General features: G+C 75.8%; 35 protein-coding genes (1 of these 35 only partly in view). 11 read left to right on the top strand and 24 right to left on the bottom strand.

What is annotated here, in order from left to right; all coding sequences use genetic code 11:
• Positions 1–96: 96 nt before the first annotated feature.
• Complete coding sequence (locus tag ACFY4B_RS31710; RefSeq protein ID WP_387973787.1) at positions 97–462, top strand: nuclear transport factor 2 family protein; 366 nt, start codon at positions 97–99, stop codon at positions 460–462.
• 18 nt (positions 463–480) lie between these two features.
• Here ACFY4B_RS31710 and ACFY4B_RS31705 read toward each other — a convergent pair whose 3' ends face one another.
• From ACFY4B_RS31705 to ACFY4B_RS31645, 13 genes are all read right to left on the bottom strand, one after another.
• Complete coding sequence (locus ACFY4B_RS31705; protein ID WP_387973785.1) at positions 481–2,154, bottom strand: thiopeptide-type bacteriocin biosynthesis protein; 1,674 nt, start codon at positions 2,152–2,154, stop codon at positions 481–483.
• Between the two features lie 34 nt (positions 2,155–2,188).
• The gene (locus ACFY4B_RS31700; RefSeq protein ID WP_387973783.1) at positions 2,189–4,063 is read right to left on the bottom strand and encodes a TOMM precursor leader peptide-binding protein; all 1,875 of its coding nucleotides are present in this window, start codon (positions 4,061–4,063) and stop codon (positions 2,189–2,191) included.
• Positions 4,060–5,733: a hypothetical protein gene (locus ACFY4B_RS31695; RefSeq protein WP_387973780.1), complete on the bottom strand. Its 1,674-nt coding sequence runs from the start codon at positions 5,731–5,733 to the stop codon at positions 4,060–4,062. Before ACFY4B_RS31695 ends, ACFY4B_RS31700 begins: the two co-directional genes overlap by 4 nt.
• Positions 5,730–6,956 carry a hypothetical protein gene (locus tag ACFY4B_RS31690; protein ID WP_387973777.1) on the bottom strand — a complete coding sequence of 409 codons (1,227 nt, stop codon included), beginning with the start codon at positions 6,954–6,956 and terminating at the stop codon, positions 5,730–5,732. Before ACFY4B_RS31690 ends, ACFY4B_RS31695 begins: the two co-directional genes overlap by 4 nt.
• On the bottom strand, positions 6,949–9,651 hold the full coding sequence (locus tag ACFY4B_RS31685) for a lantibiotic dehydratase (protein ID WP_387973774.1): 2,703 nt from the start codon (positions 9,649–9,651) through the stop codon (positions 6,949–6,951). The genes ACFY4B_RS31690 and ACFY4B_RS31685 overlap by 8 nt, the downstream gene beginning before the upstream one ends.
• Positions 9,652–9,842: 191 nt before the next feature.
• Entirely contained in the window at positions 9,843–10,040 is a 198-nt protein-coding gene (locus ACFY4B_RS31680) for a thiazolylpeptide-type bacteriocin (protein WP_049656540.1), read from the bottom strand.
• A gap of 584 nt (positions 10,041–10,624) precedes the next feature.
• Positions 10,625–13,207 (bottom strand): class IV lanthionine synthetase LanL, encoded by a 2,583-nt coding sequence (gene lanL, locus ACFY4B_RS31675; protein ID WP_387973771.1) that lies wholly within the window; start codon positions 13,205–13,207, stop codon positions 10,625–10,627.
• Between the two features lie 55 nt (positions 13,208–13,262).
• Positions 13,263–13,430, bottom strand: coding sequence for an SflA family class IV lanthipeptide (locus ACFY4B_RS31670; protein ID WP_198959379.1), 168 nt, complete (start codon positions 13,428–13,430; stop codon positions 13,263–13,265).
• Between the two features lie 177 nt (positions 13,431–13,607).
• Positions 13,608–14,519 carry a phytoene/squalene synthase family protein gene (locus tag ACFY4B_RS31665; protein ID WP_387973768.1) on the bottom strand — a complete coding sequence of 304 codons (912 nt, stop codon included), beginning with the start codon at positions 14,517–14,519 and terminating at the stop codon, positions 13,608–13,610.
• A gap of 137 nt (positions 14,520–14,656) precedes the next feature.
• On the bottom strand, positions 14,657–15,181 hold the full coding sequence (locus ACFY4B_RS31660; RefSeq protein WP_375877635.1) for a hypothetical protein: 525 nt from the start codon (positions 15,179–15,181) through the stop codon (positions 14,657–14,659).
• 154 nt (positions 15,182–15,335) lie between these two features.
• Positions 15,336–16,574: a styrene monooxygenase/indole monooxygenase family protein gene (locus ACFY4B_RS31655; protein WP_387973765.1), complete on the bottom strand. Its 1,239-nt coding sequence runs from the start codon at positions 16,572–16,574 to the stop codon at positions 15,336–15,338.
• A 171-nt stretch (positions 16,575–16,745) separates the two neighbouring features.
• Entirely contained in the window at positions 16,746–17,396 is a 651-nt protein-coding gene (locus ACFY4B_RS31650; protein WP_387973762.1) for a helix-turn-helix domain-containing protein, read from the bottom strand.
• Positions 17,397–17,565: 169 nt separating this feature from the next.
• On the bottom strand, positions 17,566–18,738 hold the full coding sequence (locus ACFY4B_RS31645; protein ID WP_380742147.1) for an MFS transporter: 1,173 nt from the start codon (positions 18,736–18,738) through the stop codon (positions 17,566–17,568).
• Positions 18,739–18,959: 221 nt separating this feature from the next.
• Here ACFY4B_RS31645 and ACFY4B_RS31640 point away from each other — a divergent pair, with 221 nt between their 5' ends.
• Positions 18,960–20,324, top strand: a complete 1,365-nt coding sequence (locus tag ACFY4B_RS31640) for an FAD-dependent oxidoreductase (RefSeq protein WP_387973759.1) — start codon at positions 18,960–18,962, stop codon at positions 20,322–20,324.
• Between the two features lie 196 nt (positions 20,325–20,520).
• Here ACFY4B_RS31640 and ACFY4B_RS31635 read toward each other — a convergent pair whose 3' ends face one another.
• Positions 20,521–21,138 carry a TetR-like C-terminal domain-containing protein gene (locus ACFY4B_RS31635; protein ID WP_049657543.1) on the bottom strand — a complete coding sequence of 206 codons (618 nt, stop codon included), beginning with the start codon at positions 21,136–21,138 and terminating at the stop codon, positions 20,521–20,523.
• A 328-nt stretch (positions 21,139–21,466) separates the two neighbouring features.
• Between ACFY4B_RS31635 and ACFY4B_RS31630 the strand changes: the two genes are divergently transcribed.
• Positions 21,467–21,682 carry a hypothetical protein gene (locus tag ACFY4B_RS31630; RefSeq protein WP_049657541.1) on the top strand — a complete coding sequence of 72 codons (216 nt, stop codon included), beginning with the start codon at positions 21,467–21,469 and terminating at the stop codon, positions 21,680–21,682.
• Between the two features lie 104 nt (positions 21,683–21,786).
• Here ACFY4B_RS31630 and ACFY4B_RS31625 read toward each other — a convergent pair whose 3' ends face one another.
• Positions 21,787–23,844 carry a sensor histidine kinase gene (locus tag ACFY4B_RS31625; protein WP_387973756.1) on the bottom strand — a complete coding sequence of 686 codons (2,058 nt, stop codon included), beginning with the start codon at positions 23,842–23,844 and terminating at the stop codon, positions 21,787–21,789.
• Positions 23,845–24,147: 303 nt separating this feature from the next.
• On the opposite strand from ACFY4B_RS31625, the gene ACFY4B_RS31620 reads away from it, so the two are divergent.
• Together ACFY4B_RS31620 and ACFY4B_RS31615 are read left to right on the top strand one after the other, a co-directional pair.
• Entirely contained in the window at positions 24,148–24,540 is a 393-nt protein-coding gene (locus ACFY4B_RS31620; protein ID WP_049657537.1) for a DUF302 domain-containing protein, read from the top strand.
• Positions 24,541–24,550: 10 nt separating this feature from the next.
• The gene (locus ACFY4B_RS31615; protein WP_387973753.1) at positions 24,551–25,393 is read left to right on the top strand and encodes a universal stress protein; all 843 of its coding nucleotides are present in this window, start codon (positions 24,551–24,553) and stop codon (positions 25,391–25,393) included.
• A 156-nt stretch (positions 25,394–25,549) separates the two neighbouring features.
• Here ACFY4B_RS31615 and ACFY4B_RS31610 read toward each other — a convergent pair whose 3' ends face one another.
• The gene (locus ACFY4B_RS31610) at positions 25,550–28,354 is read right to left on the bottom strand and encodes a PKD domain-containing protein (RefSeq protein ID WP_387973750.1); all 2,805 of its coding nucleotides are present in this window, start codon (positions 28,352–28,354) and stop codon (positions 25,550–25,552) included.
• 219 nt (positions 28,355–28,573) lie between these two features.
• On the opposite strand from ACFY4B_RS31610, the gene ACFY4B_RS31605 reads away from it, so the two are divergent.
• Positions 28,574–29,350: an NAD(P)-binding domain-containing protein gene (locus ACFY4B_RS31605; RefSeq protein WP_387973747.1), complete on the top strand. Its 777-nt coding sequence runs from the start codon at positions 28,574–28,576 to the stop codon at positions 29,348–29,350.
• A 162-nt stretch (positions 29,351–29,512) separates the two neighbouring features.
• A complete protein-coding gene (locus tag ACFY4B_RS31600; protein ID WP_049652417.1) occupies positions 29,513–30,613 on the top strand; it encodes a branched-chain amino acid aminotransferase in 1,101 nt (366 codons plus the stop codon).
• 86 nt (positions 30,614–30,699) lie between these two features.
• Here the strand turns inward: ACFY4B_RS31600 and ACFY4B_RS31595 are convergent, their stop codons facing one another.
• From ACFY4B_RS31595 to ACFY4B_RS31560, 8 genes are all read right to left on the bottom strand, one after another.
• A complete protein-coding gene (locus tag ACFY4B_RS31595; protein ID WP_387973744.1) occupies positions 30,700–32,280 on the bottom strand; it encodes a long-chain fatty acid--CoA ligase in 1,581 nt (526 codons plus the stop codon).
• A 23-nt stretch (positions 32,281–32,303) separates the two neighbouring features.
• Positions 32,304–33,245: an alpha/beta fold hydrolase gene (locus ACFY4B_RS31590; RefSeq protein ID WP_387828963.1), complete on the bottom strand. Its 942-nt coding sequence runs from the start codon at positions 33,243–33,245 to the stop codon at positions 32,304–32,306.
• Positions 33,242–34,201, bottom strand: coding sequence for a 3-oxoacyl-ACP synthase III family protein (locus ACFY4B_RS31585; protein WP_074003122.1), 960 nt, complete (start codon positions 34,199–34,201; stop codon positions 33,242–33,244). The genes ACFY4B_RS31590 and ACFY4B_RS31585 overlap by 4 nt, the downstream gene beginning before the upstream one ends.
• Positions 34,198–35,010: an enoyl-ACP reductase FabI gene (gene fabI, locus ACFY4B_RS31580; RefSeq protein ID WP_181970377.1), complete on the bottom strand. Its 813-nt coding sequence runs from the start codon at positions 35,008–35,010 to the stop codon at positions 34,198–34,200. The genes ACFY4B_RS31585 and fabI overlap by 4 nt, the downstream gene beginning before the upstream one ends.
• A complete protein-coding gene (locus ACFY4B_RS31575) occupies positions 35,010–36,260 on the bottom strand; it encodes a beta-ketoacyl-[acyl-carrier-protein] synthase family protein (protein ID WP_387973741.1) in 1,251 nt (416 codons plus the stop codon). The genes fabI and ACFY4B_RS31575 overlap by 1 nt, the downstream gene beginning before the upstream one ends.
• Positions 36,257–36,511: an acyl carrier protein gene (locus ACFY4B_RS31570; RefSeq protein ID WP_049652425.1), complete on the bottom strand. Its 255-nt coding sequence runs from the start codon at positions 36,509–36,511 to the stop codon at positions 36,257–36,259. Before ACFY4B_RS31570 ends, ACFY4B_RS31575 begins: the two co-directional genes overlap by 4 nt.
• Before the next feature lie 85 nt (positions 36,512–36,596).
• Positions 36,597–37,715, bottom strand: coding sequence for a radical SAM protein (locus ACFY4B_RS31565; RefSeq protein WP_380742755.1), 1,119 nt, complete (start codon positions 37,713–37,715; stop codon positions 36,597–36,599).
• A gap of 48 nt (positions 37,716–37,763) precedes the next feature.
• The gene (locus ACFY4B_RS31560; RefSeq protein ID WP_387973738.1) at positions 37,764–38,483 is read right to left on the bottom strand and encodes a Phenylacetic acid catabolic protein; all 720 of its coding nucleotides are present in this window, start codon (positions 38,481–38,483) and stop codon (positions 37,764–37,766) included.
• A gap of 398 nt (positions 38,484–38,881) precedes the next feature.
• Here ACFY4B_RS31560 and ACFY4B_RS31555 point away from each other — a divergent pair, with 398 nt between their 5' ends.
• The 4 genes from ACFY4B_RS31555 to ACFY4B_RS31540 all read left to right on the top strand — a co-directional run.
• Positions 38,882–39,340: a PaaI family thioesterase gene (locus tag ACFY4B_RS31555; RefSeq protein WP_387973735.1), complete on the top strand. Its 459-nt coding sequence runs from the start codon at positions 38,882–38,884 to the stop codon at positions 39,338–39,340.
• 139 nt (positions 39,341–39,479) lie between these two features.
• The gene (locus ACFY4B_RS31550; protein ID WP_387973732.1) at positions 39,480–39,686 is read left to right on the top strand and encodes a hypothetical protein; all 207 of its coding nucleotides are present in this window, start codon (positions 39,480–39,482) and stop codon (positions 39,684–39,686) included.
• A gap of 209 nt (positions 39,687–39,895) precedes the next feature.
• Complete coding sequence (locus tag ACFY4B_RS31545; protein ID WP_074003127.1) at positions 39,896–41,161, top strand: MFS transporter; 1,266 nt, start codon at positions 39,896–39,898, stop codon at positions 41,159–41,161.
• Positions 41,162–41,345: 184 nt separating this feature from the next.
• A protein-coding gene (locus ACFY4B_RS31540; protein ID WP_387973729.1) for a MupA/Atu3671 family FMN-dependent luciferase-like monooxygenase crosses the window boundary here: on the top strand, positions 41,346–41,825 show its beginning. Its footprint extends 12,663 nt past the window's final position; the window shows 480 of its 13,143 coding nt (coding positions 1–480); its start codon is at positions 41,346–41,348; its stop codon lies off the right edge, out of view.

The raw sequence follows: 41,825 nt of genomic DNA, 5'->3' as shown, positions 1-41,825 counted from the left end.
GGACGCGGCAATGACATGACAGCCACACCCGGCATCCCTGGGTGCCCTGATCTTACGAATGACCAGAACGATCCCACGAAGAAAGGTATGGATCGCATGAACGGCACCCCCGCGAGCGTCGTCAAGGCGGCGTTCCGCTGCTACCGGTCGCAGGACCGCGAGGCGGCCCTGCCGCTGTACGCCGAGGACTTCACCTTCACCAGCCCCCAGGACGACCGCATCGACAAGGCCGCGTTCTTCGAGCGCTGCTTCCCCACCGCCTACCGGTTCACGGAGCAGCGGCTGCTGCGGGTGATGCCCGCCGACGAGGAACTCGTCTTCGCCTACTACGAGTACGAGCTGACCACGGGGGGCCGCTACCGCAACGTCGAGGCGATCACGGTCCGGGACGGGCTGATCCGGGACGTCCAGGTCTTCTTCGGCGGTCGGCAGCCGGCTCCGGGAACGCCCGCGACGCCGTGAACCGGCCGCTCCACCAGCCTACTTGATCGTCCGGGCGGTCCCCGGGCGGCCCAGGGGGAGGAGGTACTGGACGGGTTCGCCGAGGTCGTCGAGGGCGAGGAGTTCGTGGGCCAGGTCGTCCTGGAGGCCGCCGAGGGGGGTGGTGCCGAGGCCGAAGGCGGCGGCGGTCAGCAGGAGGTTCTGGGTCAGGTGGCCGGCTTCGAGGAGGCCGAGGCGCAGGGCGCGCAGGCCGTAGCGGCGGCGGAGGTGGGCGAGGTCGAGGTGGACGGCGAGGACGGCGGGGGCCCGGTCGATGCCGATGGCGTCCGGGTCGTCGGCCGGGCGGGAGAGGTAGGAGGAGAGGGCCTTGAGGTCGTCGAGGGCGGGGGCCGGGCCGATCGGGCGCAGGCTGCGGTGTTCGGGGAGGCACTGGTAGGTGCCGGCGGGCAGGCCGTCCACGGCGAGGGCGAGCAGGCGCAGCCGTACGGTGTGCAGGGCGCCCGCGCTGGGGTACGGGCGGTGGCCGGTGTCGGGGTTGGCGGCGTAGGCGGACCAGAGCAGGCCGCCGAGGGCGCCGGCGGTGAGCGGGCCGGTCAGCGGGCCGCGGGTGGAGTGGCGGGTGCGCAGGGCGTCGGCGAGGGTGACGGGCGGCAGCGGGTCGGCGGGCAACGGGAGGTCGCCGGGGCGGGGGCGCGGGGCCGGGTGGTGCGGCAGGTCGCGCAGGGCGGTGTCCTCGGGGCGGCCGATCTGGAACTTGCTGCGTTCCAGGTACTGGTGGTCCGGGGCGTGGTGGTCGGCGGGGAAGAAGGTGAACGGCTGCCCGGTCTCCAGCAGGGTGCGGGCGGCGAGGCGGCAGACCGCCCGCTCCTCGTCGGGGCCGACGCCTAACCGGTTGAACAGCATGTGCAGCTGGGAGGCCCAGACCCAGGAGAGGCGCTCCTCGGCGTCGGCGGAGGCGGAGGCGTCAGCGGAGGCGGGGAAGGCGGCCCGCATCCGGGCGGTGGCCTCGGCGACCTGCGCCGCCCAGTCGGCCAGCCAGGGTGCGGCCGTACCGGCGTCCAGCGCCGTGCGCAGGGCCCGGGCCCGGTGGGCCAGCGCGGTGCGCTGCCGGGCGAACACGGTGTTGACCCGGACGTGCACGGCGGCCCCGGGCAGCGGCCGGAACTCGGTGACCCAGCGCCAGGAGGCGGCGTGGCGGCGCAGCCAGCGGGAGGCGGCGAGTTCGTCGAGGCCGAGGGCGTGGGCGGTGGTGTGGGCGAGGTCGAGGGCGAGCGGCAGCCGGTCCCCCGGGGCCGCGCGGAGGGCGTCCAGGGCGGCGAGGGCGGTGCGGGTGGAGTGGGTGAACACCTCCTCGGCGATCGGCAGCAGGGCCGCGCCGCCGTAGCGCTCGGTCTCGGGCTGGTACGGGACCTCCGTGACCTCGCCGTGTCCGCCCGCGAAGGGGCCCTCGGGCGGGGTGCGGCGGGCAGCGCGGCGGGTGAGCTCGGCGGCGAGGTCGGTCAGGTGGGCGGGCGCCGGGCCCGGGCCGCGGAGGCGGATGCGCAGGTGGGGGCCGCCCTCGCCGTAGCGGATGAAGAACCAGTCGGTGCCGGCGAGCCCGGCCATCAGCGGGGCGAGGTCCTCGGTGAGGAAGGCGTCGGCCTCGGGGGCGGTCAGCGGCAGCGCGAGGTGCAGGCTGTGCCAGCGGGCGGCGGGCGGCGCTTGGGTGGTCATCGCGGTCCTTCCGGGCGGCTACGGGGACAGGCGGCTACGGGAACGGGTGCGGGTGGAGCGGGAGTTCGTCGTGCCGCAGGGGCGCCGGGGTGCGGCCGAGGCGGTACGGGACGTCCAGGAGGCGGGGCAGGCCCCGGGTGCGGCGGTTGGCGTGGCCGAAGGTCATCGGCAGGGTGCCGGGGACGACGACCTTGGCGCAGTGCAGGCCCAGCCGGTCGCGGACGCCGGGTTCGTCCTGGGTGACCGCCAGGACCTCCAGGCCCTCCCCCGCCAGCCGGGCGACGGTCCGCTCCAGCAGCGCGGTGAGGTCGCCGACCGGTGCGGGGGCGCCGGGCCACCGCTCGGTCCAGGGCACCGGGGGCGGGCCGGCGAAGAGGAAGTCGAGGCGGGGCTGCGCCTCAGGCAGGGCGTTGAGGCCGACGTGGTCGTCCAGGGTGACGACCAGGTCGGGGCGGTCCAGCATCGGCCGCAGCCGCCGCGGGTCGCGCGGCCCGCCCGGGGTGGTGGCGCGGTGCGGCGCCTCCTGGACGTTGGTGACCACCTCGGCGACGGCGGAGCGGATCGCCGCCAGGGGGTCGTGGTGGGCTCCGGCGGCCAGGAAGGTGCGCGGGGCGTCGGGGTGGTCGCCGCGGTGGCGGCAGAGGGCGAGCACGGCGGGGATGCCGAGGTCGTTGGTGGCGTCGAGCAGGGTGAGCCGGTAGCCGAACAGCCGGGCGCGGTCGGCGAGTTCGGCGATCCTCGGGTCCTCGGTGGGGACGGCGACGCCGGGCAGCGGGGTGCGGGCGTACCAGGCCATCAGGAAGGCGTCGCGCTCGGCGACCTCGAACAGGCCGTAGAGCGCGGCCTCCTGGGGGCTGTTGCCGAGTCCGCAGCCGTTCGAGGACTCGTAGACCACCCGGGGGCGGTCGCGCCCGGGCACGTCCCAGTAGGCGACGTGCTCCGGGACGGCGACCGGGCGGCGGTGGGTGAGCGACCAGCCGTGCACCCAGTCGAGTACCAGCTCGGGGGTGTACGGGACGGTGGCCACGGCGGGGTGCCCCGGCGGGGCGTCGTCGGGCAGGCCGAGCCGGGCCGGGTCGAGGACGGCCCCGGGCCCGCGCTCGGCGACCAGGTCGGCGTACGAGGCCCGCAGGGCGGTGCGGCGCCCGAGCGGCCGCATGCCCGCGTACCGCTCCACCGCCTCGAACAGCGCGACCCGTTCGCTGGCGCGGAAGTCCGCCGCCCGCCCGTAGCCGCCGTCGTCCAGCGCCCGGCCGTCCGTCACCCAGGCGGTGGTGAGGGCGAAGGCCGAGTCCTCGGTGCGGAACAGCCGGCGGACCGGGCCGAACCGCTCGTCGTACAGTTCGGCCCTCAACTGTCCTGTGCCCGTACGGTCGTTGGGGCCGCGCAGGACGGCCGGGTCGGGCAGGGGGCGGGGGGTGGCGGGCAGCCGGGCGGCCTCGGGGGTGTCGGCGGGCAACGGATGGCAGACCTCGCAGCCGCCGACCGGGCGGACCCGGTGGGTGGACCAGGTGGCCCTGCCGCCGTGCACCACGTGGACGGTGGCGACGGAATCGGTGCTCTCGGCGGCCAGGTCAGCGGCGAGGGCGGTCACCGCCTCGGCGAAGGCCGGGGTGCCGGTGCCGCCGAGCGCCAGGGCCGGGCTCTGCCAGGGCACCCGGCCGCCGGCGGTGGCGAGCCGCTGGACCTCGGTGCAGCTCAGGCAGGCGGGCGCCCCGGGGTGGAGGACCGGCCCGACCACCGTCAGCGCGCCGTCCTCGCGCACCGGCACCAGGCGTACGGGGTGTGCCAGGGCGTGGCGGCTGAGCTGCTCGGCCAGGCCGAGGGTCCACTCGGCGAGGTGGACGACGGCGGTGCCGCCGGTGGCGGCCAGGGCCTCGGCCGGGGTGAGCACCGGCAGCCCGTTCATGGGCGGCCCTCCCCGGTGACGAGGGCGGTGAACCCGTAGCCGTCCAGGGCGGCGGCGATCGGGCGGGCCCCGGGGGTGGCGGGCTGCCAGCGGGTCGTCCGCAGGCCGGTGAGCCGGACCAGGGCGGCGTGCAGGTCCGGTTCCCGGTCGGCGACGTCGGCGAGCCAGTGGTCGGCCCAGCCGGGGTCCGCCCAGGCGGCCGGGGTGCACCCGGCGGCGGCGAGCGGGGCGGCGGCGCCGGAGAGCGCGGCGTGGTGGGCGGCGGCCAGGCCGCCGTCCCGGGCCAGCAGGCGGGTGAGGGCGGCCAGGGCGGCGTGGGCGACCGCGTCGGCGGGGGTCGCCTCGACCGCCCTGGCCCCTTCGGCCTGCGCCAGGTACACCTTCTCAGAGGCGAGTTGACGTACCGTCAGATCCGGTGCGCGGCCGAGCCGGCGGGCCAGGGCTCCGTACCAGTGCCCGGCCTGCGGGTGATCCCGCCAGGCGGACTCCGGCACCGGGCGGTCGCCCCGGAGCGGCCGGCCGAGGACGGCCCAGCGCAGGGCCCGGCCGAGCGCGTGGGACGGGTCGACGCCGACCACCGGTACGGCTCCCCCGCCCACCGCCGCCAGGTGCAGTTCGACGGACCGGCAGGCGGCGGCCAGCCGGGCGAGGTCCGTCCGCACCGCACCGGCCGCCAGCGGGCCGGACGGGGTGCCGCAGGAGACCAGGGCCACGGGCAGCTGCGGGAGCTCGCCCGGGGACGGCGCGTCCAGCACGCCCAGCCGGGCGTCGCCGAGGGCGTCCACCCGGCGCAGCGCCTCGGCGAGGTCCCCGGGCGGCGCGGCGACGGCCCCGGGGCCCGCCGCCCACGGGTGGTAGTCGGCGCGCGGCGGGCGGGCCTCGGCGATCAGGACGGCGGGGCGCCCGGCGAGCAGCCGCGGGTCCTCGGCCGGCTCGCCCGGGTCCGGCAGGCCGGCGACGGCGCAGAGCAGCCGCTGGGCACCGGCGGCGGCGAGCAGCGCGAGGAGCACCGGCGGGGGCTCGGCGCCGGAAGCGGTGGCGGCGCCGGGGCCCAGCCGGGCCGCGAGCGCCGTGGCGTCCGCCCGGGCGCGGGCCGGGTCGGCGGGCTCGGTGACGAAGCCGCCGTCCGCGCCGCACTGCACCGCGACCGCCACCGCACGGCCCGACGGATCGTCCGCCGCGGCCACCACCCGGCCGGGCGGCAGGCCGGGCTCGGCGACCACCGCCGGGGCCGCCGTCCCGCCCCGGGCGAGGGCGCGCGCCACCGCGCGGGCCGACGGGCCGTCCGGGTCGGCGGCCGCCACCACCGGACGGGCGGCCGCCAGGGCCGCCGCCGCGCCGCCGGGATCGTCCGCCACCGAGCCGGGCCAGGGCGGCAGGCGCTCCCCGTCCGGGTGGTCCACGAGCAGGCCGTGCTCGCGCAGCCGGGCGGTGACGGTGGCCAGCGCGGCCGCCACCTTCGGCTCGACGGCGGCGTCGGCTGCCGCGCCGGCGGCCTCCGCGTCCGGCCCGAGCCGGGCGGCGAGCACCTGCCACAGCGCCGGGAGCGCCCGGCTGCCCTCCAGGGTGAGGCTGGTGTCGCGGCCGCGCAGGTGCAGCCCCTCGCGCAGCGGGGTCACCGCCACCCCGGGGCGCAGCCGGGGCCGGTGGGTCTCCGGTTCGGCCGTCATGCCGCCCCCTCCATGTACGTCCCGTCGGTGCGAGTCCCGTTCATGCGCGTCCCGTCCGTGCCCGCCTGGCCGGCCCCGGCCGCCGTCGGGGCGCCGAGGAGCGCCTGCCAGCGGTGCCCGGTCAGCTCGGGCACGCTGCGCACCAGCAGGTGGGCGGCGAGGTAGCGCTCCAGCGGGCGGACGTCGCAGATGGCGAGCAGCCGGTACAGGCCGTTGGTGCCGGTCCGGTTGATCAGGTAGTCCGGGCGGCGCCACATCGCGCCGTCGGGGTCGCTGCGGTGCAGCAGCCGGTGGAACTCGCTGTAGCGGGTGCGCAGTTCGGCGTTCCAGCGTTCGGCGGTGGCCCGGTCCCCGAGGGCCTCGGCGCGCTCCCGGTACGCGGCGTGGCGGCCGCCGAGGTCGGCTCCGGCCGCCAGCCGCCGCTCGGCGAGGCTCCAGGCGTTCGCCGACCAGTGCGCCCAGTCCCGCTCCCAGTCGCGCGCCCCGCCTTCGGTGATCCGGCCCACCAGCGCCGTGACCGCCCGGCCGGTGCGCTCCCAGTGGCGCTCGAAGCCGGCCCGCAGGCTGCCGTCCGGGTCCTCGTGGACCAGGAAGTCCTCCAGGTGCGAGAGCACCGAGTAGTGCGCGCCGACCAGCCCGTCCGGGTGCGCGGTGGCGTGCGCGGCGAGCGCCGTCACCACCAGCTGCACCCGCGCCTGCGGTGTGTCGCCGTGCGCGCCGAGGAAGCGGCAGGCCGAGTCCAGGGCGGGCAGGCCGGTCCGTAGCAACTCCTCGCGCAGATCGGCGGATTCGGCGCCGATCAGGGACCGCAGGGCGTGCTCGGCGGACCGGTCGACGGGCGCCGCGACGACGGTGTTGTCCGGCACCAGCGGCCCGTACGGCGGTGCGACCAGCTCGGCCCGTCCGGCGGCGGCGGCCTCGGCGAGCAGCTGCTCGTCCGAGCGGTCGGCGACGGAGGGGTGGGCGGCCGCCCACGCCCGCAGCGCCTCGGCGGACCGCCGCGCCACCCCGGACACCCGCGCCTCGGGGCCGCGCAGCCGCAGCCGCAGGTGCGGACCGAACCGCCAGTGCCGCTCGACGTGGGCGGCCAGCCCCTCGGCCCCCGCTTGCCGGGCCAGCGGCAGGACGGCTTCGCGCAGCGCGCGGGCCTTGTCGGGCTGGTAGTGGTACAGGACCACGTCCCAGGCGGTCACGGCCCCCTGGCCGTCGGCCGGGTCACTCATCGGGCGCCTCCTCGGCGATGGCGGTACGGGCGGTCCGGACGGCTCGGGCGGTACGGGCGGAAGCGCGGGCAGCGGCCCCCGCCGCGCTGTCCCGGCCCGGCCGGTAGGTCTCCACCACGAGTTCCACGGCCCGGGTCGGCTCCGACTGCCCCGCGATGCCCGGCAGGGCCTCCTCCAGCACCGCGCCGCGCGGGTGCCGGGTGAGCCACTTGGCGAGGTGGCGCAGGTGCAGCGGGTTGCCGAGGTCGACGGGCTGCGGCTTGGGGGCGCGCAGGTGGGCGACGAAGGCGTCGGCGGGTGTGCCCGCGCCGTCGGCGGTGGCCGGTGCGGGGTGGAGGAAGAGCTGTTCGGGCAGGCCGAGCCGGGCCCGCCAGCGGGCGACGGTCGCGGCCGGGACCCCGTCGGGGCCCGGGTCGGCGGCGAGTTCGGCCCGCAGGGCGTCGAGCACCCCGGCCGGTAGCTGCCAGCGGCGGCGGGCGAGCACGACGTGCCGGTGGCGCAGCCGCGGGGTGCGCAGCACGCTGCCGCCGGGCGCGGCCAGGGTGGTGCGCGGCAGCAGCGGGCGGAAGTCGACGACCCCGTTGGGGTGGTCGGCGAGCAGTGGGCCGAGCCGCCGGGGCAGCATGACCGGCGCGAGGAAGCCCAGGTAGAGGACGTCGAGCAGTTCGCCGGTGCCGCGCAGCCGCAGCCGGAGCTGGTCGTCGGCCGGGTCGTGGACGAGGTCGAGGTCGGCCTCGGCGAGGCCGGTCCACCGCCGGTCGGGGCCGATCTCGTCGGCGAGCAGCCGGGGGTGGAGGTTGGCGTTGAAACCGCCGACCGGCCGGACCTGGGCGGCGCGGGCGCCGGCGCCGAGCCCGGAGCGGAGCTGCCGGGCGACCTCGGCGGCGGCCCGCGGGGGCAGGCCGTCGAGGAACCGGCTGGTGAAGCGCCCCCAGCCGCCGTAGACGTGGTTGACGCACACCAGGCCGTCCCCGGGGTCGCGTTGGAGGAACCAGGAGTAGCTGAGCGGCCGGGCCGCGGTCCAGTGGGGCAGCCGCGCGGCCAGGGCGCGGACCCGCTCGGCGGGGAGCACGAGTTCGCCGTCCAGCTCCGGGAGGTGGGCGAACTCCTTTCGCAGCAGGGCCAGTTCGTCCGGCAGGCCGGTATCCGCCCAGGCGTCCGCCGCGTCGGCGCCGAAGTCCCAGGGCGCGTCGCACACCCCGCCGACGCCGTAGCGGGCGACGAAGCGGTCCCGGGCGGCCCGGCGCATCAGGTGGCCGTGGTCGAACAGCTCGGCGAGCGCGGTGAGTTCGGCGAGCACCGTACGGTCGGCCGCGCTCAGTCGGGGGCACGGCGCGGCCGGCGTGTGGACGTCCTCGCTGAGGACGCTGAGCGGCGCGGCCTCGTCCGGCACCGGCCGTCCGGCGTCGGCCAGCAGTCGCCGCCAGTGGTCGGCGAGGGAGGCCAGCAGGGCGGGGCGGTGCTCGCCCGGGGTCGCCACCAACGAGCCTGTTGCCAGGTCGAGTTGGTCGAGCCGTTCGGCCAGTGCGGCGTCCTCCGGCCACTGCCGCAGCCAGTCGGCCAGGCTGCGGAGCGGCCGCCGGTCCTGCGGGTCGACCGGCTCGGCGGGCACCAGCAGCCGGGCCGTCAGGAGCCGGCCCACGAAGCGGTGCGCGGCCGGGTCGTCACCGGGGCGGCCGAGGGCCTCGGCGAGCCGGGCGGCGAGCCGGTCCGGCCGGTCCGGGGTGGCCGCGAGCGAGGCGAGCAGGGCCAGTTCGGGCCGGGCCGCGAGCTCGACCTCCTCCTCCCGGGTGACGAGGTAGCGCCCGCCCGCGAACAGCGTCTCGGCCCGGGCGTAGCGGGCGCGGCCGTCGGCGACCCGGGCGGCGCTGGTCATCCGGTGCGGCAGCGTACGGCTGCGGCGGGGGTCGTCGAGCAGGGCCTGGACGAGCGCGGCGACCAGCGCCCGGTTCTCCCGGACGACCGCGCGCGGGCCGTCCGCCGCTTCCTCTGCCTCCGCGTCCTCCGCCGTCACGTCGGAGGTCCAGCCGACGGCGGTGAACCAGGACAGCGGGCTGGTCTTGGCGGTGGCCCGCAGGGCGTGCCGCAGGACGGCCGCCTCTTCCTTCCGGGCCCGGCCGCGCGGCTCCCCGGTCGCGCCCGCCGTGTGGGCGACCGCGCGCAGCAGGTCGGCGCTGGTGAGGGCGACGGCCCGGGTGAAGGCCGGCTCCCGGCAGATGCCCGCGAGGGAGGCCCGTTCGGCGGCCAGGGCGGGCGGGACGGCATCGGCGAGCGCGGCCAGCAGCCGGGCCCGCAGCCGTCGCAGCTCCAGCCACTCGGCGAGTCGGGGGACGCGGTGCGGCAGGTCGCCGAGCCGGTCGAGCAGCGCCGCCCGCGGCGGGCGGCCGTTGTGCAGGTCGCGGCGGAGCGGCAGCACGACGCGGCGGTGGAACTCCTCGTCGTGACCGGCCCGGCTGGCGTACAGGTCGTCGCAGAGGGCCGGCCGCAGGGCTTCGACCGCGGCCTCGGCGGCGGTGAGGCCGCCCAGCAGCGCCCGGGCAGCCGCCGAGGCGGCGGACTGGGCAGGCCGGGCGAGGACGGTGGAGCGCACCAGGGCGTGGCGCGCGGTGTACGCGGCCGGGGCCGGTGCGTTCACGGGCGAGGGCGAGGGCGAGGGCACGCGGGCGTCCCGGGGCAGGGCGGTTCGGTTGGGCATGGCGGTTCCCTCCGACGGGGCCTGGCGGCGCGTCTCGTGGGACTGGTCGGCTGCGGCGACCGGGACGGGCCTGGGTACGCGGGACGAACCCGACGCGTCCGGGTGGACGCGCCGGGTTCCGTCCTGATGCGCTGGCACCGGCCCCGGAAGGCCTGGCCGGCAGGCCCGGCGTGCGGCCGGACCCTAGGACGTCAGGCGGTCGGCACGTCCGGCAGCTGCGGCTGCGCGCAGGAGGACGAGCCCTGGCAGGAGCAGGAGCCCCAGGACGCGCCGTTCTCCGGCAGCGCGACGGTGTCGCGCAGCGAGGTGACGGTCAGCTCGCTGAGGTCGAGGTCCTGAAGGTCGAGGCCCTCGGTGGCAGCGGTACGGGACGTGGTGGTGTCGGACATGGCGAACTCCCTCGGATGGGCAGGCGGGCCGGTCGGACCGGAAGGTGTGCCTGCGAGCGGGTGCTGCGGAATGTGCCGGGTCCCCCGTGGGTGCGCCGCACTCGGGCCGCTCGGACCCGGGCTTCGCGCCGCCCGAGAACGAATCTAGGCACCCGGCGGCGCCCGGCGGTACGGCCGACCGGCACCTTGGCCGGGAGCCCGTACCCCGTCGGCTCAAGACCGGTCCGGCTCAAGCGGCACTCCAGCGGCCCCCCACGGGCCCCCGACCGCGGCCCGGCCCGGCCGCGACCGGCGCCGGATCCGCGCGCCGCCCGCCCGTCCGTCCTGTGTCCGGTCCGCGGACTCGTCGGCGGGGCTCGCCGGGGAGGACCGGCCGTGCGACGACACGGGTGGGATCAACGGCCCACGGCGCGATCGACACCCGTGGTCGGGGCGTGCTCGTACGCAACCCGGCCCAGGACGTCCTGCGGGGCTTCTCGACCGGTCCTGGATCCCGCGTCGAGCAGCACCCGTTCAACGGCATGCGGAAGCCCGGCCGGGGACGGGACGTGGGCCTGCCTTCGGACTCGCGCCCCCGGGGCCGCTCAGTGCAGCGGCAGCAGCCCCGGGACCGGGCCGCCCCGCCGGGCCAGGCGGCGCAGGAAGGTGGTGACGCCGGGGGTGCCGACCGCCCAGGCCCGGGCCTCCGTGTCCGGTCGGCGGCCGGGCAGCAGCGGCCGGTTCGGCGTGCCGCCCGCCCGCGTGAGGATCAGCTCCGCCACCTCCTGGGCGGCGGCCCAGTGCCGGGCCTCGCCGGTGGCCACCGCGAGGTCGACGCAGAGGTCCCCGACGCCCGCGAGCCCGCAGCAGCGGAAGACCTGCGCGGTCCTCGGGGCAAGCGTCCGGCAGGTGTCGGCGGCGTCGGCGGCCAGCGCCGTCAGCGCGTCGTCGCCGTACTGCCGGCCGGCCTGGACCAGCAGGGTGCCGAGCCCGGCCAGCCCCCGGCACCAGGAGAGGTAGCGGCGGGTCGCCCCGGGTGCGCGGGCGGCGGCGATGATGCCGGGGAGGTCGGCCGCGAGGCCGTCCACGATCTCCCGGGCGGTGCGCCGGGACGCCTCGTCGGGCATCGCGAGCAGGAAGTGGGCGACGCCCGCGCGGCCGTGCGCGAAGCCCTCCGCGAGGGCGGCGGTGCCGGGGTTGGGCTCCTCCCCGAGGTCGTCCAGCGGACGGCCGACCAGTTCGGCGGCGCAGTCGGCCGCCGCCGCCCGGTGCGCTCCCGTCTCCGGGCCGAGCCCGGCGAGCAGCAGGTGCCCGGTGCCGATCCCGGCGGTCCCCGCGATCTGGTCGACGCCCGTGCCCTCGTACCGGCGGGGCGCCGGGGGCTGGGTGCCCAGCGCGGCGGCCGCCTCGGCGAGGAACAGGTCGACGCCCGTACGGCCCTGGTGGAGCGAGCCGTCCAGGTGGTCGAGGGCCGGGTGGGCGGCCGTCCAGGCGGCCAGGTCGGCGGCGGCGGAGCGGGCGTCCGGGCGGTCCGGGTGCTGGAGGAGTTCGAGGCCGAGCCCGGCGGCGCCGTCGTACAGCGAGAGCAGGGTCCGGGGCCGCTCGACGCCCGGGTCGGCGGCGAGCAGCTCGCGGGCCATCCGGACGCAGGTGGTGACGGTGTGGTCGAGCGCGCCGTCCAGGACGCTCCGCCGGGTCTCCGCGTTCCACCGGGCGTGGCGGGCCCGCCGGGTCGGCACCGTCCCCTCCCGCAGCCGGGCCGCCGTGGCCGCACGCCTCGCCGGGTCGAGGCTCAGCAGGCCCTCGACGAGTTCCGCGGCCGGGTGCCCGGGCTCCGGGAGGGCGGCGCGCAGGCAGGCCAGGGTGCGGTCGCGGTTGGTCGCCGGGTCGGGGTCGATCACCACCGGGTCGAGGCCGGTGAGGGCGTGGTGCAGGGTGGCGCCCAGCGCGTAGTGGTCCTCGGTGGGGTCCTCTCCGGTGGCGCCGGGCAGGCCGTACCCGGCGGTGGCGCCCGGCGGGCGGTCGCCGTCGAGGGCGCTCACGCCGAAGTCGACCAGCGCGGGCCGGCCGTCCCGGTCGAGCACGACGTTCGCGGGCTTGAGGTCGCAGACCACCACGCCGCGCGCGTGCACCGCGTCCAGCACCCGCAGCAACGCGCGCGCCAGCGTCCACCAGTCCCGCCCGCCCGCGCTGTCCGCAGAATCCGCGCCGCCCGCGTCTCCCGCCTCGGCGCCGTACGGGCCGGCGGTGAGCACCTCGCGGCGCAGGTCGGTCCGCCCGCAGGCGGTGCTGACCAGGTACTCGTCGGTGCCGTGTCGGAAGTAGTCGACCAGCGCGGGCACTCCGGGGACCCCGGCCAGCGCGTCGAGCACCCGGCGCTCGTGCCGCAGTCGGCCGCGCGCGTCGACACCCGCGCCGTCCTCGGCGACGAAGGCCCGGGCCTGCTTGACCACCACCTCGCGCCCGGTGGCGAGGTGGACCGCGCGGTAGACGTGGCCGCTCGGCGCGCGGGTGATGCCGGCGGTGATCCGGTAGCGGCCGTCGCCGACCCGGGTGGTCGCCGGGCGGGCGGGGGCGCCGGGCGCCTCGAACGGGTCGCTCGCCCAGGGCGGTCGGCGGTAGCGGGCCTCGGCCAGGCCGGGGAACAGCGCGCCGTCCGGGCCGGCCATGCCGGCCTGGGCCTCGTCATCGGTGACCCGGAACGGACCGTAGCGGTAGTGCACCGGGGCGTCCGGCCGCACCCGGCGGTCGCTGACCACCGCGGGGCCTTCCCGGCCGGCCAGCGCCTGTGCCAACTCCAGCCCCAGGGCCCGGACTTCCTCGGGCCGGGGGTAGACCGTGACGGCCTTGCCCACGGCGGCGGCGCCGTGCCGGCCGCTGTTGAGCTCCCACAGCGCCGCCGTGCTCACCGCGAACTTCACGTCGCAGACCCGGCCGAGCAGGATCGGGAGCGCCGTGTCCAGCAGCGCTTCGAAGCCGTCCGGGCGGGCGGAGAGGTGCAGCTTCCAGCCGTGGGCGAGCTCCGGCATCCGAGGGTCCCGGAGGTACCACCACTGGCCGTCGGTGCGCAGCGGACGGTGCGGGCCGGGCGCGCTGGCGGCCAACTGCTCGGCCCTGCTGCCCAGTTGCTCCCGCAGTGCGTCCTCGTGCGCGGCCTCGGCGGAGCCGGGGTCGGGCGGTGCGTTCATGGTTCCGTCCTCCCCCGGTCCGCCGTGGTCAGCCGTTCCTTCGGATCCGGGTGGATCAGGCGTTGAACTCACAGGGGAAGCGGGTCGGGACGTAGGTCACCCACGGCTCGCCCAGGCAGGCGGCGGGCGCGAGGTCGGCGTCGAACTCGTCCTCGAAGACGATGGCGTCCTCGTCGATCTCCAGCGGGCCGGCGTCGCGGATGTCGGTCAGCAGGGCACTCATGGGGGTCCTCCCAATCATTCAGGTGGTTGGGTCCTGCGTGCTGAGCGGGCTCATGCTAGCCAGGCCACCCGACCCGGGACAGGGAGCTGACGGACCCGCCGGATCGACTACGACAAAGGGAGGTTCCGTTTGTGGACGCCGGCTCCCGCCCGCGCCCACCGGGACGACACGAGCCGGTCAGCCGCGCAGGCGGCGGGCCCGGAGGTACTCGCGGGCCAGCAGCCGCAGCGCGGCGGGCTTGGCCGGGCCCGCCGAACGGCGCAGCAGGGCGCCGAGGTCGGCGCGGGCGGCGGCGCTGGTGAGCTCCTCCACGCCGACGATGCAGCGGACCATCGGGCGGTGGGCGGGCGGCACCCGGTCGATCACGGCCCGGCCCTCGGCGAGGCTGCGGTCGGCCCGGTCCAGCAGGCCGGCGAGCAGGGCCCGTACGGCGGGCAGGTCACGGGCCTGTTCCAGGTCGGCGCGGGTGACGCCGTGCTCCCGGAGGGTCTGCTCGGGGATGGTCAGGCGGCCCTCGGCGAGGTCCTCGGCGAGGTCGTTGACGAAGTCGAGCCGCTGGCTGCCGTCGATGAAGGTGCGGCAGGCGGCGCGGTAGTCGCCCTGGTCCCCGTCCGGGCCGAGCAGCGCGGCGACCACCATGAAGCCGGGCAGCGAGTACCCGTCGATGTAGGCCTGGTGGTCCTCCTCGGTGGCGAACCCGGTGAAGTCCAGGTCGGCCCCGGTCGCGGCGAGGAAGTCCAGCACCCGGTCCCGCAGCACGGGGTGGGCGGCGACGCTGTTCAGCAGCGGGCGCAGCTCGGGGTCGTCGGTGCGGCCCGCGGCGAGGCTGTCGGTGACCTGCCGCTGCCAGCGGGCGGAGGCCGCCCGGCGTTCGGCGAGCGGGCCGCTGTCGAGCAGGGTGTCGGTGCGGTGCATGACGGCGGCGGCGGCGATCACGTGCGGGACCGTCCGGGCGGGCAGCAGCAGGTCGGCGGCGAGCGCGACCTCCCGCTTGTACCGGGCGACCTGTTCCCGCTGCCGGCCGTAGTCGGCCCGCAGCCCGGCCTCCCGTACCCCGGCCGCGTCCAGCGCCCGCTCCCACCTGCCCACTCGGTCCACCCCATCGTTTGTTCGACGGGGGTCGAGCGTAGCCGGTGGGAGCGGGAGGACCTATTCGGGCTCCCGGGACCGTGCGGTCCCGGACCGCGGCCCCCGCGGCGCCGGACCGCAGGGCCCAGGGGCGCCGGTCAGCGCTGGCGGATCGCGGAGAACCCGCAGGCCGGGGTGCAGAGGGTGACGATGCCGCTGTAGCGGTGGGTGGTACGGCCCCGGGTGACGCTGTGCACGGTGTGCTTCTCGCGCAGGTTGAGCTCCCGGCAGCGCGGGCAGGCGGCACCGACCGGCTGGCCCCACGGGCGGTTCGGGTTGAGCTTGGCGATCGAGACGACCATCAGCACCGCGGCCACGCCCGCGCCGCCGAAGCCGACCACCCGCCACACGCCGTTCCCGGACTCCCGACGGTCGATCATCTCGTCGTACGAGTAGGTGCCCCCGCCGCCGCGGCTGGACCATATCCGGCACTCGCTGTGCCGGGTCATGGTCTTGCCGTCGCAGGTCGGCGGGGTGTCCGGGTCCGCCTTGCCGACCACCAGGGCCAGGAAGAAGCCGAGTGCGATCAGCAGGCCGAACAGGACCACGGCGACGGTCCGGCTGCGCCCGGTGTGCAGCCGTTTGCGCTCGTTGTACGCCGTATCGATCACTGTCTGGGCCATGTTGCCCCCGTCGACCGCCACTGGCTCTCCTCCTGGTGTCCGCTTCGCCCGCCCGGCCCGTGGTGCCGGGCCGGAGGCGCCCCTCGGGTGGGGGCGAGAAGAACCCACCACGAAGGGCGTTTGCTTGTACGGAACTTGGGAAGAACTTGACCTTTCAGTCCTCCGCCGCGACCGAGGCCAGGTAGGCCTCCGCCCTGGCCGGGTCGAAGTACCACTCCTCCAGGTCCGCCGGGTCGTTGAAGGCGTTGGCGAACCGGTGGGCCACGGCGGGCAGCGAACCGCCCGCCCCGAGGATCCGGAGGACGTGCGGGGGCGGCGGGGCGAGCAGCTCGTTGCTCCAGGTGGTGGAGGGGGCGGCGGTTCGCCAGAACCCGTCGAAGGCCGCCTGCTGGAAGGCCCGGTCGAAGGGCCTGTCGCCGTGGGCGAGGATCGCCGCCAGGTAGCCGGTGGCGCACTTGGCGGCGTTGTTGGAGCCCTGGCCCGCGATCGGGTCGTTGAGGACGACCACGTCCGCGACGCCCAGCACCGTGCCACCGCCGGGCAGTTCGCCGATCGGACGGCGCACCCCCGGGGCGAAGCGCCCGGCCAGCGTCGCACCGGCGTCGGTGAGTTCGACGCCGGCGCGGGTGCGGTCGTACTCCCAAGGCGTGAAGGCCTTCATCAACTCCAGCGTCACCCGCAGGTGTTCGGCGGGATCGCGGATCCCGTCGAAGGCGTCCGCCGGGCCGCCGGGAATCGCCTCCCAGACCATGGCGTCGCACGGGCCGGCCTCGGTCAGCGCCGGCACCAGGAAGAGCTCGCCGACACCCGGCACCAGGTTGCAGCGCACCGCCGGGTAGTCGTGCTCGGGGCGCGGACCGAGCCCGTGCACATAGCTGGCCGCCAGCGCCCGCTGCGGCCGCTCGTACGGGGAGCGCTCGTGGTCGCGCTCGAACAGCGAGGCCAGCGCGCCCTTTCCGGAGGCGACCAGCACCAGGTCGTACGAGCCGACCAGGTTCTGCAGGTCTGCCGCGGTCACCTGGCGCAGCTCCACCCGGCCGCCGCGCTCCGCGAACAGCTCCAGCCAGGTGGACATCTTCAGCCGCTGGTCGACGGACTGCGCGTAGGCGTCCAGCCGCCCGACCCAGTCGACCGCCCGCTCCGCCTCCGGCCCGGCGACCGACACCCCGAGGCCCTCGATCCGGGGCGCCCGGTCGGCCCACAGGTCCAGGCCGAGGGCCCGCTCGGTGCGCAGCGCGGAGTCGAACATGCACTGGCTGGACATCACCCGACCGCCGCGCACCTCCTCCGGGCCGCGGTCGGTCAGCACGGTCACGTCGTAGCCGTGCGCCTGTAGCCCCAGGGCCAGTTGGAGTCCGGCCTGCCCTGCGCCGACGATCAGAACTCTGCGCATCGCCCCTGCTCTCCTGGTGGTACGTCCCGGACGGCGGCCCGGACGGACCGGCCGTCTCCGGCCTGCTTACCAGTCATCGGGGCCGCCCGTCCACGGGCCGTACCGGCCTTCGCTCCCGACCCGTACGGACGCTCGCCCACGACCCGTACCGGCGCCCGGTCCCGCCCCGCCTCACCCCGTGACCAGCCGCCGGCCGCTGACCTCCTCCGGGCGGATCCGCACCCAGCGCGGCCGCGCCCCGCCCGCCCAGGGGGCCGCGCCGGGCAGCCCGGCCAGCCGGTCGAGCTCGGCGGGGTCGTCCACGTAGTGCGCCGGGCCGAGGGCGAGCACGCTCCAGCCGCGCCCGAGGTACTCGTCGATGTGGTCGACCTGGAAGGAGACCGCGGCCCCCTCGACCGGGGCGGCGGCGTCGTGCTCGCCGGTGCGGTAGGCGAAGGAGCCCTGGTCCACCACGTAGTTGACCGGCAGCACCACCGGCCCCGGCTCGACCGGCAGGGCGATCCGGCCGATGCCGTGGCCGCCGACCAGCTGCCAGCACTCCGGCTCGGTGAGGTCGAGCAGCCGGGGGCGCGGGCCGGGGCCGCCCTGGCCGGGCGCGGCGTCGGCACGGCCGGACCGCAGCTCGCCCGGGGTGGTGTCGAGGGCGGCGGCGATCCGGACGAAGCCCGCCGGGTCGAAGCCGGGCCCCGCCTCCAGCAGGCACCGCAGGTAGCGGGGGGCCATCGCGGCCCGGTTGGCCAGGGCCTCCTCGCTGAGGCCCAGCTGCTCGCGCCGTTCGGCGATCCGATGGGCGACGGCGGCGGGGTCGGGGGTGTCGTTCACGGTGGTGACTCCTCGGCTGGCCGGGGGCCGTCTGGCCGCGTCCGGGCGTTGACCAGGGCGGATCCATCCAAGCGCCCGGCCCCCGGCAAGTCGAGCAACGGCCCGGCCCCGTGCGTGTCGGTCCGCGCCCCCGGACCGCCGGCTCCTCAGGACTGCTGTCCGGGACCGGCTAGCCCTTGGTCCTCCGGTCGCGCCAGGCCGGGGCGAGCGCGGCGAGCATCACCGCCGCGGTGAGCACGAACGCCCACGGGTAGCCCGTCGCGCCCGCGACCGCGCCGAAGGCGACGGCGCCGACGCCCATGCCGCCGTCGAAGGCGACGTTCCACAGCGCCGTCACGGTGCCGTACCCGGCGGGTGGCACCCGGGCGTACATCAGCGTCAGCGTCGCGTTCTGCGCGACGCCGAAGCCCGCGCCGAACACCGTGGCCCCGGCCACCACGGCGACCGGGCTGCCCGTCGAGGCCAGCAGCAGCACCCCGCCGGCGCAGACCAGCAGGGCGGGCAGCACCAGCCCGGACGCGCCCCGGCGGTCCCCGTACCGCCCGGCCAGCCAGCGGGTCGCCGTCGCGGCCGCGGGCTGGACCAGCAGCGCCGCCGCGACGGCGGCGGCGGACGGCACGGCCAGCGGCAGGAAGGTGACCAGGATCCCGGCCGCCAGCGCCGTCGCGCCGAACACCACGGCCGGGCGCAGCAGCGCGCCGCTGCGCAGCCCCTCCCGCAGGCCCACCGTCGGCCCGTCGGCCCGGGTGCGGTCCGGCAGCGCCGGGACGGAGACGACGGCGGCCAGCGGCGCCGCCGCGCCGATCGCGAACACCCAGCCCCAGCCGACGTGCTGGGCCAGCCAGACACCGAGCGGCTGACCGGCCAGGGCGGTCAGCCCGGAGACCAGCCCGACCAGGGCGAGCCCCTCGCCGCGCCGTTCGGCCGGGATCAGCGCGGCGGTCAGCGCCCCGCCCGCGACCAGCGCGACGGCGAAGCCGAGCCCGCGCAGCAGACAGACCGCGACCACCGCCGCCATGCCGCCGGTCCAGGCGAGCACCAGGGTGGGCGCGCCCAGCAGCACCAGCCCGGCCGCCAGCGCCCAGCGGTGGCCGAACCTCGCGGTCAGCGACGGGGTGGCCAGCTCGCCGACCACGGTGGCGAACATCAGCGCGCCGGTGGCCAGACCCGCCGCGTGCTCGCCGCCGCCGGACTCCTGGGCGTACAACGGGACGGCGGAGAGCAGCAGGTTGAACCCGGTGGTGCAGCCGAAGAGGGAGACGAGGCGCACCAGCAGCGCCCACGTCACCAGCGGCGGCCGGGCGCGGCCGGAGCCCGCCGCGGAGGCGGTGGTGGTGGTCACCCGGCGACGCTACCGGCCCGCACCAGCCACCGGTAGGCCCCGCCGAAGCCGCCGGGACACCGCCGGGACGCCGTCGGAGCCCCGGTCGGACCCGCGCCGAGGCCATAGGCCAGCCCTATGACCTCATAGATCATCACCACCTACTTCCCAGGTCATCCGTAGGGTTTGCTACAAAGGTTCAGACCACGTTTGCATCGCGCCCGACCGGAGGACCACTCGTCATGCCCCGCCCGATCCGAGTCGCGATCGTCGGAGCCGGCCCCGCCGGCATCTACGCCGCGGATGCCCTGCTGAAGTCCGACGCCGCCCAGGACCCCGGTGTCTCCATCGACCTGTTCGAGCGGATGCCCGCCCCGTTCGGTCTGATCCGCTACGGGGTCGCCCCCGACCACCCGCGCATCAAGGGCATCGTCACCGCCCTGCACCAGGTGCTCGACAAGCCCCAGGTCCGGCTGTTCGGCAACGTCGACTACCCGAACGACCTCGCCCTGGACGACCTGCACCGCTTCTACGACGCCGTGGTCTTCTCCACCGGCGCGATGGCCGACCGCACCCTGGACATACCCGGCATCCACCTCGACGGCTCCTACGGCGCGGCCGACTTCGTCTCCTGGTACGACGGCCACCCGGACGTGCCCCGGACCTGGCCGCTGGAGGCCGAGAAGGTCGCCCTGCTCGGCGTCGGCAACGTCGCCCTGGACGTCGCCCGGGTCCTCGCCAAGACCGCCGACGAGCTGCTGCCCACCGAGATCCCGCCGAACGTCTACGAGGGCCTGCGGCGCAACCGGGCCGTCGAGGTGCACGTCTTCGGCCGCCGCGGCCCCGCCCAGGCCAAGTTCAGCCCGATGGAACTGCGCGAGCTGGACCACTCCCCCACCATCGAGGTGATCGTCGCCCCCGAGGACATCGAGTACGACGACGGCTCGATCGCCGAGCGCCGCGCGGTCAAGCACGTCGACCTGGTCGCCTCGACGCTGGAGAACTGGGCGATCCGCGACGTCGGCGACCGCCCGCACCGGGTGTACCTGCACTTCTTCGAGTCCCCGGTCGAGGTGCTCGGCGAGGACGGCAAGGTGGTCGGCCTGCGCACCGAGCGCACCGAGCTGGACGGCACCGGCAACGTGCGCGGCACCGGCGCCTTCACCGACTGGGACGTCCAGTCGGTCTACCGCGCGGTCGGCTACTACTCCGACGAGCTGCCCAAGCTGCCCTTCGACCCGGCCTCGGGCACCGTCCCGCACCAGGCCGGACGGGTCCTGGACGGCGACGGCTCGCACCGCACCGCCACGTACGTCACCGGCTGGATCAAGCGCGGCCCGGTCGGCCTGATCGGCCACACCAAGGGCGACGCCAACGAGACCGTCGCCTGCCTGCTGGACGACCACGCGGCCGACCGCCTGCCCGGCGCCGTCGAGCCGGAGCCGGCGGCCGTCGAGGAGCACCTGCGCGCGCAGGGCGTCCGCTTCACCACCTGGGACGGCTGGAAGCTGCTGGACGCCCACGAGCGCGCGCTCGGCGAGGCCGAGCAGCGCGAGCGGGTCAAGGTCGTCGAGCGCGAGTCCATGCTCCGCCACAGCGGGGCCTGAGCCGCGCTGGGCCCGGGCACCTGAGCCCGGGCCCGGCACGGACCGCCACCGCCACCGCCACCGCCACCGCCACCGCCACCGCCACCGCCACCGCCACCGCCGAATCCCACGGGAATTCCGTCCGGAACACAGGAACACACCCGTGGGATTCCGGCGGCGGCGCGCGGATTTCCCGGCGTACCCGGGAGCGCCCCCGTCAGGGGCGGACGATCGGCAGCAGCAGCTCGTCCACGATCTCCGCCGGATCGAGCTGCGTCGCCTCCCCGCCGCACATCTTGATCCGGTACAGCATCAGCGCCGGCACCAGGTCGGTGACCAGCGGGGTGACCGCCCCGGGGCGGACCTCGCCGCGCGTGGTGCCGCGGTCCAGCACCTCGGCGAGCAGCGCCGTCGTCGGCTCGACCACCCGCTCCAGCACGATCTCCACGAAGGCGTGCGCCCGCTGGTGGTCGAGTTCGCTCATGATGGCCCGCACCGCGGCGCCCAGCTCGCTGACCATCGCCGCCCGCAGCCGGGTCACCACCTCCAGCAGGTCCCCGCGCAGGCTGCCGGTGTCGGGAGCCGGGCCGGAGGGCGGCAGGCTGGCCCGCAGCGCGTCCATGACCAGCTCCTCCTTGGAGGACCAGCGGCGGTAGAGCGCGGCCTTGCCGGTCTGGGCGGCGGCGGCCACCCCCTCCATGGTGAGCCGGGCGTAGCCGTCGGTGGTGAGCTGTTGGAGGACCGCCTCGTAGATGGCGCTCTCCAGCGCCTCGCCGCGCCGCCGCAGCGGGGCGCCCGTCACCGGTCCGTGTCCGGTATCCGTCTCAGCGGTCATGGTTGCGCACCTTCTTCAATCGCCTTTCCTCGATCCCCGTCGCTCCCCGCATTCGCCCGCGGATCTCCGGGAAATCCCTGGTCGGCCGCGCGCACGGTGAAGCATTTCGTATATCACGGACATCGCGGGGGCCACTGTCGATGTTAGTGAACGAACCCGTTCCCGCCGACGCCGCATAACAGAATTTCGATCATGCGTTCGATCCGATGGAGTTCCCGCACGTCGGGACCGGGACAGGACCGTGGCCTCATGCGGCTGGGGCGGGACGGGCGGTGGCATGGGGGTGCGGGTTGAAGCGGACCGCCTGCGGAACCCCGTGGAGGACCCCATGACCGACAGAACGGCCAACACCGCGCTGATGGCCGCCGGCGTCGCCGCGGTCTTCGCCGCGGTGAGCATCGCCGCCGCCCTCCGGGCGTGCAAGTGCCCGGTCCGGGGCGGCGAGAGCGCCTCGGAGACGGGACGGAGCCACCGTCCCGGCCCCGGCAGCAGCTCATCCCCCGGCAGCCACCCCCACGGCTGCACTCCCCCCAACTGCCACTGACCCCCTCGTCCTCCCCTTCCTCGGAAGCACCGATCCCGCCCCCGGCCGTCACCCGTCGCGCCGGGGGCCTCTTCGTTGGCCCCGGGCCGGGAAGGACCAGCCCCTCAGCCGCTCGCGGGCCTGCGCGGGAGCACCGCGTGCACCCGGGTGCCGCGCCGCAGGGCGTCCACGGTGCAGCTGCCGCCGATCTCCGCGGCCCGCTCCGACATCGACTGCAGCCCCACCCCCGGGTGCACCGGGAGCCCGTGGTCCGGGCCCCGCCCGTCGTCCTCGACCTCGAGCTCCAGGTGCCCGGCGTCCACCCGCACGGACACCGTGGCGCTGCTCGCCCGGGCGTGGCGCACCACGTTGTTGAGCGCCTCCGCGGTGATCCGGTAGACCGCGACCTCGACGGCTGCGGGCAGCGCCGGCAGCGGGTCGGGCTCCAGCCGGGTGGCGACGGCGAGGTCCGGGCCGCTGAAGGTCCCGGCGAGCCGGCCGAGCGCAGTGGACAGGCCGTAGTCGCCCAGCGCCGTGGGCCCGAGCCGGTCGGTGATCCGCCGGACCTCCCGGACCGCCGTGGCGAGGTCGTCCGCGACCCGGTCCAGCACGCCGGAGAAGAGCGCCGGGTCGTCCACCGCGGCGGCGGCCTGGAGGCGCAGCCGCAGCCCGGCCAGCAGCGGGCCGAGGCCGTCGTGGATGTCCCGGCGCAGCTGGCGCCGCTCCTCCTCGCGGGCGGCGACGATCCGCTCGCGGCTGGCCCGCAGGTCCGCCATCAGCTGGAGCGAGGCGACGGCGGGCGCGGCCTGGTCGGCGAGCGAGCGCAGGATGTCGCGGTCGCTGTCGTCGAGCGCCCGCTGCCCCGGGCGCGGGGCGACGGCGAGCCGTCCGATCCGCTCCCCGCGGTGCACCAGCGAGAAGCCCTCGCCGCCGCCGGTGAGCTCCCCGACGGCCGCCAGCGACCGTTCGCCGCTCCGCGTGGAGACGGTCAACTCCACGCCGGGGAGCAGCAGTTCCTCACTGACGGTGCGGCACAGCACGGCCGGCACCTCCTGCGGGTCGACGGTCTGGCTGACCCTCCCGGCGAGGCTGCGCAACACCTGGTACGGCTGGGCGCGCGAGCCGTAGTACCAGCGGTCGACGACGCCGGAGGCCCAGCGCACGCCCCGGGGCAGGCCGGTCGCGAGCAGGAAGACCGCGGCGACCACCACCAGCGCCCCGAGGCCCGTCCCGGGCATCAGCATGGTGGAGAGCAGGCAGGCCACCACCACGAAGGCCACGGCCAGCCCGGCGGCCACCAGCAGGCCGGTCAGCACCCGCCGGGCGGCCCGGTCGAGCCGCCAGGACCCGTCCCGGACCACCACGGCGGCCAGGGTGAGCGTCCACAGCGCCGAGGTGACCGCGAACGCGGTGTACGCGGCCGTGCCCTGGTCGAAGTAGTAGCCGAGTTCGGCCCCGCCCCACAGCAGGTACACCCCGAGGCCGATCAGGACGGTCTGCCGGCGCCGCCGGGACGCCCCGCGGATCCGCGCGAGCGGGACGAGCACCACCAGGACGGTCAGCGCGACGTACACGACGAGCTGGGTGTCGAGCATCCGGTCGTTGAAGCCCTGCAGCAGGTGCGCGAGGCCGCTGCCCGCGAACGGGTTGGGCCGGCCGAACACGGTCGGCTCGGAGACGTAGTAGCTCGCCGGGGGCAGCCGCCACAGGGCCACGGCGCCGATCGCGAACCACCACCGCCTGCTCGGCAGCGTCCCGAACGGCAGCCACAGCGGCAGCGCGTGCCACAGGGCTCCGCTGACGGTGTCGCACAGCGAGGACAGCACCACCACCGCCCCGACCATGCGCGGGTCGCCCCCCTCGACCCAGATCGGGGCCTCGGCCGCGACCGGGAGGATCGTCGCCGCCCCGTACACGAGCAGCACCCAGCCGAGCTGGTTCCCCGGCCGGTGGGCGTGCAGCAGTACTCCACCGGCGACGGCGGCGAGGCCGTACCCGAGCACCGCCAGGTCGTGGGTGGGCACCGAGACCCCGGGCGCGCCGAGGTGGCTCAGCACGTACCCGACCCACAGCCCGCCGGCCACCACGCAGACGAGCGCGCACAGCCCGGCCGCGGCCAGTTGTCGCTCCGCAGGACCGGACCGAGGCCGCCGCCAGGCTCTTCGCACGCTCTCCGCAGCCATGAGTCCGCCCCTTCGTCGTCGGGCTCCCGCATATCCCTGAAGTCTGCTCCACCCGTTGTCCCGGGTGCATGAGGCAGCGGCCCCCCGCCGGCCCCCGTGACAGCCGGAGGGCCTCGGCGGCGTCCGCCTGACGGACCGTGCGCGGGCCTGCGGCCCCGCCGACCCGCGCCGCCACCGCCCGGCGGTCCTCGCCGTGCGTCACCACCGGCACCGCCGCGGCTCGGCCCCGGGAGGCGGCGGGCGCGGCGTCCGCCGATACTGGGGCCGCGACCTCCCAGGCCACCCGACACCCCCGGAGGAACCATGGACTACGGTCTCGGCGTACGGCTCGACCGGCCGTTCGCGCAGGCGGTGGAGGCGGTCACCGCCGCGCTCAAGGAGCAGGGCTTCGGCGTCCTGACCACCATCGACGTCCGGGCGACGCTGCGCGAGAAGATCGGCGCGGAGGTCGAGGACTACCTGATCCTCGGCGCCTGCAACCCCGCCCTCGCCCACCGCGCGCTCCAGGCCGACCGCCGGATCGGGCTGCTGCTGCCCTGCAACGTGGTGGTCCGGACGGACGGCGACGCCACGGTGGTGGAGGCCGTCGACCCGCAGACGATGGTCGCCCTGGCCGGGTCCGGGGGCGGGCTGGGCGAGGTCGCGGACGAGGCGGCGCGGCGGCTGAACGCCGCCCTGGACACGCTGCGCGGATGAGGAGCAGACCATGACCGCACCCGTCGTCGCCGGATTCGACGGCTCGCCCGAGAGCCTCGCCGCCACCGAGTGGGCCGCCCGGGAGGCGCGGCGCCGCGGCTGCCCGCTGGACCTCCTGGAGGCCTGGCCCTGGCCGCACCGGGACGTGGTCGGCAGCGAGGAGACGTACCGCGACGCCCTGGACCGGCTGGAGCTGCGGGCGCGGGAGCTGCGCCCGCTGGCCGGCGACGGGCCGGTCACCTCGGCGATCGTCCCGACCGACCCGGCCGAGGCGCTGGAGGCCGTCGGCAAGTCGGCCGCCCTGCTCGTCCTGGGCTCGCGCGGGCTGGGCGCGGTGCGCGGCTTCCTGGTCGGCTCGGTGAGCCAGGAGGTGCTGCGCCGGGCGGGCTGCCCGGTGGTGCTGGTCCGGGCCGAGGCGGAGGAGTCGGAGGGCCCGGTGCTGGTGGGCCTGGACCTCGCCCATCCGATGGACGACGTGCTGGCCTTCGCCTTCGACGCGGCCGCCCGGCGCCGGGCGCCGCTGCGGGTGGTGCACGTCTGGTCGCCGCCGGTCTCCAGCCAGTACACGGCACTCGAGGCCGTCGGCGGGCTGGGCGAACTCGCCTCCGTCGACCGGGCCCGGTTCGCCGAGCAGGTGACCCCCTGGCGGGAGCACCATCCCGAGGTGTCGGTGACCGCCGACCTGATCCAGGGCAGCGCCTCCGTCGCCCTGGTGGACGCGGCGGCCGGGGCCCGGCTGCTCGTCGTCGGCCGCCGCGTCCGCCGCACCCTCCTCGGCGCCCACCTCGGCCCGGTCGCCCACGCCGCGATCCACCACGTCCGGTGCCCGGTCGCCCTCGTCCCGCACGGCTGACCGGGGCGGTGCCCGCCTGCGGCGGGGCCGGGAACGGCGCGGGGGGGGGGCCCCCGCGGGGGGGGGGGGGGGCCCGGGGGGGGGGGGGGGGGGGGGGGGGGGGGGGCGCCCCCCCGGGGGGGGGGGGCCCCCCCCCCGCGGTGGGGTCGTCCGGGGTCAGCCGGTGGTGAAGTAGCCGTAGAGGTCGGTGACCAGGTCGGCGCCGGCCGAGTTGTTCCGCAGCCGGATCCCGCCGTTCGTTCCGAGCGGGACCTGGGCGTGGTTGGCCACGGTCTGTCCGGCGCGGAAGTTGAGGTTGCTGGTGCCGGGCGCCGGGGCGAGGTCCGGGTAGGCGATGACGTGCCCGTCGGAGAGCGTCCCGGTCGCGGTCAGGTTGACCACCGCGGCCACGGCGTTCGCCGGCACCGGGCCGTTCCCGCCGATTCGGACGGCAGTCTCGCCGCCGGGGCCGAGGGCCGTCAGCGGTGCGGTCCTGGTGTCCTGGAGCCGGACCGGGATGACGGGGCTGTACCGGCCCGTGGCGCCGCCGCCGTAGTAGCCGACGACATCGGCGATCACGTGGGTGGAGCCGTCGTTGTTGTAGACGTCCACCGTGCCGTCCGCGCCCAGCGGCACGATCACCTGGTTCGCCACCGTCTGCCCGGGCCGGAAGTTCAGGCTGGACGTGGACGGGCGGCCGCTCTGGCCGCCGGGTCGGGCCGCCAGGTAGCCGTCCGCGGTGGGCTCGGTGGCGGTCAGGTTGAGGGCGACGGCCGTGGCCCCGGACGGGACGCCCGCGGTGCCGGCGACCTTCAGCGGCAGCGTGGCACCGGGCCCCGGCTTGGTGCCGGACTGCCGGGTGTCGGCGAGCCGGGTGGGCGGCAGCGGGGCGTAGCCGTCCTGGGCCTGCGGCAGGTAGTAGCCCATGAGGTCGACCACGACGTCGACGGTGCCGGCGTGGTTGGTGAGGCCGAAGTTGTGGGCACCCGTCGCGGTGACCGGCACGGTGACCAGGTTGGCGACGGTCTCGCCCGGGGCGACGTTCAGGCTGGAGGTCCCGTTCGGGGAGCCGCCGATGGTGGACGTGTCCAGGTGGGTGGCCGCGGTGGCCCCGGTGGCGGTGATGTTCACGACCGCCGCGGTGGCGCCCTGCGGGAGGCCGGCCGCGATCAGCCGGCTCTCGCCCGGCTCGAACCCTCCGCGGTGGACCGGGCCGGGGTCGTTCGCGGGGTCCCGGGTGTCGTAGATCCGCTTCGGGGCCACCGGGACGAAGCCCGCCGGGGCGAAGCCCGGGCTGACCGTGGTCGTGGCCCGGTCGCTCTGCCCGGCGGTGTCGGTCACGGTGACCGAGACGGTGTAGGTCCCGGGCGCCGCGTACATGTGGCTCGCGTAGTCGGCGCCCGAGGTGTCGGCCGGCGTGCCGTCGCCGAAGTCGTACACGTAGGAGCGGATCGGCCAGGGGCTGGTGCTCCTGGAGGCGTTGAAGGAGAACCCGAAGCCCCCGGACGGGTTCGTGACGTCCAGCACGGCCTTCGCCGGGCCGGGGTCGCGCACCCTCACCTTGGCCCCGTAGGCCCCGTACTCGTCTCCGAGACTGGTGAGCCGCTGGCCGAACCCGTCGGTGACGGTGGTGGTGATCTGGTAGTCGCCCCTGGTGGTGTAGGTGTGCGGGACGGTCTTCTCCGTGCTGGTCACGGGGGCGCTGCCGTCGCCGAAGTCGAAGGTGTACGTCTGGAAGGAGGTCCACTCGTTGTGCGCGGAGGCCGTGGCGTTGACCGTCAGCGGGTAGGCGCCGCGGTCCAGGTCCGTCGCGACGGACACGTCGATCAGCCCGTAGTTCTCGTACGCCCCTCGGTCCCGGTAGGTTCCACCGGCGGCGTTCGGCACCTTCGGGTCGTCGATGACCGCCCGGCCGACCAAGTCGGTGTCGGGCAGCCCGGGCGCCGACGGGTCACCGGAGTCGATCAGCGCGGACCACTCGTACGGGATGCTCGGCACTCCCCCGGTGACGGTGTTCCCGGTTGCGGCGAGGTCGTGGGCGGCCTGGCCGGTGGCCGCCTGCAGTGCGGGCAGCCGGTAGGCCGTTCCGGCCCACCGGTAGCCTCCGTCGTCCTCGTCGGTGACCAGGTTGTAGTCGACCTTGGTGCCCGCCACCGAGCCAGGCCCGACGTCGAGTTGGGCGGCGCCGGGGCGCTTCTCGGTCGCGTTGCGCACCAGCACGTTGTTCTCCACCACGGCTCCGGCGGAGGCCCCGGCCAGGACGATCCCCGAGTCCCTGTTGAAGCTGACCGTGTTCCCGGTGACCACCGAACCCGGGGCGTCGGTCACGGTGATACCGGTCGAGGAGCCCCCGATGTCATTGGTGGTCACAACCGCCCGCCGGACCCCGGCGCCGACGGCGATGCCGTGGCCGATGTTGAACTGGCTACGGCTGACGGTGACGTCGCTGCTCGCCCCGGACACGGAGAGGCCGCCGGTCCAGGTCGAGTACGACCCCTGGACGTAGAGCCGGTCGAGGGTGACGGCCGAGGAGTCGGTGACCGTGACGGCGTCGTCCTGCGAGAACGCGAACAGCTCGCGCACCTCCACGTCGTGGACCCCGGCCAGGGTGAAGGCGTGGACGCCCTGCTTCTCCTGCGGCGCCATCACCGAGACCAGCGGGGCGGTGCTCGGCCAGCCGGTGGCCCACGAACCCACGAACCTGATCGGGTGGCCCGGCGTCCCGGAACGGCGGACGTCGACCTGCTCGGCGTACTCGCCCGGCGCGATCCGCACCGTCTGCCCGGGCTGGACGACCCCGGCGGCGGCACCGATGGTGCAGTACGGCACGGCGCGGCTGCCCGGGCCGGAATCGGAGCAGGACGCCGACTTGGCCACGTACAGCTCGGTGACGGGCTCGGCGGCGAGGGCCGCGGGCGGGGGCATGCCGAGAACGGCCGCGAGGGCCGCCGCGGTCGCCGCGACGGCGGGACGAAGGCGCAAGGGTCTGTACCTCTTCGGTGGGCGCGGCGCCGGGCCGCGAATCGGATCGTTGTGGCGGCCACGTGACGGTTCGGTGCGTGGGCCGCCGATATTTGACCACCTGTTCGATTCTGGTGTCGAGGCCTTTCCTCCTGGCCCCAGAGGGCCCCTGGCCACCGGGTGCCACAGCGGCCACACTGCTGCGGAGAAGATCCGTACCGGACGACGGAGGCAGTCACCGTGCAGCGCATCGGCATCATCGGAGTGGGCGAGATCGGCCGGGCCATCGTGATGGGCCTGCGCCACGGGGAGGAGCCCGGACCGGAGGTCCTGCTCTCGCCGCGGGGCGCCCGCACCGCCGCCGAGCTGGCGGAGCGCTACGACGGCGTGCGGGTGTGCGCCGACAACCAGGAGGTGGTGGACGGCTCCGACCTGGTGATCGTCGCCCTGCGCCGCCAGGACTGGCGGGCGGCCCTGACCGGGCTGGTCGTCCCCGACGACCGGGTCGTGGTCAACGTGATCCCGGGCGTCGCCTCCGAGGAGTTGCGCCGGGTGCTGGCCACCGGCGCCGCGCTGACCCACGCGATCCCGCTGCCCACCGTCCGGGAGCGCCGCTGCCTCACCGTCGTCCAGCCCTCCCACCCGGACGCGGACGCCCTGTTCGAGCTGTTGGGCGGGGCGCTGCCGGTCGCGGACGAGGCGGCCCTCAACGTCCTGTCCGCGGTCACCTCGACCCAGACCACCCACTACGCGTTCCTCGCCACGCTCGTCTCCTGGGCCACCGACCAGGGCATCCCCGCGACGGACGCCGACCGCTTCGTCCGCGGCCTCTACCAGGACGTCGGCCGCTCCCTGGCCGACGGGACGCGGTCGCTGGAGCGGCTCGCGGCCGAGCACGAGACCCCGGGCGGGAGCAACGAGCGGGTGCGCACCACCTGGTTCGACCAGGCGAACTCCGGGGCCCTGCGCGGCACCCTGGACGGCCTGGTCGGCGACCTCCACGGCGGCCACCGGTAGGACGGGAATTCCGGAGCCGCGGGCTCCGGGGAGGGCGACGGTTCCGGACCCGACCGGACCGCGCCGTATCACGTCCGGCTGACGACCGTTAGCATGACGGGTATGACGCCGGTCGTTGGCGTCGGTTCGCACAGAATCCACAGCGGTGTTGAGGAGTTGACGATGAGTCGCGCTTTCCCTCTGTCCCGGACGACCGGTCCCGTTTCCGAGGAGGAGCGACGCACAATCCTCGCCGCGCCGGGCTTCGGCAAGTTCTTCACCGACCACATGGCCTCGGCCACCTGGACGCCCGCCGAGGGCTGGCACGACCACAAGGTCACCGCGCTGGCGCCGTACTCGCTGCACCCGAGCGCCGCCGTGCTGCACTACGCCCAGGAGATCTTCGAGGGGCTGAAGGCCTACCGGCACGCCGACGGCAGCGTCTGGCTGTTCCGCCCGGAGTTCAACGCCCGCCGCTTCGCCCGCTCCGCCGAGCGGCTCGCCCTGCCGGTGCTGCCGGAGGAGGACTTCCTCACCAGCGTCGAGGAGCTGGTCCGCGCCGACGAGGCGTGGGTGCCCAGCTCCCCGGACGAGAAGAGCCTCTACCTGCGGCCGTTCATGTTCGCCTCGGAGGCCTTCCTCGGGGTCCGGCCCGCCGAGCAGATCGCCTACTCGGTCATCGCCAGCCCGGCCGGTCCGTACTTCGCGGGCGGGGTCACCGGCATCACGCTCTGGGTGAGCAGCAACTACACCCGCGCCGGGCGGGGCGGCACCGGCGCCGCCAAGTGCGGCGGCAACTACGCCTCCAGCCTGGCCGCGCAGATCGAGTCCCGGAAGAACGGCTGCGACCAGGTGCTGTTCCTGGACGACACCGGCGGCGAGGGGGACCTGGAGGAGTCCGGCACGATGAACCTGTGCCTGGTCACCTCGGCCGGCGAGCTGGTCACCCCCGCCCTCGGCAACATCCTCGACGGGGTGACCAGGGACTCGATCCTGTCCCTGGCGGGCGAGTTCGGGCTGACGCCGGTGGAGCGCCCGATCACCCTCTCCGAGCTGCGCTCCGGTGCCGCCGACGGCACGGTCACCGAGGTGTTCGCCGCCGGGACGGCCGCGGTGGTCACCCCGATCGTCGGCTTCAAGGGCGAGTCCAAGGGCGAGGGCTACGCGTTCACCATCGGCACCGGCACGCCCGGCAAGCAGACCCTCGCGATCCGCGAGCACATGCTGGACATCCAGTACGGGCGTGCCGAGGACGTCCACGGCTGGATGCGCCGGGTGGTCTGACCTCCCGGTGGGCGGCCCCGACCGGGCCGCCCACCCCGCCGGGACCGCTCGGCTCCGGCGGGACGGTACGGCTGCGGCGGGCCCGCTCAGCTCCCGGGCCGGCCCGGCTCGGCGGCGGGCACCACGACCTCGCGCTTGAGGATCTTCCCGGTCGGCCCCTTGGGCAGCGCATCGACCGTCCAGACCAGCCGCGGGTACTTGTACGGGGCCACCCGCTCCCGGACGAAGCCGCGGATCTCCTCCGGGGTCGCCGCGGCGCCCTCGCGCAGCACCACGGCGGCGGCCACCTCCTGGCCGTGGGTGGGGTGGGGGACGCCGATCACCGTGGCCTCGGCCACCGCCGGGTGCTCGTACAGCACGTCCTCCACCTCCCTCGGGTAGACGTTGAAGCCGCCGCGGATGATGACGTCCTTGCGGCGGTCGACGATCCGGAAGTCGCCCCGCTCGTCGCGGGTGCCGAGGTCCCCGGTGTGCAGCCAGCCGTCCCGGACGGTCCGCGCGGTGGTGTCCGGGCGGCCCCAGTAGCCCTTCATCACGTTGTGGCCCCGGATCACCACCTCCCCGACCGTGCCGTCCGGCACCTCCCGGCCGGACTCGTCGACGATCCGCATCCGCACCCCCTCGACCGGGATGCCGATGGTGCCCGCGGTCCGCTCCCGGTCGCTGCGGTTGGCGCAGGCCAGCGGCGAGGACTCGGACAGCCCGTAGCCCTCCAGCACCACGCAGTCGAAGTCGGTCTCGAAGCCGCGCAGCACCTCCGGCGGCATCGGCGCGCCGCCGCCCAGGCAGACCCGCAGCGAGGAGACGTCGTGCCCGGCGCGTCGGGGGTGGGTCAGCATCAGGGTGTACATGGTCGGGACGCCGAGGAAGACGCTCACCCGGTCGCGCTGGATCACCGCGAGGGCGGCCAGCGGGTCGAAGCGCCGCACCAGGGTCAGGCAGGCCCCGACGGCCACCGCGCAGTTGAGGCCGATCACCTGGCCGAAGGAGTGGAACAGCGGCAGCCCGCCGAAGATCACGTCCCGCTCGACCAGGCCCAGCACCTGGACCCCGGCCCGCGCGTTGCACACGATGTTGCGGTGGGTCAGCTCGGCGCCCTTGGGCGCCCCGGTGGTGCCGGAGGTGTAGAGGATGACCGCGGTGTCCTCTCCCCCGCGGCCCCCGGCGGCGGTCGGCGGGTCGGCCGGCTGCTCCGCGAGCACCGCCGCGAGGGCGGCCGGCTCGACGGCGACCAGCCGGGTGCCGGTGCGCCGCGCGCCCTCGGCCGCCTCCTCGTCGCCCGTGTGCCAGGCGAGCAGCACGGCGGGCCGGGCGTCGCCGAGGCAGTGCTCGATCTCCCGGGCCTTCAGCAGCGGGTTCATCGGGACGACCACCGCACCCGCGCGCAGGATGCCGTAGTACAGCACCGCGAACTCCGGCACGTTGGGCAGCAGGACGGCCACCCGGTCGCCGGGCGCGACGCCGAGCGCGGCCAGCCAGTGCGCGGCCCGGGCGCTGTGCGCCTCCAGGTCGGCGAAGCTCAGCACCTCCTCGTCGAGCCGCAGGACGGGGTGGGCCGGGCAGCGCGCGGCGGTCGCGGTGAGCAGGTCGGGGATGCCGTGCGGAAGGCCGGGGGCGCCGGGCGGCAGGTCGGCGCTGCGGTCGGACGGGGCGGGGACGACGGACATGCGGGCACTCCTCGGTCTGGTCCCTATACGGTCGGGCGGACGCCGCCGTGCGGAGCCGTGTCCGCCCCGGCTTCGGCGGGCGTGGCACCGCCCGCGGCCTCGGCGGCGGCGAGCATCCACGGGGCGATCCGCTCCACCAGCCCGCGGTTGTGCCGGATCCAGCGGAAGTGGTCCAGCGCCCGGCCGTCCGCCTGCTCGGCGGTGTAGCTCCAGCGCTCCACCCGGGCCGAGGGCAGCTTGGCGCACAGGTGGTCGACGGCCCGCGGCGGGGCGAGCTCGTCGCCCTGCACGTCCACCGCCAGCACCGGCAGGTCGACCCGGGCCAGCGCCCGTTCGTAGTCGGTGACCGCGCCGCGCACCCGGTAGCGGCCGGTGCGCATCTGCCGCGCCCAGTCCCGCATCAGCCGGGGCGACTCCCGGCCGCCGAAGCCGAACCGCTCGCCCGGCCAGTGGCCGACCACGGCCGAGGCGACGATCGAGAACTGGCTCAGCGCCAGCCGCCGCAGGCCCGCCCGTACGCCGAAGGTCCGGTACCAGGCCGATCCGCTGGCCACCAGCACCGCGCCGGCCAGCCGGGGCCGGAACACCCCGCAGTGCACCAGGCCCAGTTGCCCGCCCAGGCTGTGCCCGAGCAGCAGGCGCGGCGCGCCCGGGAAGGCCCCGGCCACCGCGTCGAGCACCGCCCCGAAGTCCTGTTCCACCAGCTCGCGGAAGCCGAAGGCGACCCCGTGCCGGGGCACCGGCCGGCTCTCCCCGTGGCCGCGCAGGTCGCAGGTGGCCACGCTGAGGCCGGCCGCGTGCAGGGCGCGGACCAGCGGGGTGTAGTGCCGGGCGGCCGTCCCCATCGCCGGCAGGACGACCACCACCGGGGCGGCCGGCTCCGGCCGGGCCAGCGCCCGGACGGTGATCCGGGCCCCGTCCGGCGCGGCGATCTCGGCGATCACGGGGAACCGGGGGGTCTTCACTCCGCCGCCTCCCCGCCGGCGCCGGGCCGCCAGCCGATCACCCCGGCGCCCCAGGTGATGCCCGCGCCGAACGCGGCCAGGCCGAGCAGCTTCGGGCCGTCCAGCAGGCCCTCCTCGCGGGCGTGGGTCAGGCCCAGCGGGATCGAGGCCGCCGAGGTGTTGGCGACCCGGTGGACGTTCAGGTAGAGCCGCTCCGGGGGCAGCCCGACCTCCTTGCCGACCGCGCGCACGATCCGGGCGTTGGCCTGGTGGGCGACGAACAGGTCGAGGTCCTCGCAGGTCAGGCCGCGCCGGGTGAGCACCTCCCGGGTGGCCTCCGACATCTTCTCCACCGCGTGGTCGAACACCTCCCGGCCGTCCATCCGCAGCTTGCGGTCGTCCCGGTCGGCGTAGAGCAGCGGGATCTGCTCGCCGTCGCTGCCGAGCGAGAAGCACGGCTCGGGCGCGCCGGGCACGTCGGCGACCACCGCGGCGCCGGCGCCGTCGGCGAGCAGCACCGCGGTGCCGCGGTCCTCGTGGTCGGTGATCCGGGTCAGCGCGTCGGCGCCGCAGACCAGCACCGCCCCGGCCCGGCCGGTCTCGATCAGCGCGGCGGCGTGGTCCAGGCCGTAGACGAACCCGGCGCAGGCCGCGTGCAGGTCGAAGGCGGTGGCCTGCGGCATGCCGAGCCGGGCGGCGACCTCCACCGACACCCCGGGGGTGACCCGGTCGGGGGTGATGGTGGCGACCACGACGTGCCGGATGCTCGCCGCGGTGCGCCCGGAGCTGCGCAGCGCCTGTTCGGCGGCGGCCACCACGAGGTCGGCGAGCCGGCCGTCCGGCGGGAGGAAGCGGCGCTCCTCGATGCCGGTCCGTTTGACGATCCACTCCGGGGAGGCGCCGATCCGCTCGAAGTAGGCGTTGGGGACGACGCGTTCGGGCAGGGCGGCGCCCACCCCGACGATGGCGGGCGTCATGCCGCGCCTCCTTCCGCGAAGGCCGGTCCGGTGCCCATCCGGACGGCGTGCATCCCGCCGTCGGCGTGCAGGATCTCCCCGCTGACGGTGGCGGCGAGGTCGGAGAGCAGGAACAGCACCGGTCCGACCACGACGGCGGGGTCGGTGCGGTCCCAGCCGAGCGGGGCCTCGGCCTGCCAGCGGTCGGCGATCCGGTCGAAGGTGCTGATCGCCTGCCCGGCGACGGTTTCCACCGGGCCGGCCGCCACCAGGTTGACCCGGATGCCGGACGGGCCGAGGTACATCGCCAGGTACCGGCAGACCGCGCCGAGCGCCGCCTTGCTGACGCCCATCCAGTCGTAGCCGGCCCAGGCGCCGCTGGCGTCGAAGTCCAGTCCGACGACGCTGCCGCGCCGCCCGTCCGCGCTGAGCAGCGGGGCGAGCGCGGTGGCCAGCGAGTGCAGGGAGACGGCGGCGGTGCGCAGCGCGAGGCCGGCGGCCTCCGGCGGGGTGGTGAGGAAGTTGCCGCTCAGCGCCGTCTGCTGGGCGGCGGCGACGGCGTGCAGCACGCCGTCGACCCCGCCCCAGCGCTGCTCCAGCTCCTTGGCCAGCCGGGCGAAGTCCTCGGGCCGGGTGACGTCCAGCTCCAGCACCTCGGCGGGGCGGGGCAGGACGTCCGCGGCCAGTTCGGTGATCCGCCGGGCCCGGCCGAAGCCGGTGAGCAGGACCTCGGCGCCCGCTTCCTGGAGCGCCCTGGCGGTGTGCCAGGCGATGGAGTCCTCGTTGAGCACCCCGGTGATCAGATAGCGGCGTCCGTGGAAGCCGAGCATCACTCCTGGCCTTTCGTCGTACCGGTCGTACCGGGTGCGTCGGCCGCCGCCAGCACCAGGGCCGCGTTGTGTCCGCCGAACCCGAAGGAGGTGGAGAGCCCGGCCCGCCGGCCGCCGGGCAGGGCGGGGGCGGCGAGCGGGGTGGCGTGGCGGATCAGGTTCAGCGGGCCGAGCTTCTCGTCGGGCTCGCGCAGCCCGACGGTGGGCGGGGCGGTGGCGTGGCGCAGCGCCTGCAGGGTGGCGATGGCCTCCACGGCGCCGGCCGCGCCGAAGAGGTGGCCGGTGCAGGACTTGGTGGAGGAGAGCGGGACGGCTTCGAGGGCCGGTCCGAGCGCCAGGCGCAGCGCCGCGCACTCGGAGCTGTCGTTGAGGACGGTCCCGGTGCCGTGGGCGTTGAGGTAGCCGAGCTGCCCGGGGGCGACGCCGGCCGCGTCGAGCGCCAGGGTGACGGCGCGGGCCGCGGGCCCGCCGGTCGGGTCCGGGGCGGTCAGGTGGTGGGCGTCGCAGGTGGAGCCGTACCCGAGCACCTCGCCGAGCACGGCGGCGCCGCGGGCGGCGGCCCCGGCCTCGGTCTCCAGGACCAGGATTCCGGCGCCCTCCCCGATCAGCAGGCCGTCCCGGTCGCGGTCGAAGGGCACCGAGCGGCCGCTCTCGGAGAGCGCCCCGGCGGTGCGGAAGGCGGCCCGCACCAGCTCGGAGGTGGAGGCCTCGGCGCCGCCGACCACCACGGCGTCGGCGGCTCCGGCGGCGAGCAGCAGCAGGGCGGTGCCGATCGCCTGGGTGGCGCTGCTGCACGCCGAGGCCAGGCAGAGCGCCTCGCCCCGCAGGCCGTGGCGCTGGGCGATCTGCGAGGCCGCGGCGTTGGCCATCATGGCGGGCACCATGAGCGGGGAGACGAACTCCGCGCCCTGCTGCCGGAGCACCTCGGCCTGGGTCTCGAAGCTCGCCGTCCCGCCGAGCGCGCAGCCCACCACGCAGGCGACCCGCTCGGCGGGGTACGGCGGCGGGCCGTCCGTCCATCCCGCCTGGGCCAGGGCCTCGGCGGCGGCCACGAGCGCGAGCTGGGTGAAGCGGTCGGTGCGGCGGATCTGCTGGCGCGACAGGTGGTCGGCGGGCCGGAAGTCCCGGCACAGCCCGAGCCCGTCGGCGAGCCCGCTCTCGCCGGCCACCGCGCGCCGGTGCAGCTCGTCGGCGCCCACGCCCAGCGGGGTCACCGCGCCCAGGCCCGTGACGACGGCCCGGGGCCTCACTCCAGCCCGGCCTTCCGGCGGCACAGGTCGAGCACCTCGCCGACGGTGTACAGCTGGTCGAAGTCCTTGGGCTTCACCGGGATGCCCAGCTGCTTGCGGATGGACTGGCTGAGCTCGACCATGTCGAGCGAGTCGATCTCCAGCTCGTCCAGGGCGGCGTCGTCGACGATGCCCTCGCGTTCGACGCCGAGGTCGACCAGGGCGTCGACGACGAAGTTCTCGATGGCGGTGCGGTCCAGTGTGTCGGGCATGGCTCTCCTCGTCCGCGCGGGGCGGCGGTGGCGGTGCGGGGGACGTACGGGCGGTGCCGTACGGGCGGCGGGCAGGGGCGCGGGCTCAGAGCGCCGGGCCGGCCTTGCTGGCGTGGTACGGGGCCCAGTGCCACTGCTGCCAGTAGCTCTCGGCGATGTCCAGCCACTGCTCCAGCCGGGCGGCGTCGTCCAGGAAGCGGTTGGCGCTGACCACCAGCCAGCTGTAGACGGCCTGGCTGTCCCGGCAGCCGCCGCAGTCGCCGGAGGTGCAGCAGAACTGGAGCGACTCGTAGTCGGCGCCCCAGACGTTGAAGCCGGGGATGACCGGGTTGCCGTTGGCGACGCGGTCCTCGTGCTCGGGGGCGTCGACGCTGAGGCTGGGGCAGACGTCGTAGCCGAACCGGCCGCCCCAGTGCGTCCGGCCGGTGACCAGGGTCCGGATGAAGTACGGGTGGCTCACCACCGCCTGCGGGTACAGGTCCTTGACCCGCTGCGCCTCGTCCAGCACCCGCTGCTCGTTGGCGATCTTCAGCGGGGTCTCGGTGCCGTGCTCGCTGTAGAAGTTGAAGGTGACGATGTTGCCGTTCTCGGCGATCTTCCGCACGGTGGGCTCGATGTGCTCGACCCCGGCCTCGGAGAGCGCGTAGATGAACAGCACCCGCTGGTCGTCGCGGTAGTGCTTGAGCGCGGTGTCGAACAGGCCGGTGAACTTGGAGCCGTTGACCCGGATCGCGCGCAGGTCGTCGTCGAGCGGGCCGCCGCCGAAGATGCTGACCGCGATGGCGATCTTCTCGAAGCCCTGCTTGGGCATCGGGCGCAGGCCGTTGGTGGAGATGGTGATGTACGGCAGCTGTTCGACGAAGGCCTCGACCCGGCGCGGGACGAGGGTGGGCTCGCCGCCGATCAGGGTGGCCTGGTTGACGCCGTCGTCCGCCAGCTTGCGGGCGAAGGCCCGGATGCGGTCCAGGTCGGACAGCTCCTTGACGGCCGTGTCGAAGCCGCCCTCGAAGTACCAGCAGCCCTTGCAGCGGATGTTGCAGGTGTTGGTGAGGTGGACCTCGCAGGAGCGGACCTCGCGCCCCAGCCGGCGCAGCCGGTGCAGGCGTTCGGCCAGGTCGGGCCGGTCGGCGATGAGTTCGGCGGTGCGCGCCTTGGCCTCGCGTCGGCTCAGCGGGCGTTGTTCGATGGTGACGGGTGTTGCCATGGCGATGGGCTCCTCGGGAGTGGCGGGATCGGCGTGCTGCTGTTCCCGCTACTCCGGGAGGCGCAGACCCAGGTTCTTGATGCGCGGGGTGACCTTCTCCCGCCACAGGTCGCAGGCCTCGCCGTTGGTGGTCTGCCGCAGGCCGAAGCGGACGGCCAGCCTGGCGCGCTCGGAGCGCGGGCTGCCGAAGATCCGGATGAAGGTCGGCCACAGCCGGTCCAGGGCCTGCTGGAGCTGCTCGCGGCCGTCGTCGGTGGCGGCGAGGTTGCGGCACACCCGGGCGCCGTGGGCGATGTGCACCTTCTCGTCGAGGATGATCGTGCGCACCGCGTCCGCCCAGGGCCGGTAGCTGCTCTGCGCGAACTCGGAGATCATCACCATCGCGGTCTCCTCGCCGATGTAGGAGAAGATCCCGCGCTCGGCCCAGGTGGTGCAGGTGTGGAACTCCTGGGCGCGGAACAGGTTCCGCTCGGCCAGGGTCTGCTTCTCCATGTAGGTGGTGTCCACGCCGACCTCCGCGAGGACCCGCTTGCCGATCTTGTAGTGGTCGTACTCCTCGGCGGCGCGCTCCGCGCAGACCTGCCGCTCCTCCGCGTCGGGGGCCAGCGGCAGGAAGACCTGCACGTAGTCGTCGCCGCCGGAGAGCTCCCCCTCGGTGTTGACCACCATGCCGCGGATGGCGATCTCCCGGTACTCCTCCGGCATCGCCAGGAACTCGTCGGGAGTACGGACCACCACCGCCTCGTCGTCCAGAATGGAAATACCCATGGCGCAACACCCCGTCTCTGAAGCAGGACTCTGAAGCAGGACATGGTCGGGCATGAACGGGTGGGGGCCCGTTTTCCACCGAGGCCCCTGACGACCACAAGGAAAATGACGCCGCCCCCCAGCGGCCGGCGGAGTTCCGCATCGGCTCCGCTGAACTTCCTCGGAGAGTAGGTGCTGCATTTTGGGCCGAACAAGGTCCCTTACGAATCGTGCCGAGCGGATTCGGCCACCGGACGGCACCGGAGCGGCCGGTTCCGGCCGCCACGACACCGCCAGGACATGCGCAATTATCATGGCCGCAACGGATCTTGGCGGTTGACCACGGCAAACGAAGCTGGCCGGAAGCGGGCCTGGACCGCCCCGGGCGCACCACCGGGCAGACGGTTACGCTGAGCCCCATGACCACCGACTCGAACACGGCGGTCGCCACCGTCGACGTCCTCCTGGGCCCCGATCAGCTCAATGACCTGATCACCGGCCAGTTCCCCGACTACGCCGCCTGCCGGGTGACCGGGGTGGACGGCCGGACCCTCACCTTGGCCGTGGACGGCGACCGGCTGCGCACCCGCCCGGGCGGCACCGTCTCGGGCCCGGAGCAGGCCGGCCTGTGCGACCTGGCCGCGTTTCTCCTGATCAACGCCCGGCTCGGGCCCACCCTGATGGCGCTGACCAGTTCGCTGCAGATCAGCTTCCTCAACCGGCCGCGGCCCGGGGCGCTGCGCGTGCACGCCAGGACGGCCAAGTTCGGGCGCCGGCTGTGCGTGGTGCTGGCCGAACTGCTGGACGCCGACGACGTCCTGGTGGCCAGCGCCACGCTGACCTACGCGATCCCGCCGGCCCGCCCCGAGACGGCCTGACGGCCCCCTCCCCTCCGCTCTCCGCACCACGGCCCCCTCCCCTCCGCTCTCCGCGCCACGGCTTCGCCCCGCCGCCGCTCCGACCCCGGCGGCCGGACGAATCCGACATCACGAATACGGGGCGGGGTATATTGGCGGCATGGCTCCGTCCCTGGGAGCCCGGAGAACGGAGCACGACATGTGCCGACGAGTCGCCTGCCGCACCTGCGGGAAGCCGGGCTTCGCCGGGTGCGGAATGCACGTGGAGCAGGTCCTGGCCGGGGTGCCGAAGTCAGCCCGGTGCGACTGCGCCGAGCAGGGCCGCAAGGGCAAGGGCTGGCTCGGCAGGCTGTTCGGCCGCAGCTGACCCCACCCCGCGCCCGCCCCCACCCGGAGCGCACTCCCGTCCGTACGCCAACAACTGGCCAGCGTGGCGTAAAAGGTGACAGTAAGTCGGCCGAGTTCACGATCTTTCGGACAGGAGACGATCTCGGTATTGATCTACGGACCGGTCACCTCTAGGTTGCGGTGCAATGTCACACTGAGCCGCCCTACGGCGTCCCCGGGGGGAATACCGTGCCGGACACCGCACTGGATGCACCGCAACTCGCCACGACCAAGCTGCCCCGGCCCTTCTACCGGCTGGCCGCGGGCGATGCCCTGAACACCTACGGCAGCCAGCTCGACCTCGTCGCGCTGAGTCTGTTCGCCTACGAGGCCTCCGGGAACGCGCTCGGCACGGCCGGGTACCTCGTCCTGCGACTGTCCGGCGGCCTCGCCGGCGGGCTGGTCGCCGGACGGCTGGTGGCCCGGCTGGACCGCCGGCGGCTGATGACGGGCTGCGCCCTGGCCCAGGCGCTGGCGCTGGTCGTCGTCGCCCTCGTCCCGGCCTCGCTGCGCATCCCCGTCCTCTACCCGCTCGCCGTGGTCCTCGGCGGCGCCGCCGCCGTGGCCGCCGTCGCCCTGCGGACCAGCATCCCCGAGATGGTCGGCGCCGAGCGCCGCGCCCGCGCCAACAGCCTGATGGCGAGCTGCCGTTCCACCGCGATGGTGCTCGGCTTCGCCTCCGCGGGCGTGGTGGTGGCCTGGGCCGGATTCCGGGCCGCGCTGCTCATCGACGCGACCAGCTTCGTCCTGTTCGGGGCGCTGGTGGTCCGGCTGCCGCTGCCCACCCGGGCCGCGAAGGCGGAGGAGCCCGCGACCCCGCCGGAGGACCCCGCCCCGACAACCGGCAAGCGCCGCCCCCGGTGGCAAGCCCTGGTCGTCCTGCGGGCCGCCCCCGTGGTGGGCGCCATGGCGGGGATCCGGCTGCTGGACGCCTTCGGCTCCTCCGCCCACAACATCAGCCTGCCGGTCTTCGCCAACCAGTCGTCGCCCGACAACCCGGCCGCCCTGCTCGGCACCTTCTGGGCCACCTGGGCGATCGGCAACCTCGGCGCCCAGCAGCTGGTCTCCCGGTTCATGCTGCGCCGGGGCATCGAGCCCGGCGAGCGCGGCTTCGCGCTGGGCACCTGTCTGATGTCCGCCTGCTTCATCCTGGTCTTCACCGACCTGCCGACCCCGCTCTTCCTGCTGGTCGCGATCGGCGCCGGCCTCGGCGACGGCTTCACCGAGATCTCCTACACCACCCGGATCCAGGCCCTCGCCGACGAGCGGCGCGGCGAGGCCTTCGGCATCCTCACCTCCGCCGAGAACGTCGGCATGGGCACCGGGATGCTGCTGAGCGGCTCGCTGCTCGCGGTGCTCAGCCCGCTCACCGTGGTCGGCGTCTCACACGCCGTCCCGATCGTGCTGGCGCTCGCCTTCCTGGTGATGGTCGCCCGCGCCCGCCGCCGCCGCTGAACAGACGGCACACCACCGCACCCCTCCGCACACCACCGCACGTCCGCGGACACCTCCGCGCACCCGCGCACCTCCGCACACCCGGCGCCCCCGCGCCGTACGCGCCACTCACCTCCGCTCCCCCTCCCTGACCCGGGGCGGCCCACACCCGCGCCCCGGCACCGATCCGAAAGGTGCCGAAATCATGAGTCCCACCGGTCCCGACCACGGCCGGCTGCGCACCCTGGAAGCCCGGCTGCTGCTACGCCCCGAGATCGCCGACTGCGCGCTGCTGCCCGTCGAGCACGAGAACGGCCGCCCCGGCCTGCTGGCCTACCTGGTCCCCGCCGTCGACGGCGATCCCGAGGCCCTGCGCCGCCGGGCCGCCGCGGCGCTGCTGGACGCCGACCCGAGCGCCGAAGTGCACCTCCTGGACGGCATCGTCCGCACCCCCGAGGGCGAACCGGACGCCGCCGCGCTGGCCGCGGCGCTCACCCGGCCGCCCACCGCCCCCGGCCCCGCCCTGCGCCACCTGCGCGAACTCACCGACCGCTGGCGGCCGTTCGGGGAGGGCCCGGCGACGGCCGGCGCCGCCCCGGCGCGGCCCACGGCCGCCCCCGGGGAGGCCGATTCCGAGGGCCCCGACGCCGAGGACCCCGGGACGGAGGCCGTCGGCGCCCCGCTG

It is taken from the genome of Kitasatospora sp. NPDC001261, from assembly GCF_042896795.1.
Taxonomy (GTDB): domain Bacteria; phylum Actinomycetota; class Actinomycetes; order Streptomycetales; family Streptomycetaceae; genus Kitasatospora.
The sequence above is the reverse complement of the archived record's forward strand: the minus strand, read 5'-3'. Positions and strand labels throughout refer to the sequence as shown.

Bases quoted from the DNA above. Each gene is read 5' to 3' on its own strand.
- ACFY4B_RS31695 (WP_387973780.1), bottom strand. From the start codon at position 5,733: ATGACGGCCGAACCGGAGACCCACCGGCCCCGGCTGCGCCCCGGGGTG.
- ACFY4B_RS31560 (WP_387973738.1), bottom strand. From the start codon at position 38,483: ATGGGTATTTCCATTCTGGACGACGAGGCGGTGGTGGTCCGTACTCCC.
- ACFY4B_RS31550 (WP_387973732.1), top strand. From the start codon at position 39,480: ATGGCTCCGTCCCTGGGAGCCCGGAGAACGGAGCACGACATGTGCCGA.
- ACFY4B_RS31620 (WP_049657537.1), top strand. From the start codon at position 24,148: ATGGACTACGGTCTCGGCGTACGGCTCGACCGGCCGTTCGCGCAGGCG.
- ACFY4B_RS31565 (WP_380742755.1), bottom strand. From the start codon at position 37,715: ATGGCAACACCCGTCACCATCGAACAACGCCCGCTGAGCCGACGCGAG.
- ACFY4B_RS31700 (WP_387973783.1), bottom strand. From the start codon at position 4,063: ATGAACGGGCTGCCGGTGCTCACCCCGGCCGAGGCCCTGGCCGCCACC.
- ACFY4B_RS31635 (WP_049657543.1), bottom strand. From the start codon at position 21,138: ATGACCGCTGAGACGGATACCGGACACGGACCGGTGACGGGCGCCCCG.
- ACFY4B_RS31705 (WP_387973785.1), bottom strand. From the start codon at position 2,154: ATGACCACCCAAGCGCCGCCCGCCGCCCGCTGGCACAGCCTGCACCTC.
- ACFY4B_RS31670 (WP_198959379.1), bottom strand. From the start codon at position 13,430: ATGAGTGCCCTGCTGACCGACATCCGCGACGCCGGCCCGCTGGAGATC.
- ACFY4B_RS31630 (WP_049657541.1), top strand. From the start codon at position 21,467: ATGACCGACAGAACGGCCAACACCGCGCTGATGGCCGCCGGCGTCGCC.
- ACFY4B_RS31685 (WP_387973774.1), bottom strand. From the start codon at position 9,651: ATGCCCAACCGAACCGCCCTGCCCCGGGACGCCCGCGTGCCCTCGCCC.
- ACFY4B_RS31600 (WP_049652417.1), top strand. From the start codon at position 29,513: ATGAGTCGCGCTTTCCCTCTGTCCCGGACGACCGGTCCCGTTTCCGAG.
- ACFY4B_RS31690 (WP_387973777.1), bottom strand. From the start codon at position 6,956: ATGAGTGACCCGGCCGACGGCCAGGGGGCCGTGACCGCCTGGGACGTG.
- ACFY4B_RS31660 (WP_375877635.1), bottom strand. From the start codon at position 15,181: ATGGCCCAGACAGTGATCGATACGGCGTACAACGAGCGCAAACGGCTG.
- ACFY4B_RS31615 (WP_387973753.1), top strand. From the start codon at position 24,551: ATGACCGCACCCGTCGTCGCCGGATTCGACGGCTCGCCCGAGAGCCTC.
- fabI (WP_181970377.1), bottom strand. From the start codon at position 35,010: ATGCTCGGCTTCCACGGACGCCGCTATCTGATCACCGGGGTGCTCAAC.
- ACFY4B_RS31625 (WP_387973756.1), bottom strand. From the start codon at position 23,844: ATGGCTGCGGAGAGCGTGCGAAGAGCCTGGCGGCGGCCTCGGTCCGGT.
- ACFY4B_RS31585 (WP_074003122.1), bottom strand. From the start codon at position 34,201: ATGACGCCCGCCATCGTCGGGGTGGGCGCCGCCCTGCCCGAACGCGTC.
- ACFY4B_RS31640 (WP_387973759.1), top strand. From the start codon at position 18,960: ATGCCCCGCCCGATCCGAGTCGCGATCGTCGGAGCCGGCCCCGCCGGC.
- ACFY4B_RS31595 (WP_387973744.1), bottom strand. From the start codon at position 32,280: ATGTCCGTCGTCCCCGCCCCGTCCGACCGCAGCGCCGACCTGCCGCCC.
- ACFY4B_RS31570 (WP_049652425.1), bottom strand. From the start codon at position 36,511: ATGCCCGACACACTGGACCGCACCGCCATCGAGAACTTCGTCGTCGAC.
- ACFY4B_RS31555 (WP_387973735.1), top strand. From the start codon at position 38,882: ATGACCACCGACTCGAACACGGCGGTCGCCACCGTCGACGTCCTCCTG.
- ACFY4B_RS31655 (WP_387973765.1), bottom strand. From the start codon at position 16,574: ATGCGCAGAGTTCTGATCGTCGGCGCAGGGCAGGCCGGACTCCAACTG.
- lanL (WP_387973771.1), bottom strand. From the start codon at position 13,207: ATGAACGCACCGCCCGACCCCGGCTCCGCCGAGGCCGCGCACGAGGAC.
- ACFY4B_RS31710 (WP_387973787.1), top strand. From the start codon at position 97: ATGAACGGCACCCCCGCGAGCGTCGTCAAGGCGGCGTTCCGCTGCTAC.
- ACFY4B_RS31680 (WP_049656540.1), bottom strand. From the start codon at position 10,040: ATGTCCGACACCACCACGTCCCGTACCGCTGCCACCGAGGGCCTCGAC.